The following is a 57,004-nucleotide window of genomic DNA, read 5'->3' on the forward strand; positions in this document are numbered from 1 at the left end:
GTCCGCAGCCCAGGATGATGGTGTCGGCATCGGTTGTGCCGCCGGTGGCCCAGTCGTGGACGTGGTTGGCCTGGCAGTGGTCGGCGGGGGCGAAGCACCCGGGTCGGGTGCAGCCACGGTCGCGTGCGATCGCCACCAGGCGCTGCGCTGTGGACGCCAAGCGTTTGGTGCGACCCAAATACAACGGTTCTGCGGTGTGTTTGCGAAATAGTAGGAAGTAGTGGTGGGCGTGGGCGGCCAGGCGCATCAGGTCGGGGATGGAGAGTTTGACGCCGCTGTTGGTGTGCGCGATGCCGGCGCCCTTTTCCAGGTCGGCGAGGGGGGCGGTGATGACGACGGTGACCGGTAGTCCGTTGTGTTGGCCGAGTTTCTTGGACATCAGGGTTTCGCGGCACAGGGTTTTGAAGGCGTCGTGGGCGCGGCGGGCGGGGCTGCGGGTGTCACGGGCGGCGGCTTCGGCGAACCGTTGTGCGGCGTGCAGTTCCTCTTCGGCTTCGGGGTCGAGCGGATTGGGTGTGGGGTTGGGGATCGGTTCGGTGTCGGCGGGATTGTTGACCCCGGGGGCGGCCCAGACTGATTCGATGGTTTTGAAGTAGGCCGCGGCTTCGGCATCGAGGTAGCCGCTGACTCGGTAGTTGCCGTCGGCGTCTTGGGGTCCCAGCCGCAGGCCGGGTTGATGCTGCGCGAGGTCGGGGCTTTTGCCGTCCTGGTTGAGCAGATAGAGCATGTGGGCGCCGGCGTCTTTGACGGTTTCGGGTGGATTGGTGGTGGCGATGCGGACCAGGGTGTCTTCCCACTCGGCGCGCACGGCGACGGTGAGGTAGCGATCGGCCTTGCGCAAGACGTCGCGGATGATGGTGGTGTGTTCGAGGTTGATGGTTCCCTGGGCGAGGGCGGCAGCGCAGGCGGGTAGTTCGGGTTGCAGTGTTTCCCCGCCGATGATGTGTCGGGGACTCAGATGCTCAGCATCCTTCACCCGGGCCTTCGCCGCCGTTTGGCTGATGCCCAGTCGCAGCGCCAGAATGTCGGGCCAGGATTTCCCGCCGATCTCCTTGGCGGTGACCTGGCATTGCAAGGCAGCCAAGATGCGGTGATCGACAGATGCAGTCGTACGGACCAGGTGCTCCCGTTCGGATTGGATCTCAAGCAGTTCCGGAACTGTGAAGGCAGTGAAGTCGAGCGTGGTCAGTTTCTGGCAGGCGGCACGGTAGTCGGCGAGGGCAGTGGTGACCGCCTCCCGATCCGACACCGTATTCGCAAGCATGTTCGAAGTCTACGCCGCACCACCGACGGGACCAGAAGTTATCCACAGCCCCAAAAGCTATCCACAACAACGCAATTCGCTCTTGCGTAACCGCTCAGGTCGTGATCTGAATCTGCCCGTCCACGTCGACCACGGAATAGCTGCGTACCGGTTCGCCACCACCTGCCTCGACGCCTGTGCACATGTCATAGGTCGCGCCGTGCAACGGACAGACCACCACGCCGTCGTCGGCCAGCCCGTCGGCCAAGGGTCCACCTTTATGTGGGCAGACCGCGTCCAGCGCACGCAACGATCCGTCCCGCAACCGGAACACCGCGATCTGGGCGTCTGCTACCGCGAACGTCCGCCCCTCGCCAACCGGGATCTGCGAGACCGGCCCCAGAATGCTCATCGGTGCCCTCGGCTCTTCGCGCAGGCGCTCATCGCACCGGCACCTGGGGAAGAGTCAACAACGGCAACGACGAACGGAACTGCCCCTCGCTCACCGGTTCCCGGCCATCCAGCCACGGATCCCGATACGCATCAACGGATTTCTGCATGCGCGCATCCAGTCCCTCCGCCAATCCGAGTGCATCTTCGACCACCACGGCGCGGATGTGCTCGATGCCCACTCGCGGTACCCAGGCATACGTGCGTTCCAGCCATCGCGCATCCTCGCGGTAGAACTGCAGGAACCGGCCGGTCAGCGTCATCACTGTGTCAGCAGAGTCCACGGTCGCCAGCAGGTCGCCTTTACGGATATGCGCACCCGCCGCGCCACCGACGTAGATCTCCCAGCGGCCACCGTCCACGGCGACCACCCCGAGGTCCTTGCACAACGACTCGGCACAGTTGCGCGGGCACCCCGTGACAGCCAACTTCATCTTCGCCGGGCTCGCCAAACCCTGGTAACGCTCCTCCAGTGCAATGCCCAAAGCCGTCGAATCACCGACCCCGTAGCGGCAGAAGTCGCTGCCCACACAGGTTTTCACGGTGCGGAAGCTCTTGCCGTAGGCATAGCCCGACGGCATGTCCAAGTCGGCCCACACCGCGGGCAGATCCTCCTTGCGGATACCCAGCAAGTCGATGCGCTGGCCACCGGTGCACTTGATCAGCGGAATCGCGTACTTGTCGGCGACGTCGGCGATTTTGCGCAATTGGTCCGCATTCGTCACCCCGCCCTTCATCTGCGGGACCACCGAGAATGTGCCGTCCCGCTGGATGTTGGCGTGCACCCGGTCGTTGATGTACCGAGCGTCCTGCTCGTCGACGAATTCGTCCGCCCACATCATCTCCAGCAGCGAGGACAGTGCCATTTTCGAGCCGGCATCGACACGGCCATCAGGAGCCAGGGCAGCGAATACCGAAGATACCGAATGCAATTGCAGCTCACGCACCAACGACATCAAAGACGGCTTGTCGTAGGGGACACCGGGCACGTACCACGATGCCGACGGATCCTCGGTGACGGCACCGCCGGCCGCCCATTCGACGATCTGGCCGACCAGTTCCTTACAGGAGCCACACCCCTTGCCGGCCTTGGTCTTCGCCATCACCCCCGAGACGGAGGTTTCACCGGCCTGTACACAGGAGACCAGCGCGCCCTTGGATACCCCGTTGCAGTTACACACCTGCGCATCGTCGGAGAGTTCCGAAACACCCACCGCCACATCGGGGGTGCCGATGTCGAACATCAGTGACACGCGCTCGTCGGGCAGCGGCAGGCCGCTGTCGAAGGCCTGGGTCAGGAAGGACACCTTCGACACATCGCCGACCAGGGTAGCGCCCACCAGCTTCCCGTCCCGGATGACGATCGTCTTGTACACGCCGTGTCGTGGTTCGGAGTACTGCACGAACTCGTCGTCGGGCAGCTCGGGGGCTTTGATGCCCATCGAGGCCACGTCGACGCCGGCGACCTTGAGTTTGGTGGCGGTGCGCGAACCGCGGTATGCCGCAGTGGTATCGGTGCCGGTGAGGTGATCGGCCAGCACGGTGGCCTGCTCCCACAGAGGCGCGACCAGCCCGTAGACCTGGCCGCGGTGCTGGGCGCATTCGCCGACGACGTAGACGTGACCGTCGTCGATGGACCGCATGTGATCGTCGACCACGATGGCCCGCTCAACCGTCAGGCCGGCACGCTGCGCCAGTCCGACGTTGGGCCGGATACCCGCGGCGATGACCAACATGTCGCAGTCGATGACACTGCCGTCGGAGAAGACGATCCCCGACAGCTTGGCGTCCTCGTCGACGAGCACCTCCGTGGTGCGTTTGTCGGTGTGCACGGAGATGCCGATCCGTTCGACGGAGCGCCGCAGGATGGTGCCGGCGGCGTCGTCGAGCTGCGCGTTCATCAGGGTGGGCCCGGCGTGTACGACATCGACGGCCAGGCCCCGGTTCTGGAGCCCGCGCGCGGCTTCCAGGCCCAGCAGTCCGCCACCGATCACGACGGCCTTCGTCCGGTTGGCCGCCTCGGTGATCATCCCGATGCAGTCGTCCAGCGTGCGGAAGCCGAAGACGCCGTCAGCGAGGTTCTTGTTGTCGGCCCACAAACCCGTCATGGGCGGGAAGAACGAGCGGCTTCCGGTCGCGAGGATCACATCGTCGTATCGGATGGTCGACCCGTCATCGGCATGCACCAGCCGCGCGAACGTGTCCAGCCGCACGACGCGCACCCCGGCCCGCAGGTCGATCGCATTGTCGGCGTACCAGTCCAGCGCGTTGAGGTAGATCTCCGCCGAGTCGTCACTGCCGGCAAGCACATTGGAGAGCAGGATGCGGTTGTAATTGCCGTACGGTTCGTCGCCGAAAACGGTGATGTCGAAGAGTTCGCCGCCGCCACGCGCCAGGATTTCCTCGATCGCGCGGACGCCGGCCATCCCGTTGCCCACGACGACCAGCCTGCGCTTCACGGGATCTCCACCAGGCCCAGGTCGAGCACCACGGTGCCGGCCACGCCGGCCGGTGCTGCGACGTAGAGCTCGAGCACGGTGTCCCCGAGCAGATCCTCCACCACCCGCAATGCCACGTGGGTGGCACCCTTTGCGGCGATGGGGAAGTAACGCATGGGGGCGCCGTCACGGAACAGCACCACCGTGATCAGTTCATCGGTGGAGTTGCCGCCGCGGAAGTACACGGGCTGCGTGACGCTGCCCGCCGGCACCACGTACCGCAGCGAATCGTGTATCAACTCCGGTTTGTCAAGCCCGGCTCCTTCGAATGCGAAGGCGCCCTGCAGGAATCGTGGTGCACTGCCATCGCTCATGCTTCAGCAGAAGCTAGGGCCCGATTGTTTCCGGTTGGTTTCCCCAGTGCAACGGCAGTGAATACCGTTGCGCACGACGGGTGATCCTCGTGATGTGAGTAGGTGTTGACAAGCCGGACACGGTGGTGCAACGGGTGCGGAATGGCGTGGTCGTAATTTTCTGACCAACCGATCCGCACTTTGGGAAGGACCCCCTTGACCATGTTGACCCGCGACCGTGACATCGAGCACTGGGACGCCGAGGACGTCGACGCCTGGGAGGCGGGTGGCAAGAAGGTTGCGAAGCGCAACCTCATCTGGTCCATCTTCGCCGAGCACGTCGGCTTCTCGGTGTGGTCCATCTGGTCGGTGATGGTGCTGTTCATGCCGCAGAACGTCTACCACATCGACGCCGCGGGGAAGTTCTACCTGGTGGCCATGCCGACGCTCATCGGCGCCTTCATGCGGATCCCGTACACGATCGCCCCGGCTCGTTTCGGCGGCCGCAACTGGACGATCGTCAGCGCACTGTTGCTGCTCATCCCGACGCTGCTCACCTGGTGGGCCATGAGCAACCCCGGCACCACCTACACCACCTTCCTGGTGATCGCGGCGTTCGCCGGTTTCGGCGGCGGTAACTTCGCGTCGTCGATGACGAACATCAACGCCTTCTACCCGCAGCGGCTCAAGGGCTGGGCGCTGGGTCTGAACGCGGGCGGCGGCAACATCGGCGTCCCGGTGATCCAGCTGATCGGCCTGCTGGTGATCGCGACCATCGGCAACACCGCCGCGCACCTGGTATGCGCCATCTACCTCGTGCTGATCGGTTGTGCCGCAGTCGGTGCCGCGTTGTTCATGGACAACCTGCGCAACCAGAAGTCGAACCTCGGCGCCATGGTCGAGGCGATGCGTTACAAGCATTCGTGGGTGATGAGCTTCCTGTACATCGGGACGTTCGGCTCGTTCATCGGGTTCAGCTTCGCCTTCGGCCAGGTGCTGCAGATCAACTTCCTGGCCGGCGGTGCCACCGCCGCGGCGGCGTCCCTGCACGCAGCGCAGATCTCGTTCCTGGGACCGCTGTTGGGGTCCATCTCGCGGCCGTTCGGCGGCAAGCTCGCCGACCGCATCGGCGGCGGCAAGATCACCCTCTACGTGTTCATCGCGATGATCTTCGCGGCCGGCATCCTGGTGACCAGCGGCATGCTCGACGACGCCATGAAGGGCGCCCCCACGGGCGCTCAGATGGGTGCCTACGTCATCGGCTTCATCCTGCTGTTCATCCTGTCCGGCTTGGGCAACGGCTCGACCTACAAGATGATCCCGTCGATCTTCGAGGCCAAGGCGGCCGACCACGACGAGTGGACCCGCGAGGAGAAGGCGTCCTGGGCGCGCAAGATGTCCGGTGCGTTGATCGGCTTCGCCGGTGCCGTCGGAGCGCTCGGCGGGGTGTTCATCAACATCGTTCTTCGGGCCTCCTACGTCAGTGACGCCAAGTCGGCGACGAATGCCTTCTGGGTCTTCCTCGCGTTCTACGTGATCTGCGCAGTGGTGACGTGGTTCGTGTTCCTGCGCATCGCGCCGGCCAAGCCGAAGGTCGCCGACGAGCTGCCGGAATCGGTTGCTACCGCCTGACCTGCAACGACTCGGCCTCACCGCGCGCTCACCGAGGGGTTGAGCACGCGGTGAGGTCGAGTTTTCTTTGCGCTAACGTCACCACAAAGGAACCGGAACACTGGCAGCAGACGATGTTTCCATGTCGGTGAAAACGCGGACCGCGTGCTCGTATTGCGGGGTCGGCTGTGGCATCGAGGTCACCACCAAGGCCGATCCGGTCAGCGGTTTACCAGTGATTGCGCAGGTCAGCGGTGACAAGCTGCACCCCACGAACTTCGGCAGGCTGTGCACCAAGGGAGCCACCCACGCCGAGCTGATGGCCGCCACCGACGGCAGGCTGAGCACGGCGCTGGTGCGTGCCGAGCGCGGTGCGGAGGCTGTTTCCACCCCGGTCGACGAGGCCGTCGCCGAGGCCGGCCGCCGGCTGCGGGCCATCATCGACGAGCACGGTCCCGATTCGGTCGCGCTGTACGTGTCCGGCCAGATGTCGATCGAGGCCCAGTACCTGGCCACCAAACTCGCCAAGGGCTACCTGCGAACCGTGCACATCGAGTCGAATTCGCGGCTGTGCATGGCCAGCGCCGGTACCGGCTACAAGCAGTCCCTCGGCTCTGACGGACCGCCCGGGTCCTATACCGATTTCGACAGTGCCAACCTCTTCTTCGTCATCGGCGCGAACATGGCCGACTGCCACCCGATCCTGTTCCTGCGGATGGCCGACCGGATCAAGGCCGGCGCCAAGCTCATCGTGGTCGATCCACGCAGGACCACCACCGCGGAAAAGGCCGACCTGTTCCTGGCGATCAAGCCCGGCACCGATCTCGCGCTGCTCAACGGACTTCTGCACGTCCTGGTCGAGAACGGCGATATCGATCAACAGTTCATCGCCGAGCACACCCAGGGCTGGGATGCCATGCCGGCCTTCCTCGCCGACTACAACCCGGAGCGGGTGGCCCAGATCACCGGTATCGCCGAGGGCGACATCCGCACTGCCGCAGCCATGATCGCCGAAGCCGGCGACTGGATGACCTGCTGGACCATGGGTCTCAACCAGAGCACCCACGGCACCTGGAACACCAACGCGATCTGCAATCTGCACCTGGCCACCGGCGCCATCTGCCGTCCGGGCAGCGGTCCGATGTCCCTGACCGGCCAGCCAAACGCCATGGGCGGACGCGAAATGGGTTACATGGGGCCCGGATTGCCCGGCCAGCGCGCTGTGCTGTCCGCCGAGGACCGCGCATTCTGTGAGGACCAGTGGGGTCTGGATCCGGGCACCATCCGAAGTGATGTCGGACCAGGCACCGTCGCGATGTTCGAGCAGGCCGCAGCCGGCGACATCAAGGCCTGCTGGATCATCTGCACCAACCCGGTTGCGACGGTGCCCAATCGCAAGACCGTGATCGCCGGCCTGGAGACCGCCGAACTCGTCATCACGCAGGATCCATATCACGACACCGCAACCAATCGGTATGCCGATATCGTGCTGCCCGCGGCCTTGTGGGCGGAGTCGGACGCCGTGATGATCAACTCCGAGCGCAACCTGACGCTGCTCCAGCAGTCGGTGCCTGCCCTGGGCGATGCCCGCCCGGACTGGGAGTTGATCTGCGGTGTCGCCGAAAAGCTCGGTTTCGGTGACGATTTCGACTACAAGTCCAGCTCCGAGATCTTCGACGAGATCCGCCGCTTCTCGAATCCGCGCACCGGATATGACCTGCGCGGCGCCAGCTACGAACGGCTGCGGGAAACGCCCCTGCAGTGGCCGTGCCCGCCTGAGGACGCCGAGGATCGGCATCCCATCCGCTACCTCAATGATGGTGTATCCCAGACACTTTTCGTCGACGACGACGGACACCGGCCGCGGTTGGCGTTCGCGACGCCGTCCCGCAAGGCGGTGTTCTTCGCCCGGCCGCACATGGACGCCCGTGAACTGCCCGACGACGACTACCCGATGGTGCTCAACACCGGCCGGCTGCAACACCAGTGGCACACGATGACCAAGACCGGTCGGGTCGCCAAGCTGAACAAACTCAACAGTTCGCCTTTCGTGGAAATCCATCCCGACGACGCGGCCACCCAGGGAATCACCGAGCACCATCAAGTGGAGCTGACCTCTCGGCGCGGCCGCGCGGTGCTGCCCCCGGTGATCACCGACCGCGTGCAACCCGGCAATGTGTGGGTTCCGTTCCACTGGAACGACGAGCACGGCGAATATCTGACCATCAACGCGCTCACCAACGATGCGGTGGACGCCGACTCGCTGCAGCCCGAGCTGAAGGTCTGCGCGGTGGCGCTGCGGCCCATCGCACCGGTGCTACCCACCGGGGCCGGCCACCCGCTCGCCGAGACGCTCGGACTGCAAGGTGTGACAGTGGAGCTCACCGACGATGAAAAGCTCTATATCGCGGGCTTTCTCACAGGTGTGACCGACAGTTTCGCCGGCGTGCCCGTACTTCCCGCGACGGCGCCGGTACGACCACAGGCGCGACTGTGGATCGACGGCCTCCTGGGCGGCATGTACTCGCGATCCGGGGGAGCGGTCGCCGTTGCGGAGCCTTCGGCGCCGGGGCCGCTGGTGTTGTGGGCCTCGCAGACCGGCACAGCCGAGGAGTTCGCGGCGGGGTTGGCCGGCCGACTGCCCGGCGCGCGCCTCATCCCGATGGACGACGTCACGCTCGCCGATCTTGCGGCTGCCACCGAGATTCTCGTCGTGACAAGCACGTTCGGCGACGGCGGTCCGCCGGACAACGGTGCCGATTTCTGGCAGCGCCTGGAATCTCCCGATGCGCCGGCGCTCCCGGAGCTGCGCTACGCCGTGCTGGGGATCGGGGACAAGGCCTACGACAATTTCTGCGGGCACGCCAAGGCGCTCGACGCGCGGTTTGCCGCGCTCGGTGCGACCCGGATGCTCGACCGTGTCGAATGCGAGGCGTACGACGACGAGCCGCGGGCCGCCTGGGCCGACCAGGTCACCGGTCTCGTCGGCTCGGAGTCCGCGCCGACCGCGACGGCGATGACAATCCCGGTCGCCCCGGCCCCGCTCAGCCGCAACGCCCCGCTGCTGGCGCCACTGAGCCGCAACATCCGGCTCACGCCGGTGTCGGCGCAGAAGGAGGTGCGCCAGTTCGGTTTCGACATCTCCGAACATGTCGCCGAACACGGCGCGAGCTACGCGGCGGGCGACTCCCTGGGCGTCTTCGTCACCAATAGCGATGAGGCCGTGACGGCTTGGCTCGCCGGCACCGGGCTGACCGGCCATGAGGTCGTCGAGATCGACGGTGCCGACACCGATCTGCGTACCGCGCTGACATCCTCCTACGACATCTGCCGGATCACCCCCAACCTGCTGCGTTTCATTGCCGAGCACGGGCCCAAGGCGGCCAAGCGGCTACGTGGACCCAGAGATGAGCTGGACAAGTGGCTCGGTGGACGCAACGGCCTCGACCTCGTCGAGGAATTCGGGGTCCGCGCCGAGGCGCAGGAGTGGCAGGACGCCCTGGTGCGACTCACCCCGCGGCAGTACTCGATCTCCTCAAGCCCGCTGGTCAGCCCCACGGAGGTCCAGCTGACGGTGTCGGTGGTGCGCTACGAGAGTGTGCGCGGCGCCCACCGGCATGGAGTCGCGTCGACGTACCTGGCCGACCGCGCGCAGGCCGCGCCCGTCTTCATCCAGCGCTCACCCAACTTCCGGCCACCGGTGGAATCGGCGACCCCGATGATCATGGTGGGGCCGGGCACCGGCATCGCGCCGTTTCGTGGCTTCCTGCAGGAGCGCCGCGCGCTCGGTCACACGGGGCGGAACTGGTTGTTCTTCGGCGATCAGCACCGCGCCGAAAACTTCTATTACCGGGACGATTTGGAGCACATGGTCGCCGATGGCCTGCTCAACCATCTGGATCTGGCGTTCTCCCGAGACCAGGCCAAGCGGATTTACGTGCAGCACAAGATGCTGGACGCCGGTGCCGAGCTGTGGCGGTGGATCGAAGACGGCGCACATTTCTACGTCTGTGGTGACGCCACTCACATGGCCAAGGACGTCGACACCGCGTTGACGACCATCATGAAGAAGCACGGCGGACTGTCCGACGAGCAGGCGCACGACTACAAACGTGAGCTGGTCGCCGAGAAGCGCTACGTGCGCGACGTGTACTGAACCGCGCCAACCCAATCGGTCCCCACGGCGGTGAATAAATCGCTCGCCGTGATTGTTACTAGGACGTAACAGTGATTGAAGGGGAGATACCGATGAGTTGGCATCCAGGCGACGTCGTCACCGCCTGCCGGCAGATTGAGGACATGGATGTTCCTGCGGTGCCGGAAGGTACCGAGGGCACCATCGAATCCACGACGGTGTTCGGCAGACCCAAGCTGGTGTGTTTCACCGTGCGCACCATCTGGGGCAAGAAGCGTGCATGCATCAATGTGCACCGTGGAGATGTCGGGTAGCACCGAATTAAAGAAGAGGTACCTGATCGGCAATGACGCCGGTCGGGTACCTCTCGCTATGTGTGTCCGAGGGGGGACTTGAACCCCCACGCCCGTTAATAGGGCACTAGCACCTCAAGCTAGCGCGTCTGCCATTCCGCCACTCGGACCGGCCCCATCCCGGATGGGGCGCTTAAGGCTAACGGATGGCCCCTGGTTGACCCAAACCGAGTGGCACGCCAGATGGTAGGAAAGGTGGCGTGACCCGACCCGAAGACGAAGTGGTGGACCTCGTCAGCAGCCTCATCAGGTTCGACACCTCCAATACCGGGGATCCGGAGACCACCAAAGGTGAGGCCGAATGTGCCCACTGGGTCGCCGCCCAGCTCGAAGAGGTGGGCTACGAGACCGAGTACATCGAGGCGGGCGCCCCTGGCCGCGGCAACGTGTTCGCACGCCTCGCAGGCGCCGACCGCAGCCGCGGCGCACTGCTGATCCACGGCCACCTCGACGTGGTGCCTGCCGAACCAGCGGACTGGAGTGTGCACCCGTTCTCCGGGGCAGTCGAGGATGGGTATGTCTGGGGCCGTGGCGCGGTCGACATGAAGGACATGGTCGGGATGACCCTGGCCGTCGCCCGCCATCTCAAGCGCGAGGGCATCATGCCGCCCCGGGATCTGGTGTTCGCGTTCGTCTCCGATGAGGAGCACGGCGGCACCTATGGCTGTCAGTGGCTCGTCGACAACCGACCCGACCTGTTCGAGGGCATCACCGAGGCCATCGGCGAGGTCGGCGGGTTCTCCCTGACCGTCCCCACCCGCGACGGCGGCGAGAAGCGGCTCTACCTCATCGAGACGGCCGAAAAGGGGCTGTCCTGGATGCGCCTGGAAGCACGTGGGCGTGCCGGGCACGGCTCGATGGTCCACGACGACAACGCCGTCACCACCATCGCGGACGCGGTCGCCCGGCTCGGCAAGCACGAGTTCCCGATAGTGCTCGCCCCATCGGTCGCGGAATTCCTCACCGCGGTGTCCGAGGAGACCGGTTACGAATTCGACCTCGACTCACCGGACTTGGACGGCACCATCGCCAAGCTCGGTGGCATCGCCCGCATCGTCGGCGCCACGCTGCGGGACACCGCCAACCCCACCATGCTCAAGGCCGGCTATAAGGCCAACGTCATCCCCGCCACCGCCGAGGCCATGGTGGACTGCCGGGTGTTGCCCGGCCGCAAGGAGGCCTTCGAGCGGGAGATCGACGAGTTGATCGGGCCGAACGTCACCCGGACCTGGGAACGGGACCTGCCCTCGGTGGAGACCACCTTCGACGGCGACCTGGTGGACGCGATGAATGCCGCGCTGCTGGCGGCCGATCCCGGCGCTCGCACCGTGCCCTACATGATGTCCGGCGGTACCGACGCGAAAGCATTCTCCCGCTTGGGAATTCGCTGCTTCGGATTCGCGCCGCTGCGACTGCCGCCGGACCTGGATTTCGCGGCGTTGTTCCATGGTGTCGACGAGCGGGTACCCGTGGACGCACTACAGTTCGGGGCGAAAGTCCTGAAGAACTTCCTGACCCACTGCTGAACCCACCGCTGAGAGGAAGCAATGCCCACCTCCCCGTACGACAACCTGCCGCAGCTACCGACGTTCACTCTGACGTCCGAGTCGGTGGCCGACGGTCAGCCGCTCGGCAACGACCAGGTCAGCGGGATCATGGGCGCCGGCGGCTCCGACGTGTCGCCGCAACTGAGCTGGTCCGGATTCCCGGAGGAGACCCGCAGCTTCGCAGTGACCGTCTATGACCCGGATGCGCCGACGGCATCGGGCTTCTGGCACTGGGCCGTCACCGACCTGCCGGCCGGGATCACGTCGCTGGCCTCCGACGCGGGCAACGGCGATCCGCTGCCCGGTGGCGCGGTCACGCTGAGCAACGACGCGGGCCTCAAGCGCTTCCTCGGCGCCGCGCCGCCGGCCGGTCACGGCCCGCACCGCTACTACATCGCGGTGCACGCGCTGCCGGTCGAGTCGCTGGAGCTGCCCGAGGGTGCCACGCCGGCTTACCTGGGCTTCAACCTGTTCGGTCAGGCCATCGCCCGTGCCGTCATCCACGGCACCTACGAGCAGAACTAGCAGTTTCGCCGGCCGCGAGCGTGCGTGGAATGCCGCGCTGACACGGTGTGTCGCGTGCAAACGCGCACGCTCGCGGTCAGGTGGCGCTGCCGATGGCGTCACTCAACGATGCGAACCCACCGGCCCGCAGGCGGTCGGCGATGCCGTCATGGATGTGTTTGGCCCACAGACCGCCGCCGTAGATGAACCCGGTATAGCCCTGCAGCAGCGTCGCACCGGAGATGATGCGCTGCCAGGCATCGTCGGCGGTCTCGATACCGCCGACGCTGATCAGCACCAGCTTTCCGCCCACCCGGGCATGCAGGCGACGCAGCACTTCCAGCGACCGTTCCTTGACCGGCGCACCCGACACGCCGCCGGAACCCAACTCGGCGACACCAGGCGTGTGCAGGCCGTCGCGGGCGATCGTGGTGTTGGTCGCCACGATGCCGGCCAGCCCCAATTCGACTGCCAGATCCGCGATCTCGTCGATATCGGCATCGGACAGGTCTGGCGCGATCTTGACCAGCACCGGCGTCGTCGTGGCGGCTCGCACCGCGGCCAGAATCGGGCGCAGCGCGGACACCGCCTGCAGGTCACGCAGGCCGGGGGTGTTGGGGGAGCTGACGTTGACCACCAGGAACGCCGCCAGCGGACCTACCAGGCGAGCACTCTCGGCGTAATCCTCGACGGCACCTTCGGGCGGGGTCACCTTGGTCTTGCCGATGTTGACCGCAATCGGCACGTCGGGGGTGTGTCGGGCCAACTCCAGTGCCAGCCGGCCGGCCCCATGGTTGTTGAAGCCCATCCGGTTCAGCAGCGCCCGGTCCTCGGCGAGCCGGAACAGCCTGGGTTGCGGATTACCGGGCTGGGCCTGGGCCGTGACCGTGCCGACCTCGGCGTAGCCGAAGCCCAGCGGTCCCCACACCCGCATCCCGCGGCCGTCCTTGTCGAAGCCGGCAGCCAGGCCGAGCGGGCCCGGGAAGTGCACCCCCAGCACGGTACTGGCCAGTATCGGATCGCTGGGAGTGAGTCGGCGTGACAGGGCCTTGCGGCTGACCCCGAAGTAGGTCGCGGCCCGCAGGGCGGCGAAGACCCACGTGTGGATTCGTTCCGGATCGACGAGGAAGAACATCCGGCGCAACAGGTTGTAGATCACAGTGCCGGCTGATCCCCGAGAGCGGTTTTCTTGCGGCGCAACAACACCCGCCGGCTGCCATCGGTATAAAGGCGCACCCGTGTCAACTCCCAGCCGCGGTACTCCGCTTCGATCGACAACCGGATCGAGGCCGACAGCCGGGTGACGTCAGGGGGGAGCCGCAGTGGCACCCACTCGTAATCGTCGGACAGCTCACCGGCCCAGCCGATCGGCATCCGGCCGCGCTGGACTTCGCCGCTCATCGTTTCCCCGCCCCCTTGATCACCTGGACACCCGCCCCCGATCCGGACACCACATAGAGGGTGCCGGACGCGTCGTCGTAGGCGAGATGGTCCGGTTGCTGGACGGTTCGATAGCGCACCTTCTCTACGGGTATGCCGGTCGCCAGATCGTATCCAACGACGGTGTTCGTGGCAGTCTGAGACACCCAGGTGAGCGTGCCGGATCCGGCCAGTCCGTACGGGGCGTCGCGCACCGGATAGGCCTGCCGCAGGATCAGCGGTTCGGTCCCGTAGACCAGCAGCGCGCCGCCGCGGGTGTCGGCCACCAGCACCCGGCCGGCGGCGTCGGCGGCGATCGTCGTGGCGCCCTCGCCGGCGCGCAAGGCCTGCTCGGCCTTGGTGCCGTCGTCGTCCACCTCGGTCACCGACGTCTGGCCGCGATCCAGAACCACCACCGAATTACCCTGCGCCACAAGTCCGTCGACATGCGAGAAGATCTTCAGGTCGGCACTGACGGTGTTGTCGGCCGCAAGGGTCAGCACGGCGCCGTCGGCACTACCGAGGGTCAGGCGGCCATCGGCGCGCCGGGCGATGGCGGTGAACTCGGTATCGGCCGCACCGGAGATGTCCACCCGCGACACCGCGCCGGTGGCGACCTCCACGCGCAGATATCCGCCCCGGGCCGCCAGATAGACCTGCCCCTCGCCGTCACCGGTCAGTGCGCGCGCCGGCACGGGAAGAGCGACCGTTCGGGAAGTCCCGCCGAACACGGTGAGCCGATCTGCCGGCCCGAGCACCGCCAGCGCGGCGGTCCGGGCATCGAATGCGGCAGCCAGTCCGGGGGTGTCCAAGGGACGCACGACACCGTCCGGATTACGCGTCACCGGCGGCGACACGGCCGCCGACGCGGGGGTGATCGTGGGCGGTGGCGAATCCACGGGGCTCTTGGAGCATCCCGCGGTTATGGCGGCAACCAGGGTGAATGCGGCAACGATCGAGGAAACGGCAGCGGATTTCGTGTGCAAAGGCCCGTTCGACTCCTCATTGCGTGGCGGCAGTTGTTTCGTTTTCAATTTTTCGGCAAACATCTGCAAGTCCGGACACGTTCCACGATGTGGCGGTATGGTGCCGCTATGGCTCTCGTGCCGGACTTCCTTATCGACGATGAGTTTGCCATCGAGGACATCTCGACCGGCGTGCACGCAAGCGGTTTCGGCATGCTCGCAGGTGGGCGCAGTTTTTCCTTCCACTTGGAGGATCGTCAGTCGCTGGTGGTCGAGATCTACCGGCCGCGCCTGGCCGGCCCCGTCCCGCAGCACGAGGACATCGTGGGGACCGCCGTGCGCAGCCTCATCGACGTCGACCTCTCCGATGAGCGCAGCCTGACCGCCGCGGTGCGCGACGCGGTGGCGGGCGCCGGACCGGTCGATCGCACAGCACGCTGACAGCACACCCACGGTACGGTCGTCGGCGTGACTGACGTGTCGTGGCTGCAGGTGGTCGTCTTGTCGATCGTCCAGGGGCTGACCGAATTCCTGCCCGTGTCCTCCTCCGGGCATCTCGCGATCGTCTCTGAAGCGTTCTTCGGCCGCGACGCCGGCGCCTCGTTCACCGCCGTCATCCAGATCGGCACCGAGATCGCGGTCCTCATCTACTTCGCCCGCGATATCGGGCGGATCCTCACCGCGTGGTTCGGTGGCCTGTTCGATGCGGCCAAGCGCACCCCCGACTACTGGCTGGGCTGGTGGGTGATCCTGGGCACCATCCCGATCGGGATTGCAGGCCTGGTGTTCAAGCACTACATCCGCGACGACATCCGCAACCTCTGGATCATCGCGACCGCGCTGATCGTGTTCTCCGCGGTGATCGCAGCCGCCGAGTACTTCGGCAAGCAGACCCGCGAGATCACGGACTTCACCTGGAAGGACAGCTTGATCGTCGGCACCTCCCAGGCGCTCGCCCTGATCCCAGGAGTCTCCCGGTCCGGCGTCACCATCAGCGCGGGACTGTTCCTCGGCCAGAAGCGCGAGGCCGCCGCGCGGTTCGGTTTCCTGCTCGCCATTCCCGCGGTGCTGGCGTCGGGACTGTTCTCGCTGCCGGATGCCTTCCACCCCGAGGGCGCCGGGCAGAGCGCGACCGGGCTGCAACTGCTGGTGGGCACGGTCATCGCGTTCGTCATCGGCTACGCCGCGATCGCCTGGTTCCTCAAGTTCCTGGTCCGCCACAGCATGTACTGGTTCGTCGGCTACCGGGTGATCGCGGGCGTCACGGTGCTGATCCTGCTGAGCACCGGTGTGATCGCCGCATGACGGTCATCCTGTTGCGGCACGGCAGATCCACCTCCAACACCGCGCACACGCTCGCCGGCCGCTCCGAGGGCGTCGATCTCGATGAGAAGGGCCGCGAACAGGCTGCGGGGGTGGTGGACCGGATCGGCGGACTGCCGATCAAGGCGATCGTGCGGTCACCGCTGCTGCGCTGTGCCAGCACCGTCGCACCGCTGGCGGCCGCGCTCGACCTCGAGCCGACGCTGGAGGACCGGATCACGGAAGTCGACTACGGCACCTGGACCGGACGCAAGATCGGCGAGCTGCTCAAGGAGCCGTTGTGGACGGTGGTGCAGCAGCAGCCCAGCGCAGCCGTCTTCCCCGACGGCGAGGGGTTGGCCCAGGTGCAGGCCAGGGCCGTCGCGGCGATACGCGAACATGATCGCCGGCTGGCCACCGAACACGACGGCGATGTGCTGTGGGTGGCCTGCTCGCACGGTGACGTGATCAAGGCGGTGCTGGCCGACGCGCTCGGTACGCACCTGGACAGCTTCCAGCGCATCACCGCGGACCCGGCCTCGATGAGCGTGGTCCGCTACACCGACAGCCGGCCGTTCGTGCTGCATGTGAACCACACCGGCAGCGGTCTGACCGCCGGGTTGGTCGCCAAGCCACACACCGCACCCGCCACGGATGCGGTCGTCGGCGGCTCCACCGACTGAAGCCAGGCCCGATACCGGTATTTTGAAAGGTGCCATGGCTCGCGCAATCCACGTCTTCCGCACACCCGACCGCTTCGTGGCCGGGACCGTCGGGCAGCCCGGGAACCGCACGTTCTATCTGCAGGCGGTGCACGACAAGCGGGTGATCTCGGTGATACTGGAAAAGCAGCAGGTCGCCGTTCTCGCGGAGCGGATCTCGGCCCTGCTGCTCGAGATCAACCGCCGGTTCGGCACCCCGATCCCGCCCGACACCGGGGTGGTGGACGATCTGAACCCCTTGGTGACTCCCGTCGACGTCGAGTTCCGGGTCGGCACCATGGGTTTGGGCTGGGATTCCGAGGCGCAGACGGTGGTGGTCGAGCTGCTGGCGGTGTCCGAGACCGAATTCGACGCCTCGGTGGTGCTCGACGACGCCGAGGAAGGTCCCGACGCGGTGCGGGTGTTCCTGAGCCCGGAGTCTGCGCGGGAATTCGCCAACCGGTCCAACCGGGTGATCTCCGCCGGGCGGGCGCCCTGCCCGCTGTGCGATGAGCCGCTGGACCCCGAGGGCCACATTTGCGTACGCACCAACGGCTATCGGCGCGGAGCGTTCGGCGGAGCCGATGATGACGATGACCCCGAGATCTGAGGATGAGCGGGCCGACCGGGTTCTTGCGCACGGCGAACTGACCGTCCTCGGGCGGATCCGCTCGGCCAGCAACGCGACGTTCCTGTGCGAGGCCCGCCTCGACGAGGATCTCGTGCACTGCGTGTACAAGCCGGTGGCGGGGGAGGCCCCGCTGTGGGACTTCCCCGACGGCACCTTGGCAGGACGGGAGTTCGCCTCCTATCTGGTGTCGGCGGCTCTGGGCTGGAATGTGGTGCCCTACACCGTTGTTCGTGAGGGCCCCGCGGGCTCCGGGATGGTGCAGCGGTGGGTGGATCAACCCGGCGATGCGTTATCCGGGGAGGAAGAACCGCCGGAGAGTGACTGTCCGGATCTCGTCGACCTGGTGCCCGCGGGTCACCTGCCGCCGGGCTACCTCCCCATCCTGCAGGCCTACGACTACGCCGGCGACGAGGTGACCCTGGTGCATGCCGACGACGAACGGCTGCGCCGGATGGCGGTTTTCGACGTCGTGATCAACAACGCCGACCGCAAGGGCGGGCACATCCTGGCCGGCGTCGACGGCGGCGTGTACGGCGTGGACCACGGTGTCAGCCTGCACACCGAGGACAAGTTGCGCACCGTGCTGTGGGGCTGGGCGGGTAAGCCGGTGGGCGACGCCACCGTGGCTGCCGTCGCGCGGTTGGGCGAGCAGCTGCGGGGCGACCTCGGCGCGCAGCTGACTGAGCACATCACCGGCGACGAGGTGGCCGCCCTGCACGCGAGAGTCGTTGCACTACTGGACAATCCGGTGATGCCCACCCCGGATCGGCATCGGCCGATCCCGTGGCCGGCGTTCTAGGAACGCTTTCCGAAGTAGCCTTCGAACGGGTTCCACGACACGCTGCCCCTGGTGTGCAGGTAGTACTGGTAATTGGCGCCGGCCATGACCGCACCGGCGAAGCCGAAACCGAGCGCTTGCGCGATGCCCGATGGCACCGGCAACAACGTGATCAACACGCCCAGGGCGATCCCGACCCCGAGCAGGGTGGTGGCCTTCTGCCACATCCCCTTGACATAGAAGTAGATGGCGCCGAACAGGAACGCCCAGATGTTGGACGTCAGCACCAGTTTCTCACCGAAGGACAGTGCCTTGTAGGCGGCTTTGGCCGCGGGTGTCGAGTTCGGTAGCCCGTAGGCGTCGTAGAAGGCGAATCGCTTCTGCCACGAGGGCGCGAGCGGGGTGGATTCCGGTGCCGACATGATGCCTCCTGAGCCGGGCTGGACCTTCGCCGATGACCGCGCCGTGAGGGCGGGTTTCACCAGCACGACATACTAGGCCGGTGAATATTGCCGCGCAGTCCGACGCCGAGGTGGCCGCCACGGTCGCCGCCGAGGCCGGCCGCCTGCTGCTGGCGGTACGTGAGGAAATCGGTTTCTACGATCCCTACGACCTCGGCGACGCCGGCGACCGGCGCGCGAACACGCTGATCCTCAAACGCTTGCGGGAGCTGCGGCCGGAGGACGCCGTCCTGTCCGAGGAAGCCACCGACAACCTGGCCAGGGTGCATGCCGACCGGGTCTGGATCGTCGACCCGGTGGACGGCACCCGCGAGTTCTCCCTGCCCGGTCACGCCGATTGGGCCGTGCACATCGCGCTGTGGCAGCGCAACGGAACCGCCGACGGCGCGATCACCGACGCGGCGGTCGCGCTGCCCGCCGTCGGCGAGGTGTACCGCACCGACACCGTGACACCGCCGCCCCCGCGCGCAGACGGGCCGATCCGGATCACCGCCAGTGCCTACCGGCCGCCCGCCGTGCTGTGGTGGCTGCGCGACCATCTCGACATCGAACTGGTGCGGATCGGCTCGGCAGGCGCCAAGGCGATGGCTGTGGTGCGCGGTGATGTCGACGCCTACATCCACGCCGGCGGGCAGTGGGAGTGGGACTCGGCCGCCCCCGCCGGGGTCGTGCAGGCCGCGGGGCTCCACGCGACACGGCTGGCCGGGGACCCGCTGCTGTACAACCGCCGCGACCCGTACCTGCCGGACCTGTTGATGTGCCGATCCGAGGTGGCCGGCATTCTGCTGGACACCATCAGATCCGCGAACTGACTTCGGGAATGGAACGCCCGCCGATGTTGTCGGTAACGGGGAGTAGACACGTCGGTTCACCGACGGGGCCGACGGGAGAGCACGCTGACCGCACACCTTAGAGTCGACGCCATGCAGTCGTGGCCGGCGCCGACCGTTCCCAAGTTGCCCGGTTCGGGTGTGCCGCTGCGGCTCTACGACACCGCCGACGAGCAGGTCCGCCCGGTGTCACCGGGACAGACCGCCACGATGTACGTCTGTGGGATCACCCCGTACGACGCCACCCATCTGGGCCACGCCGCCACCTATCTGACCTTCGACCTCATCCACCGGCTCTGGCTGGATGCCGGCCACGGGGTCCACTACGTGCAGAACATCACCGACGTCGACGACCCGCTCTTCGAACGGGCCGCCCGCGACGGGATCGGGTGGCGTGAACTCGGTGACCGTGAGACACAACTGTTCCGCGAGGACATGACCGCGCTGCGCGTGTTGCCGCCGCGGGATTACGTCGCAGCGACCGACACCGTCGGCGAGGTCGTCGAACTGGTGGAGAAACTGCTGGCGTCGGGGGCGGCGTACATCGTCGACGACCCGCAGTACCGCGACATCTACTTTCGCGTCGACGCCACCGAGCAGTTCGGCTACGAATCCGGCTATGACCGCGACACCATGTTGCGGTTCTTCACCGAACGCGGCGGCGATCCGGGCCGGGGGGGCAAGACCGATCCGCTCGATGCGCTGCTGTGGCGTGCGCAGCGTCCCGACGAACCCAGCTGGCCTGCCTCGTTCGGGTCCGGCCGACCGGGCTGGCACATCGAATGCGCGGCCATCGCACTGAACCGCATCGGCAGTGGGTTCGACGTCCAGGGCGGCGGGTCGGATCTGATCTTCCCGCATCACGAATTCTCCGCCGCTCACGCCGAATCCGTCACGGGGGAGCGAAGATTCGCTCGGCACTACGTGCACTCCGGGATGATCGGCTGGGACGGCCACAAGATGAGCAAGAGCCGGGGCAACCTGGTTCTGGTGTCGAGGCTGCGCGCCGACGGTGTCGACCCGGCCGCGGTGCGGCTGGGGTTGTTCGCGGGGCACTACCGCGCGGACCGATTCTGGAGCAACGAGATACTGGACGAGGCACTCGGACGGCTGGCGCGCTGGCGAGAGGCGGCGGCTCTGCCCGCCGGCCCGGACGCGACCGACGTCCTGAACCGGGTGCGCCACTACCTGGCCGATGACCTTGATACCCCGAAAGCCCTTGCCGCACTTGATGGTTGGGTAACGGATGCGCTGACCTACGGCGGCGCCGACCCCGACGCCCCGCGTCTGGTGGCCGCAACCGCCGATGCACTGCTTGGTGTGCAACTGTAACCAGCGGTACGGGGTAAGTTGACCCGTATGAGTTCACTGACCGGCAAAGTCGTATTCATCACAGGAGGCGCCCGCGGCGTCGGCGCAGAAGTGGCCCGCCGGCTGCGGGCCAAGGGCGCCCGCCTGGTGCTCACCGATCTGGACGAGGCCCCGCTGGCGGAATTGGCAGCTGAACTGGGCGGGGACGCCCACGTGCTCACCGCGCTGGCCGACGTGCGGGACCTGCCCGCCATGCAGCGGGCCGCCGACACGGCGGTCCAGCGCTTCGGCGGCATCGACATCGTGCTGGCCAATGCCGGAATCGCCAGCTTCGGGTCGGTGCTGCAGGTCGACCCGGAGGCATTCCAGCGCGTCGTCGAGGTCAACGTCGTCGGGGTGTTCAACACCGTGCGGGCCACGCTGCCCGCGGTGATCGACCGGCGCGGCTACGTGCTGGTGGTGTCCTCGCTGGCGGCGTTCACCTCATCGCCGGGGCTGTCGGCGTATCACGCGTCCAAGGCAGGCGCCGAGTACTTCGCCAACACCCTGCGCCTGGAGGTCGCGCACCTGGGCGTGGACGTCGGGTCGGCGCACATGAGCTGGATCGACACACCACTGGTGCAGGAGGCCAAGGCCGACCTCTCGACGTTCCGGGTGATGCTGTCCAAGCTGCCGACCCCGCTGAACCGGACCACCACGGTGGAAGCCTGCGGGGAGGCGTTCGTCAAGGGCATCGAAGGCCGCCGCACCCGCATCTACTGCCCGGGCTGGGTGGGGGCTTTCCGCTGGATCCGGCCGTTCGTCACCACCCGGGTCGTCGAACAGCGGATCAGCGCGCTCACCCCGGAGTTGCTCCCGAAGCTGGACGCCGAGGTCGCCGCGCTGGGCAGGTCGCTGAGCGCGCGCACCGAGGCGCTGGAAAAGCCTTAGCGACCCCGTCTGCGCAGGTATTTCTCGAATTCCGCGGCCAGGGCGTCGCCGTCGATCTTGCCGAGCGCCTCGTTCATGTCCACCTCGGCGTCGCCGCGTTCCTCGAGGGACTGCACGTACTCGGCGATCTCCTCGTCGTCGGCCGTCATCTCGGTGACCGCCTGCTCCCACTCCTCGGACTGGGTGATCAGATCGCCGAGGGGCACCTCGATGTCCAGGACGTCCTCGACGCGGCGCAGCAGCGCCACGGTGGCTTTCGGGTTGGGCGGCTGCGACACGTAGTGCGGCACCGCGGCCCAGAACGTCACCGCCGGGATCCCGGCCTGCACGCACGCGTCCTGGAATACCCCGGCGATGCCGGTGGGACCCTCATACCGGGTCTCCTCCAAGCCGAAGAACTTCGCCGAATCGGAGGAGTACGCGGCACCGGAGACCGGCACCGGGCGGGTGTGCGGTGTGTCGGCCAGCAGAGCGCCCAGGATCACGACGGTGTCGACGTTGAGCTTGTCGGCGATGGCCAGCAGCTCGGCGCAGAAGGTGCGCCACCGCATGTTGGGCTCCACGCCGTGCATGAGCACGATGTCGCGGTCGCTGCCCGGCGGGCGGCAGTGCGAGATCCGCATCGACGGCCACACCAGCTCGCGGGTGACCCCGTCCACCTGGCGGATCACCGGGCGATTCACCTGGTAGTCGTAATACGCCTCGTCATCGATCTCGACGATGGTGTCGGCTTCCCACATCGTGTCCAGGTGTTCCAGGGCATCGCTCGCCGCGTCGCCTGCGTCGTTCCAGCCCTCGAAGGCCGCGACGATGATGGTGTTGCGCAGATCAGGCAGGCCATCCGACGGGGTCACACCATCAGCGTAAGCCCTGCCAGGTATGCATGAGCGGCATCGCCCCGCCGTTGAATCCGGCTGGGCCGCCGTGGGTACCCCGGTGCACCGTGGTACCCACGGCATTGACTTGGGCGTCCCTGACGTTGGACGGGTGACGACGTAGACTTGTCGGGTCGAGAGGCGTTGCAACGGCTATTCGGGGGTCCTGGTTCCCCTCGGTATCCGCCACGCTCGGCAGAGTTAAGGACGCCTTCCGCTATGGAAGGACGTACGTGGACGCCGCTGAATCGGTCACCTTCGCGCCGAACATCCGCCCCGACTGCACCGACGAACTGACGGCTGCTCTGCGCCGACGGATCATGGTGATCGACGGCGCGATGGGCACGGCGATCCAGCGCGACCGGCCGGACGAAGAGGGCTACCGCGGCGACCGGTTCACCGAGTGGCCCACGGCCCTTCAGGGCAACAACGACCTGCTCACCCTGACCCAGCCGCAGATCATCGAGGGTATCCACCGCGAATATCTGGAGGCCGGCGCCGACATCCTCGAGACCAACACGTTCAACGCGAACGCTGTCTCGCTGTCGGACTACGACATGGCGGACCTCAGCTACGAGCTGAACTACGCCGGCGCCGCGCTGGCCCGCCAGGCCGCCGACGAGTTCAGCACCCAGGAGAAGCCCCGCTACGTCGCCGGCGCGCTGGGCCCGACGACCAGGACGGCGTCGATCTCGCCGGACGTCAACGACCCCGGGGCCCGCAACGTCTCCTATGACCAGCTGGTCGCCGCCTACTTGGAGGCTGCCAACGGTCTGGTCGACGGTGGCGCCGACCTGCTCATCATCGAGACGATCTTCGATTCTCTGAACGCCAAAGCCGCGGTGTTCGCCGTCGAGACGCTGTTCGAGGAGCGCGGCCGCCGCTGGCCGCTGATCATCTCGGGCACCATCACCGACGCCTCCGGGCGGACGCTGTCCGGCCAGGTCACCGAGGCGTTCTGGAATGCGATCCGGCATGCCAAGCCGCTGGCGGTGGGGCTCAACTGCGCCCTCGGCGCCCCGGAAATGAGGCCGTACATCGCGGAGGTGGCGCGCATCGCGGACACCTTCGTCTCCTGTTACCCGAATGCGGGCCTGCCCAACGCCTTCGGCGAGTACGACGAGTCCCCGGAGGCCCAGGCCGGCTACATCGCCGACTTCGCCGAGGCCGGCCTGGTCAACCTGGTCGGCGGGTGCTGCGGAACGGCGCCTCCGCATATCGCCGAGATCGCCAAGGTCGTCGACGGCAAGACGCCGCGCGAGTTGCCATCGATCGCGGTGGCCACCCGGCTCTCGGGCCTGGAGCCGCTCAACATCACCGACGACTCGCTGTTCGTGAACATCGGCGAGCGCACCAACATCACCGGATCCGCCCGGTTCCGCAACCTGATCAAGGCCGAGGACTACGACACCGCGCTGTCGGTCGCCCTGCAGCAGGTCGAGGTCGGGGCGCAGGTCATCGACATCAACATGGACGAGGGCATGATCGACGGCGTCGCCGCGATGGATCGCTTCACCAAGCTGATCGCGGCCGAGCCCGACATCAGCCGCGTCCCGGTGATGATCGACTCCTCCAAATGGGAGGTCATCGAGGCCGGCCTGAAGAACGTGCAGGGCAAGCCGATCGTCAACTCGATCTCCATGAAGGAGGGCGAGGAGAAGTTCGTCCGCGAGGCACGGCTGTGCCGCAAGTACGGCGCCGCCGTCGTCGTGATGGCCTTCGACGAGCAGGGCCAGGCCGACAACCTGGAGCGCCGCAAGGAGATCTGCGGGCGCGCCTACCGGATCCTGACCGAGGAGGTCGGCTTCCCGCCCGAAGACATCATCTTCGACCCGAACTGCTTCGCACTGGCGACCGGCATCGAGGAGCACGCGACCTACGGGATCGACTTCATCGAGGCCTGCGCCTGGATCAAGGAGAACCTGCCCGGGGTGCACATCTCCGGCGGCATCTCGAACGTGTCGTTCTCGTTCCGCGGCAACAACCCGGTCCGTGAGGCGATTCACGCCGTGTTCCTGTTCCACGCCATCAAGGCCGGCCTGGACATGGGCATCGTCAACGCCGGCGCGCTGGTGCCGTACGACTCGATCGACCCCGAGCTGCGGGACCGCATCGAGGACGTCGTCCTGAACCGTCGCGAGGATGCCGCCGAGCGGCTCCTGGAGATCGCGGAACGGTTCAACTCCAAGGAGAAAGCGGACGATCCGAAAGCGGCCGAGTGGCGCAGTTTCCCCGTCCGCGAACGGATCACCCACGCCCTGGTCAAGGGCATCGACGCCGACGTCGAGACGGACACCGAGGAACTTCGGGCCGAGATCGCCGCAGCCGGTGGTCGCCCCATCGAGGTCATCGAGGGCCCGCTGATGGACGGCATGAACGTCGTCGGCGACCTGTTCGGCTCGGGCAAGATGTTCCTGCCTCAGGTGGTGAAGTCGGCCCGGGTGATGAAAAAGGCTGTGGCTTACCTGCTGCCGTTCATCGAGGCGGAGAAGGAAGAGGGCGCCAGTAAGGCCAAGGACACCAACGGCACGATCATCATGGCGACCGTCAAGGGCGACGTGCACGACATCGGCAAGAACATCGTCGGAGTTGTCCTGCAGTGCAACAACTATGAGGTCATCGACCTCGGGGTGATGGTTCCTGCCCAGAAGATCCTGGACGCCGCCAAGGAACACGACGCGGACATCATCGGGCTGTCCGGCCTGATCACCCCATCGCTGGACGAGATGGTCAACTTCGCCGTCGAGATGGAGCGTCAGGGGCTGGAGATCCCGCTGTTGATCGGTGGGGCGACCACCTCGCGTGCGCACACGGCCGTCAAGGTGTCGCCGCGTCGCAGCGGCCCGGTGGTCTGGGTCAAGGACGCGTCGCGCTCGGTGCCGGTCGCGGCCGCGCTGCTCGACGACAAGCAGCGGCCGGCCCTGCTCGAAGCCACCGAGAAGGACTACGCGGCTCTGCGCGAACGGCACGCGCAGAAGAGCGAGCGGCCGATGCTGACGCTGGGCAAGGCGCGGGCGAACCGAACCCCCATCGAGTGGGACGGCTACACACCGCCGGTGCCCGCGCAGGGTGTGGGAGTGCGGGACTTCGAGGATTACGACCTCGCCGAGCTGCGCGAGTACATCGACTGGCAACCGTTTTTCAACGCGTGGGAGATGAAGGGCCGTTTCCCCGACATCCTCAACAACCCGGCGTCGGGGGAGACCGCGCGCAAGTTGTACGACGACGCCCAGGAGATGCTCGACACCCTGATCAAGGAGAAGTGGCTGACGGCCAACGGCGTCATCGGGTTCTTCCCGGCGAACGCCGTCGGGGACGACATCGAGGTCTACACCGACGACACCCGTTCCGAGGTGCTGACCACGCTGCACAACCTGCGGCAGCAGGGTGAGCACCGCGACGGCGTCCCGAACAAGTCACTCGGCGACTTCGTCGCGCCCAAAGAAACGGGCCTGGCCGACTACGTCGGCGCTTTCGCCGTCACCGCGGGGCTCGGCAGCGCCGACAAGATCAAGGAATTCAAGGCCGCCAACGACGACTACAACGCGATCCTGCTGGAGTCGCTCGCCGACCGGTTGGCCGAGGCGTTCGCCGAGCGGATGCACCAACGGGTCCGCAAGGAGTTCTGGGGATTCCAGCCCGACGAGCAGCTCGACAACGAGGCACTCATCGGGGAGAAGTACGTCGGCATCCGCCCCGCCCCCGGCTATCCGGCGTGCCCGGAGCACACAGAGAAGACGACGCTCTGGGAGTTGATGGACGTCAAGGAGCGGACCGGCATCGAACTGACCGAGTCCATGGCGATGTGGCCCGGAGCCGCGGTCAGTGGCTGGTACTTCAGCCACCCGCAGTCGCAGTACTTCGTGGTCGGCCGGCTGGCCCAGGACCAGGTCGCCGACTACGCCAAGCGCAAGGGCTGGACGCTGGCCGAAGCCGAGCGCTGGCTGGGGCCCAACCTCGGCTACAACCCGGAAGACTGATTGATGCGTGCGGAGCTGCGAGCCGTCCTCTTCGACATGGACGGCACCCTGGTCGACAGCGAAAAGCTGTGGGATGTCGGAATGCATGCGCTGTATGCCCGGATGGGCGGGGTGATGACTGAGGAGTCCCGCGAGGCGACCGTCGGCGGCTCGGCCGAGACGGTGATGGTGCATACCTATCGCGATCTCGGACTGGAACCCGACCCGGCCGCGATCACCGCCTCCATCAACTGGTTACACGACTACGTGGGTGACCTGTTCGAGGGCGGCCTGCCCTGGTGCGACGGTGCCCGCGAACTCCTGGACGCGCTGCACGCGGAGGGGGTCCCGATGGCGCTGGTCACCAACACCCGACGCAACCTCACCGAGAAGGCGCTCGACAGCATTGGCAGGCACTACTTTTCGGTGACGGTCTGCGCCGACGAGGTGCCTCGTGGCAAACCCGCACCGGACCCCTACCGGCGCGCCGCGCACCTGCTGGGATTGCCGCCTGCGCACTGCCTGGCGGTCGAGGACTCGATCACCGGGACGGCCGCCGCCGAGGCCGCCGGTTGCCCGGTACTGGTGGTGCCCAACGATATTGCGGTGCCCACCAGTCCACGCCGGCATCTCGTCCCGTCGCTCGGCGACCTCGATCTGGCGGCGCTGCGCGATATCCATACAGGACTCGCCACCGAAGTGGCCTGACACCGGTCCCGTCTGTGCGATGGTGATTGCTGCACCATCACGCAATGTCGCGGGGAAGGACTTGTCATGTCTCATGGTCCGGTAGGGGGAGACGGTCCGTCCGTCTTCGGTGAAGAGAAGTTCACGTCGGGCACCAGCGCCGTGCGCATTGCCGCGGTGGCGGCCCTGGGCGGTCTGCTGTTCGGCTACGACAGCGCCGTCATCAACGGTGCCGTTGCGTCCATCTCGCAGGATTTCAACATCGAGGGCCTCACGCTGGGCAACGCGGTCGCCTCGGCACTGCTCGGCGCCGCGGTCGGCGCCATGACCGCGGGCCGGATCGCCGACCGCATCGGACGCATCACGGTGATGAAGATCGCCGCGGTGTTGTTCTTCATCAGCGCCATCGGCACCGGGCTGGCGCCAAGCGTCTGGGTACTCGTCGTCTTCCGCGTCATCGGTGGCATCGCCGTCGGCATCGCATCCGTCATCGCGCCGGCCTACATCGCGGAGACGTCGCCGCCACGGATTCGAGGCAGACTCGGCTCACTCCAGCAGCTCGCCATCGTGTCCGGCATCTTCCTGTCGCTGGCCATCGACTACGTCCTGGCACAGATCGCCGGTGGCGCCAACGAGACGTTGTGGCTCGGGCTCGATGCCTGGCGCTGGATGTTCCTGGTCATGATGGTGCCTGCCGTCGTCTACGGACTGCTGACGTTCACCATTCCCGAGTCGCCGCGTTATCTTATTGCCAGCCATAAGATTCCGGAGGCCCGCAAGGTATTGAGCATGCTGCTGGGCGAGAAGAACCTCGAGATCACCATCGACCGGATCAAGGAGACGCTGGAACGCGAGGACAAGCCGTCCTGGCGCGACCTGCGCAAGCCGGGCGGCGGCTTCCTCGGCCTCTATAGCATTGTGTGGGTGGGCCTCGGCCTGTCGATCTTCCAGCAGTTCGTCGGCATCAACGTGATCTTCTACTACTCCAATGTGCTCTGGGAGGCAGTCGGATTCTCCGAAGGAGACTCGTTCGTCATCACGGTGATCACCTCGGTGGTGAACATCGTCACCACGCTCATCGCGATCGCACTGGTCGACAAGATCGGACGTAAACCGCTGCTTCTGATCGGTTCGACGGGCATGGCGGTCTCGTTGATCACGATGTCCTTCATCTTCGGCACCGCGTCGCTGGACGCGTCGGGCAAGCCGTTCCTCGGCGATGTGGCCGGACCGGTGGCACTGATCGCCGCCAACGTGTTCGTCATCGCCTTCGGCATGTCGTGGGGCCCGGTGGTGTGGGTGCTGCTCGGTGAGATGTTCCCGAACCGCATCCGCGCGGCGGCGCTCGGCTTGGCCGCTGCCGGGCAGTGGGCGGCGAACTGGTTGATCACTGTCTCGTTCCCCAAGCTCAGCGATCACCTGGGCGTGGCCTACGGTTTCTACGGACTGTGCGCGGTGCTCTCGTTCCTGTTCGTCTTCCGGTGGGTACGGGAGACCAAGGGAGTGTCCCTGGAGGATATGCACGCCGAGGTGTTGCACGAGGACAAATCCGTCACGAATTGACCATCGAGTCGTTTGCCAGCGGGATCTGCGGCACCGCCGCCCCACCGTTACCTTGATTGCCGGAGCACTTTGCTCCGTGGGGGGGTGAGCTGTTGAAAACCGGCCGGTTGCGTTCGCGGGACATCACGGCGATCGCCGTGCCGTGGATACTTGTCGCGGCGTTGGCACTGGTGATGTTGCTGGCTCATGAGGCGCCCTATCTACCCGTCGTAGACGACGGCATCTCGCTGGCCCTCGCTGGCTACGCGGCCGCACGCGCCGTGATCGCGGCCCGCGCAGCCGAGAAACGCGTGCGCCTGGCCTGGGCGATCCTGGCCACGGCGTTGGCATCCTGGGCGATCGGTGACGCGATCTGGTTGGTGTACGACGTGGTGCTGCGCGAGCCGCCGTCGCCCTCACCGGCTGATCTGTTCTATCTGGCCTTCAATGTTCTCGTCGCGGTCGGTCTGTCCCAGCTGCTCGCGGCGGGAACTCTGATCTCACGGCTGCATCTGGCGCTCGACGCGCTGACGGTGTCACTCTGCCTGTTCCTGCTGGTGTGGATTTTCAGCCTGAATCGCGTGTTCGACACACTTCGTGATGACAACGTCGGACTGACGCTGGCGCTCATCACTCCATTGGCCGATGTGGTGGTGCTGTCCATCGCCGTCCTGGCCGTGGCGCGCTCGCGACGCCGCAGACCGATCGCGCTGGCGGTCGTCGCGGTCGCTATCACCTTGGTCACCTCGGCCGACGGCACTTTGGCGTTTCTGACCGTCAACGGCAGCTACCGCGCCGGACATTTCATCGATCTGCTGTGGGCGTCGGCGATGGCGTTGTTCGCCGTGGCGGCGGTGCTGAGCCAGCGCCAGCAGCCGGCGCCCGAACGTCCGGCGCCGGTTCCGTCTCATTCGTCGCTGTGGTTGCCCTACGTCCCCTTGTTGCTCGCAGGCGTGCTCGGTCCGCCGGTGGTGATGCGCGGTCTCGAGAGCGTGCTGGTGCAGCTGATTGTCTGCGTGATCTGCGCCAGGCAGATGCTCTCAGCGTGGGACAACAGGCAGCTGCTGACGGCCGCGGCCGACCAAGCGTTGCGAGACCCGTTGACCGGCTTGGCAAATCGGACATTGTTCAACGAACGATTGGACCATGCGGTTCTCTTGCGCGTCCGCGATTCCCGGCCGATCACCGTCATCTCGATCGATCTCGACGATTTCAAGCTCGTCAACGACAGCCTGGGCCACCCGGTTGCGGATCGGCTGTTGATCGGGGCCGGACAACGCTTCCTCGAGTGCGTCCGGACCGGCGACACCGTCGCGCGGCTGGGCGGCGACGAATTCATGATGCTGCTGGAGGGCGATGCGGATGACCATCAGATGGTCGCGCAACGGGTGGTCGAGGCTTTCGAGCGGCCGTTCGAGGTCGATGAGAATGAGGTTTTCCTGCGGCCGAGTCTCGGTGTGGCGACGGCCGGCGAGGATGAGCCGGACCTGAGCGCCGAGGTCCTGATGACCCGCGCCGATCTGGCGATGTACGCGGCCAAACGGTCGGCGGCGGACGTCCGGACTTTCGCTGCCGACCTGGCCACGGCACATACCGATGCCGTCGATCTCAGACATCGGTCCAATCGGCCCCCAAGTGGCGGAGCCGAGCGCATACGGCTGCTGGGTGAACTTCGCGACGCAGTCGATCACGGCACCATCGAAGTGGCCTATCAACCGAAGGTGAATCTGGGCAGTGGGCTGGTCACCGGTGTCGAGGCACTCTTGCGGTGGCCGCACCCCCGGCTGGGCACGCTGCGTCCCGACGCATTTTTGTCCCTCGTGCGGCAACACGGTCTGATGCGCCCGGTGTCGGAGATTGTCGTCCGCAAGGTGCTCGACGACGCTGCCGACTGGCGGTCCCAAAATTTGGACATCGCCGTCGCGATCAATTTGTTCGCACCGATGCTGCGTGACACGCGTCTGCCTGATCAGCTCTGCCAGGAGCTCGACACCCGTCACCTCAGCCACGATGTGCTGACCGTTGAGATCACCGAGGATCTGGTCTTGACCGATGTCGGTACCGTCAAGGCGGTGCTCCATGAGCTGCGCGAACGGGGCGTCCGGGTGTCCATCGACGACTTCGGCAGCGGCTACTCGGCCTTGTCCTACTTGCGTGATCTCGCCGTCGACGAAGTGAAGCTCGACCGACAGTTCGTCGCCGGCGTCACCTCGGACGCACGGGCGGCAGCTGTCGTCAGTGCCGTGATCGATCTGACCCATACCCTGGGTATCTCGGTGGTCGCCGAAGGTGTCGAAGATGCCGACACCGCCGACTGGCTGACGCAGCACGACTGTGACACCGGCCAGGGCTTCTACTTCAGCACGCCGGTCGAACCCGACGCGGTGCCTACCTTGCTGAGCCGACTCGGCGCCCCCGGTTGAGCTTCCCCGAGCCGTTACACGATCTGTAGGACGGTCACCCTGCCCGCAAAACGTCCAGCTTCCATGAGAGCTCCCGTGGAATCATCCGCAGCCAACAAGTGCGCGTGACCGATCACTAGTACCGGTTGATCAGGTACCCGCATTCCGCGGGTTTCGTCGGCCGCTGATCCTGCGGCCGGGTCCGCGTGGAAGAATTTCAGGCCGTGAAGACCTTCGACGGCCTGTTCGCCGAGCTCAGTGAAAAAGCACAGACCCGCCCCGCGGGCAGCGGAACCGTCGCCGCACTGGACGCCGGGGTGCACGGACTGGGCAAGAAGATCCTCGAGGAGGCCGGCGAGGTGTGGCTGGCGGCCGAGCACGAGAGCGATGCCGCGCTCGCCGAGGAGATCAGCCAGCTGCTGTACTGGACGCAGGTGCTCATGCTCGCCCGCGGTCTGAAGCTCGACGACGTGTACCGGAACCTGTGATGGGCGTCCTGCGTGTTGCGGTGCCCAACAAGGGCGCGCTGAGCGAGGCGGCCGCCGAGATCCTGTCGGAGGCGGGCTACCGTCGCCGCACCGATCCGAAGGACCTGACCGTCGTCGACCCGGCGAACAACGTCGAGTTCTTCTTCCTCCGGCCCAAGGACATCGCCATCTACGTCGGGTCCGGCCAGCTCGACCTGGGCATCACCGGCCGGGACCTGGCGGCCGAGTCTGATGCCCCGGTGCGCGAGCGGCTGGCACTGGGATTCGGGTCCTCGACCTTCCGCTACGCCGCGCCCAAGGGCCGCGACTGGTCCGTGGCCGAGCTCGGGGGCAAGCGGATCGCCACCGCCTACCCCAACCTGGTCCGTAAAGACCTCGCCGACAAGGGCATTGAGGCGACCGTCATCCGGTTGGACGGCGCGGTGGAGATCTCGATCCAGCTCGGGGTGGCCGACGTCATCGCCGATATCGTCGGTTCGGGACGCACGCTGGGCCTGCACAACCTGGTGGCGTTCGGCGAATCCCTGTGCGACTCCGAGGCGATCCTGATCGAACGCGCCGACACCGAGCCGGATCCCGCGCGCGACCAGCTGGCCGCCCGGGTCCAGGGTGTGGTGTTCGGGCAGCAGTACCTGATGCTCGACTACGACTGCCCGCGCACTGTATTGGAGCAGGCCACCGAGGTGACACCGGGACTGGAGTCACCCACCATTGCGCCGCTGGCGGACCCCGACTGGGTCGCCGTCCGAGCGCTGGTGCCGCGCCGCGATGTCAACTCGATCATGGACCGGCTGGCCGCCATCGGGGCCAAGGCGATCCTGGCGTCGGACATCCGGTTCTGCCGATTCTGATACACCCGGAACATTGCTCGGGGGCGTGTTAGCGTCCCGGGTATGACCGTGGTGGTAGTGCTGCTGCTCGCGTTGTTGATCGGTGTGGTGGCCGGACTCCGGGCGCTCACCCCGCCCGCGGTGGTGGCCTGGGCCGGCGCGCTGGGGTGGATCAACCTCGACGGCACCTGGGTCCACTGGCTGACCCACCCGATCACCCTGACGGTGCTGACCATCCTGCTCGTCGTCGAGCTGGTCACCGATCAGCTGCCGTCGACGCCGAGCCGAAAAGTGCCGCCGCAGTTCGGCGCCCGGCTGCTGACGGGTGGATTCGCCGCGGCCGTCCTGGTCACCGGCGCCATCTATCAGGCCAAGACGGGCACTATCGTGTCCGGTGTCGGGGCGGGCATGATCGGAGCCGTGCTGGGCACCCTCGGCGGCGCCGAAGCGCGGAGCAGACTGGTGGCCCGGACCGGTGGCCGCGACCTGCCGATCGCCCTCACTGAGGACGTGATCGCCATCGTCGGCGGTTTCGTCGTCGCCGCCGCAGCGTCGCTGCTGTAGTACATGTCCAGCGACACAACGTCTTTCGACGCCATCATCATCGGTGCCGGCCAGGCCGGGCCGCCGCTTGCCGGACGGCTGACCGAGGCCGGACAACGGGTGGCGGTCATCGAACGCCACCTCGTCGGCGGTACCTGCGTCAACAGTGGATGCATCCCCACCAAGACCCTGGTGGCCAGCGCGCACGCCGCGCACCTGGCCAGGCGCGGTCCCGAATACGGGATCGGCACGGGCGACGTCACCGTCGACATGGCAAAGGTCAAGGCCCGCAAGGACAAGATCATGCTCGGTGACCGGGCGGGCGTCGAGGGCTGGCTGGAGGGGATGGACGGCGCCACCCTGATCCGCGGGCACGCCCGGTTCGTCGACCCGCGCACCATCGACGTCGACGGCCGGCTGCTGCGCGCGGACCGGTTCTACCTCAACGTCGGTGGCCGCGCGTCGGTGCCCGATCTGCCTGGGCTGGACGACATCGACTACCTCACCAATGTGTCGGTCCTGCAGCTCGATGCGGTGCCCGAGCACCTGATCGTCATCGGCGGCAGTTACATCGGGCTGGAGTTCGCGCAGATGTACCGGAGGTTCGGTGCCGACGTGACGGTCGTCGAACGCGGGTCCCGGTTGGCGTCGCGGGAGGACGAGGACGTCTCGGCCGCCATCCGGTCGATCCTCGAGTCCGAGGGGATCGCGGTACACACCGACGCGTCCGACATCCGATTCGAGCAGCGGGAGAACGGGATTGCGGTGACGCCCAGAGCCGGGGCCGAACCCGTCGTCGGCAGCCACGTGCTCGTCGCGGTCGGACGCAAGCCCAACACCGACGACCTCGGGCTCGAGCACGCCGGTGTCGAGACCGACGCCAGGGGTTATGTCGTCGTCGACGATCAGTTGCGGTCCAGCGCCGAACACATCTGGGCGATGGGGGACTGCAACGGCAAGGGTGCGTTCACCCACACGTCGTACAACGACTTCGAGATCGTCGCCGCGAATCTGCTCGACGATGATCCCCGCCGCGTCAGCGACCGCGTCACCACCTACGGGCTGTACATCGATCCGCCGCTGGGGCGGGCCGGAATGACCGTAGACGAGGTCCGCCGGTCGGGCCGAAAGGCGTTGGTGGGCAAGCGCCCGATGACCAGAGTGGGCCGCGCGGTGGAGAAGGGCGAGACCCAGGGCTTCATGAAGGTCGTCGTGGACGCCGAGACCCGTGAGATCCTGGGCGTGGCCATCCTCGGGGTGGGTGGCGACGAGGTGGTGCATCTGGTGCTCGATGTGATGACGGCGAAGCTGCCCTACACCGCCATCTCACGCACCATGCACATCCACCCCACCGTGAGTGAGTTGGTGCCCACCATGCTGCAGGAACTCACGCCGCTGCAGTAGCCGCCCGGCGTCGACGTCGGTCTGTGCGCCCGCACCCACCCAGAAACCGAGCCGGTTCAGATCGTCCTCGCTGCCGCTGGCGCTGTTCCAGCCGGCACCCAAACCCAAGCTCACCCAATGCATGTGGTGCTGGGCGGCGAACACCGACAGCCGGCCCGTTCGGAGTGGTCTCGATGACCCCGTCGGCAATGGTGGTGTCGCCCATCCACTGGCTGCGTTCGGCCGGATCGGTGATCGCCGCCCAGACGGCCTCGACCGCATGGGGCAGGCGGCGCTCGAAGCGCAGGGTGGCGAGATCGCCCTGCACGGTGAGTTCGCCTTCGTGGCAAGTCATTTCGCGCCCTTGTCCAGGTGGCGTTCGAGCGCGTCGAGGTGCCCGGTCCAGAACTGGCGATATCGGGCTATCCAACGATCCATCTCGACCAGACCGTCGGCACGCAGCGCGTAGACCCGGCGCTGGGCGTCCGCGCGGACCTCGACGAGGCCGACCTCGCGCAACACCCGGAGGTGACGCGACACCGTCGGCTGTGTCAGGTCCGGCAGGGTGGCGACCAGTTCACCGGCGGTGCGCTCGCCGCCACGCAAAGCGTCGAGCAGGGTGCGCCGACTGGGTACGGCGACGGCCTCGAACACATCCACACTTCGAGTATTGCATTGCGCGTATATAGACGCAATACGATATTTCAATCGGTGGACGGTACGGCGATCGCGCCCGCCGCCACCTGCCCGGACAGGTCCTCGCGCAGGGTCTGCGCGGCCGCAAAACCGTCGGCGTACTCGGTGCGGACATGCTTGTAGTCGCGCTCGACCTGAACCGGCCACCGCGCCAGACCCGTCGCCCGGGCGAGCAGTATGAACGGCAACACCACCAGCTGCAGCGCGGAGTCGAGCAACCAGATGACCAGCACCAGCACCACCGCGAGCGTGTAGAAGATCAGCTTGCCCGCACCGATGATCAGCCAGAGCACCACACCCACGGTCAGCTGTAGCACCCGCAGGACGATGCCCGGCTCCTTCGCCTCCTGCGCGGGGGTGGCGTCGGTGTTGGTGTCGTCGGTCGACGGGCTGTGCAGCATCTCCCGGAGAGAGATCGGCCGTCGCCACGGCAGCCAGCGCCGGCGCACGGTCCAGGTGGCGCCATCCGGCGTGACAAGGCGATGTTCGGTCATCGGTTACCTCCGCTGCACCAACAAGGTCTGGGCCGACGTGCCGATGAAGCCCTGCCGGTCGAAGATCTCGGCGTTGGTCACCCCGATCCCGTCCGGGCCGATCGACCCGCGCGACCGCAGCGCAAAATCGCCACCCACCGGCGCGCGGTGCAGATGCACCGCCGTATCGGTGTTCATGAACACGAACTCGGCCGGATCGAGCGCCGCGCCCACCCCGTTGGCCGAATCCACCACCATCGCCATGCGTTGCAGGTCCGTCAGCGGCTCGGCGTCGACGAGCGGCACCAACGGGCTCATCCACGTCACCGCCGCTTCGCCCGGGGCAGTGCGCTGGGCGCGCCAGCTGACTGTCTCCAGATATCCGGGTGCGCCCATCCAGCCATGCGGACTGTCCAACGCATCGCCCTCCACCAGCGGGGGATAGCGGTCGGTGGCCGCGTCCCTGGTGTCGCTGGTGGCCAGCAGCCAGGCACTGACGGTGGCGACCGCCCGGTCGGTGCCATCGGGACGGGTGGCCAGCATCTCGGCGTCCACCTTGGCGATACGCGCGCCCGGGCGCACAACCCGGGCCCGGACCTTCACCTGGGCCACCGGGATGGCGCCCAAGATGTCCAGCACCAACCGCCCGACCCGCAGCTCGGGGCGATCCGCGCAGAGTTCCTCGATGGCCTTGGTCATCAGGGCCAGCGGCGGTGAGCCGTGCTGGATGGCCGAGTCCCAATTACTGGCGGTGCCGATGGTGGATTCGAACACCGCGAGATCACCGTCCGAACCCGTTCGGCGGTAGTGACAATCGATCATGCGGCCGGCTCGGCGGGATCAGGCCAACCCGGATATTCGGGCGGGGTGCCGCCGAACGCGGGGCAGAGTTTCTGGTGGCTGCACCAGGCGCACAGCCGCGACGGCTGCGCCCGGAAATCGCCTGTCACGCCGGCGGATTGGATGGCCCGCCAGATCGCCATCAACGTCCGCTCGAACCGCTCCAGCTCTTCGAGTTCGGGTGTGTAGTCCAAGATCTGGCCGTCGGCGAGGTACACCAGCCGCAGCCGTGCGGCCAGCACCCCGCGGGACCGCAGCAGCGCCACGGCGTAGAACTTCATCTGGAACAGCGCCTTGGCCTCAGCGAACGGCACGCGGCCCGTCTTGTAGTCGACCACCCGCAGTTCTCCGGTGGGCGCCACATCGATGCGGTCGACGAAGCCGCGTAACAGCGTGCCGTCCGTCAGCTCCACCTCGACGCGTTGTTCGCAACTCTGCGGGTCGAAGCGGGTCGGATCCTCCAGCCGGTAGTACCCCGTCAGCAACTTGCGGGCATCGGCCAGCAGTCCGTCGCGCGCCGCCTGGTCCAGGTCGGCGAGGTCCGGCGATTCGGACAGCATGCGGTCCCAGGCAGGCCCGACCAACGCCAGCGCGGCATCCTTACCCCGTCCGGCGGCGGGCAGTCCGTACAACTGCTCCAGTGCGGCATGCACCACCGACCCCCGCACCTGGGCGACGGACGTGGGCTCGGGCAGGCGGTCGATGGCGCGGAAGCGATACAGCAGCGGGCACTGCTTGAAGTCGCCGGCGCGCGACGGCGACAGCGCCGGGCGCCGCAACGTCAGTGGCACGCTCATGACACCCAGCCTAGATTCGGCCACCGACAACGGTTGGCAGCGCGGACGGCGCGTCTGGCACTCTGATACCCCGTGTCCACTACCGGTCCGTTCGTCGTCGGCGATCGAGTTCAGCTCACCGACCCCAAGGGGCGCCACTACACGATGGTGCTCGCCCCCGGCGCGGAGTTCCACACCCACCGCGGCGCACTGGCCCATGACGACGTGATCGGGCAGCCCGAGGGCAGCGTGGTGAAGTCCGCCAACGGCGATCCGTTCCTGGTGCTGCGTCCCCTGCTCATCGATTATGTGCTGTCCATGCCCCGCGGCGCCCAGGTGATCTATCCCAAGGACGCCGCGCAGATCGTGCACGAGGGGGACATGTTCCCCGGCGCGCGGGTGCTGGAGGCCGGGGCCGGGTCGGGTGCGCTGACCTGCTCGCTGCTGCGGGCGGTCGGCCCGCAGGGCCAGGTCATCTCCTACGAGGTCCGCGACGACCACGCCGTACACGCGATCCGCAACGTCGAGACGTTCTTCGGCGAGCGGCCCGCCAACTGGGACCTGCGGATCGCCGACCTGAACGACTACGAGGGACCGGAAGTCGACCGCGTCGTGCTCGATATGCTCGCGCCGTGGGAGGTGCTCGGCGCGGTGTCCGGCGCCCTGGTGGCCGGCGGCGTACTGATCGTCTATGTGGCCACGGTGACGCAGCTGTCCAGGACTGTGGAGGCGCTGCGCGAACAGCAGTGCTGGACCGAGCCGCGGTCCTGGGAATCGCTGCAGCGCGGCTGGGATGTGGTCGGCCTGGCGGTCCGCCCCCAGCACAACATGCGCGGCCACACCGCGTTCCTGATCAGCGCCCGCAAGCTGGCACCGGGCACGGTGACGCCGACGCCGCTGCGCCGCAAACGTCAGGTGCCCTCAGCGCTGGTGACCGAGAAGTAGGAGCTGGTTCGCGCTCTCGCGGCTCAACTGCCACGCGTTGTCGATCGGCGAGAACTGCATCGGGAACGTGAACGCCGTCGCCTGCGATGCGGGATCGGCACTGGTGATGTCGACGGTGGCGGTGACATCACCCTGCTGGGTCCACTTCAGATCGGTCGCCCGGAAAGCCAGCGGCGCGTGACCGCCGTCGACGATCGCCTTGGTGAATCGGTCGAGTGCCGCGGCGTCGTCGGGCGACGCGAACTGCACCAGTCCCAGCTTCTGATCACCGGGAATCGAAGGGTCGGCCATCCGCGCCAGCACATCGGTGAGTGCCTCGGGAGCGGGCAGCGGGGCCTGCGCCGGCGCAGCGGGGGCGCTCGCGACGGTCGAGATCGTCGCCGCTGTCGGCTCGGGCGGAACCGTCTCCTCGGCGCAGCCGGACAGTCCGAGCGCCGCCATCGTGACGATGGSGGCGCTCAGGACTGCCCTACTGCGGTGGGGCATAGAGGCCAATCAGCCGGCCGCGGTGAGCAGCGACAGCGCCGACTGCTTGGAGATCTGCCAGCCGGTGGGGCTGGGTCCGGCGACGAACTGGACGTTCTCCGTGGCGGTGGCCCCGAGCGCGGTCGTCGCGGTGACGTCGGCGTTCACCACGCCACCCAGGTCGTCGATGTTGACGATGTTGAACGTCAGCGGGAACTTGCCCTCCGCCGCCGCCCGGCTGTAGGCGCGGTCCGCGGCGATGCTCTCGATGCGCCCGATCCCGCCCTGGATGTAGGGCGCCTTGGCGGAGAACCCGCCGCCGGAGGCCAGCGCCTGCAGCGTCTGGGCCAACGGCGCCGACAGCTCCGGCGCGGGCGTCTGCGGCATCGGAGCGCCCCATACGACCGGGGTGATGGCCGGCGCGGCACCGACCGTGAGGGACGTCGCACCGCCTGCCACTACAGCGGCTGCGGCCAGACCGGTCACGAGGGGTTTGAGGAACACAGTGGTCCTTTCGATTGGGCCATCTCGATAATGAGGTTAACAAGGTTGCTGGTGTGTCGAATTCCTAGACCGCACACAAAGGCTGAATCGCCGGTAGCGTTGAAGTTGTTACTGCACCAACATTCGGTGCGGGAGGGAGCGCAACATGAGCGAGTCCGAGCGTTCAGAGAATTTGAGTGACGATCTGAACACACCGATTTCCAGCGACGACGCTGCCGAGTTGGAGCGCCTGCGCCGCGAAACGGCCGCGCTCCGGGAACAGCTGGAGGATACGGTCGGGCCGTCCAGCGGGCTGCGAACCGCCCGGGATGTGCACCAGCTCGAGGCGCGCATCGACTCCCTGGCGACCCGCAACGCCAAGTTGATGGACACCCTCAAAGAGGCCCGGCAACAACTGCTGGCGCTGCGTGAGGAAGTGGACCGGCTGGGTCAACCGCCCAGTGGATACGGCGTGCTGCTGGCCGCCCACGAGGACGAAACGGTCGACGTGTTCACCTCCGGGCGCAAGATGCGCCTCACCTGCTCGCCGAACATCGAGACCAGCACGCTCAAGCAGGGTCAGACCGTGCGCCTCAACGAGGCGCTCACGGTCGTCGAGGCCGGCGCGTTCGAAGCCGTCGGTGAGATCAGCACCCTGCGCGAGATCCTGTCCGACGGGCACCGCGCGCTGGTCGTCGGTCACGCCGACGAAGAGCGCATCGTCTGGCTGGCCGAACCGTTGGTGGCCGCGGAGTTCCTGCCTGAGGGCGTCGAGGTGCAACTCGACGAGGACGACAAGCCCCGCAAACTGCGGCCCGGTGATTCGTTGCTGGTCGACACCAAGGCCGGCTACGCCTTCGAGCGCATCCCGAAGGCCGAGGTCGAGGATCTCGTCCTCGAGGAGGTCCCCGACGTCAGCTATGGCGACATCGGTGGCCTGACCCGGCAGATCGAGCAGATCCGCGATGCTGTCGAATTGCCGTTCCTGCACAAGGACCTGTACCGCGAGTACGCGCTGCGGCCGCCCAAGGGCGTGCTGCTCTATGGTCCGCCCGGATGCGGTAAGACGCTGATCGCCAAGGCCGTGGCCAACTCGCTGGCCAAGAAGATGGCCGAGATCCGCGGCGAGGATTCCCGGGAGGCGAAGTCCTACTTCCTCAACATCAAGGGACCCGAGCTGCTCAACAAGTTCGTCGGCGAGACGGAGCGCCACATCCGGCTGATCTTCCAGCGCGCACGGGAGAAGGCCTCCGAGGGCACCCCGGTGATCGTGTTCTTCGACGAGATGGACTCGATCTTCCGTACCCGCGGCACGGGCGTGAGCTCGGATGTGGAGACCACGGTCGTCCCGCAGCTGCTCAGCGAGATCGACGGTGTCGAGGGACTGGAGAACGTCATCGTCATCGGCGCCTCCAACCGCGAGGACATGATCGACCCGGCCATTCTGCGGCCCGGCCGCCTGGACGTGAAGATCAAGATCGAACGCCCGGATGCCGAAGCGGCACAGGACATCTTCAGCAAGTACCTCATTGAGTCGCTGCCGATCAACGACGACGATCTCGGCGAGTTCGTGGGCGACCGGTCGCTGACCATCAAGACGATGATCGAGAAGGTCGTCGACCGGATGTACGCGGAGATCGACGACAACCGGTTCCTGGAGGTCACCTACGCCAACGGTGACAAGGAAGTCATGTACTTCAAGGACTTCAACTCCGGGGCGATGATCCAGAACGTGGTGGACCGGGCGAAGAAGTACGCCATCAAGTCGGTGCTCGAGACCGGCCAGAAGGGTCTGCGCATCCAGCACCTGCTGGACTCGATCGTCGACGAGTTCGCCGAAAACGAGGATCTGCCCAACACCACCAATCCCGATGACTGGGCCCGGATCTCGGGTAAGAAGGGCGAGCGGATCGTCTACATCCGCACGCTGGTCACCGGCAAGAGTTCGTCGGCCAGTCGGGCCATCGACACCGAGTCCAATCTCGGGCAGTACCTCTAACCGTCGTCGACGATTCCGGCGGCGATCGCGCGCCACCGATGGGCCTGCGCGCCACCTCGCGCGCCAGCGTGACGTAGCGCGGCATCAGCGCGATACCCACACCCGCCGCGACGAGTTCCTCGACCACGCGGAAATCATTGACCCGCTGAGTGATCCGCACCGGCACCCCGGTCAGCACCGCGATCGACTTGAACACGTCGTCCACCATCAGCCCGCCCTCGACACCGATCCAGTCGGCGGCCGCCAGGTCGGACAGTTGAACCTGGTCGTGGGTCGCCAGTGGATGATCCGGTGGCAACAGCACGTCCAGCGGTTCGCGCAGCAAGGTAACCGAACTCAGCCGCGGTCCCCATTCGGTCGTGTCGCGGTCATCGCGGTGTACCACCACCACGTCGAACTCGGCAAGCTGTTGCGGCGCCCGCGCGGCAGGCGTGTCGATGTCGCGCCCGATGACGTCGACGCCCCGGCCACCGGCCCGGATGATCAACGGCGCCAACAGCATTGCCGCGCCGGATGGGAACAGCGACACGCTCACCTCGCCCCGCGCGGTGGTGCGGTAGGCGTCCATCTCGGCCACTGCCCGGTCCAGCGCGGCCAAGACCACCTCGGCGTGGCCGACCAACACCCGCCCGGCATCGGTGAGTCGCACCCGGCGACCCGCCGGCTCGACGAGTGCGACGCCCGCTTCCCGCGCGAGGATCTTCAGCTGTTGGGACACCGCCGACGGCGTCATCGACAGCACGTCGGCGACGGCGGCCACGGTGCCGTGATCGGCAAGCTCCCGCAGCATGCGCAATCGATGGGTGTCCATACGTCGATAGTAAAGGGATGCTACACATATAGCTAAGAATCAGTAGATTGACTGAACTCTTGTGGCCCGACAGGCTGACGCCATGAACCGCGTCGATCTCGCCCTACTCGCCGTGGCCGCGGTCTGGGGTTCGAGCTATCTGGCCACCAAGGAGACGGTCACCGGCGACTCCGTATTCGCCTTCATCGCACTGCGTTTCGGTATCGCCACCGTGGCGCTGGCCATGCTGCTCGGCAGACATCTGCGCGGGGCGGGGCGGGCCGAACTGCGCTCCGGCGTGCTCTTCGGCGCCATCCTGACGGCGATCCTGGTGTGCGAGACCTACGGGGTCACCATGACCTCGGCGTCCAACGCCGGGCTGATCATCGCCCTGACCATCGTCATCACCCCGATGCTGCAGCGCACGACGGTGCCGCCGGCCTTCTATGCGGCCGCGGGGTGTGCGGTGCTGGGTTGCGCCCTACTGGCGCAGTCGGGCGGCTTCGCCGCGCCCGGGGCCGGGGATGCGCTGATGGCGGCGGCCGCCGTGCTGCGCGCCGTGCACGTCACGTTCATCGACCGCACCGACCGGCGGCGCCAGACCGACCCGGCGGCGACGACCTTGACCCAGTTGGCGACAGTGGCCACGCTCGGTGCCGTATCTGCTTGCGCCGGTGGACAACTGGGGTTTGTCACGGACCTGTCGGCTACCGATTGGGCGTTGACGGTCTATTTGGCCTTGGCGTGCACCGTCTTCGCGTTCGGCGTCCAGATGTGGGCACTGCGGCGAACCACACCGGCCCGGGTGAGTCTGTTACTGGGCACCGAGCCGCTGTGGGCCGTGCTCGTCGGCATCGGGCTGGCCGGCGAGCGGTTGTCCCTCGTCGGCGTGCTCGGCGCCGTCCTGCTGCTCGGCGGAACCACCTGGGGCCGTGCGGTTCTGACCCGCTTCCAGCTCCAGGTAGGCGTCGCGGCCCGCGAGGCTGACCGCGACATCGGCGATCAGCGGATCGAAGAAGCGTTGCCGGTACAGCGGGTCGACGCTGGTGCTGACGGTGAAGTACAGCCCGGACAGCACCGCGACGAACAGCGAGGTGTGCACCACCGTCTGAGGAATGGGGATGTGCACGCCGAACCACGTACCGGCACAGGGCGGCGATCCGACAGCGCAGCTCTCCTCGGCCGACCACAGCACCGTCACGTCATCGGGAATCGCGATGATGCCCAACGCCAGGAAGAACGCGAACAGCCCGGCGGTGAACAGCACCACCTGAATCGCCTGTGACACCACCATGATCGCGACGACGTTGATGTTCTCGGCGCGTGACAGCGCGGGCCGGGGCGGCTGGTGCCCGGGGGGTGGCTGCAGCGGTGTGCCGGCCAGCAACCGGGCCGGATCGGTCTGTTCGGCGCGGTCGTCGCGCAGGGCCTGCACCTCGTCGCGGATGGTGGTGACGACGAAGACCAAGGCGACCAGAGCGAGGAAACCGATGGTCTGCCACAGTCGTTGGCGCGTCATCCGGGCGGCGAGCTGCCACAGCTCGCCGGTGAAGTAGACCACCACCGTCAGCATCAGCAGCGGGAGCGCCCGGCTCATCAGGGTGCCGAGTGCACCGAGTTGGATCCAGGCGAACCGGAACGCCCAGGCGGCGATGGACCCGAAACCCAGGTAGGTCAGCCAGATCGCCAGCAGCGAGATCAACACGAAGACCGGGGCTTCCGCGGCCGCCTCGCCCGTCCACCCGCTGACGGTCAGCGGCATGATCGCCACGAAGATCGCCATCACGATCCACGCGCCGGAACGCCTGCCGGTCTCGCCGAGGCGGCTGTCCAGCCGGTGTAGCACCGTCAGCGCGAACGGCGCGGCGAGCAACACCGCGGCGATCACCCCGAGTCGCAGCGCGTAGTAGTAATCGGGTCGCTCGTCGGTGACCTCCGCCAACAGCATCGTCACGGCCGTCAACGCGCCGACGGCGGAGATCATCGGCGCAGAACGCTCGACGAGCCCGCGGGACCGGACCCGCCTGGTGAGTACCAGGGGCAGGCCGCGATGCAGGAACCACTCATGCACGGCCGCTGTCTCTGACACGGCGACGGAGTCCATAGCGGGCACTGCCACATTGTCGATGATCTGGTGCAATCTGGGGGAGATGCCACGAGAACTTCTGCGCCCCGCGAACTGGGGGATATCCGCCCGGTCCGCCTTCGTCGCGGCCAGCGTGGTGTTCGTCGCGCTCGGCGCGGCGGGTGTGGTGCTGTCGGTGGTGCTGTACCAGTCGATGCTCAGCAGAGCCGACAACGCCGCATCCGAACGGGTGTCGCAACTGGTGGCGGCCATCGTCACCGGTGGTCCGGCGACGGTCGGCGATGACCTGCTGACCACCGACGGACGCATCAACGCCGTGCAGATCATCGACGAGGGCGGGGCGGTGGTGCGGCGGTCGGCCGCGACACCCGACACCCCGCTGATCCCGGTCGCCGAGATCGGTCCCGATGGCAGCGGGCATGTGGCGCAGTTCGGGCAGATCAGATTCAGCACCCAGGCCGTCACCGACGGCCATGGGCACCGGTTCACCGTGGTCGTCGGCGAGCGTCGCGCGAAGGTGACCGAGACAGTGGGCACGGTGGCGGTGGCGCTGGCGGTCGCCGCGCCGGCCGTCATCGCGGTCTCGGCCTGCGCCACCTACCTGCTGGTGCGACGGTCGTTGCGTTCGGTGGACGACATCCGGTCCCGGGTCGCTGCCATCACGACCTCCGACCTGTCCGGCCGGGTCCCGGTGCCCGACCGCCGCGACGAGATCGCCGCGCTCGCGGTGACGATGAACGAGATGCTGACCCGCATCGAGGCCGGGCACGCGGCCCAGCAGCGATTCGTCGGTGACGCCTCCCATGAGCTGCGCAGCCCGCTGGCGACCATCATCTCCGCGCTCGAGGTGGCTCAGGCCCACCCCGATCTGCTGAATGCCGAACTGGCCGAACACACGCTGCTGCCCGAGGCGCACCGGATGGCCGGCCTGATCGACGACCTGCTCCTGCTGGCCAGGGCCGACGAACGGGGTCCCACCGCGAGATTCGGCGACGTCGACCTCGACGATCTGGCCATCGACGCGGCGCGCAGCCTGCGGCGCGCCACCTCGCTGGAGGTGCGGTGCGAGGTGACGCCGGCCCGGGTGACCGGTGATGCCGCGGCGCTGGCCAGGGTGCTGCGCAATCTGCTCGACAATGCTTCCCGACATGCCATGTCCCTCATCGAGATCACCGTCACCGGTCCCGGCACTGCGGCCGGTGGCGCGGTGCTCACGGTCGGCGATGACGGGCCGGGGGTGCCCGAACCGGACCGGCTACGGGTGTTCGACCGCTTCGTCCGGTTGGACCGGGACCGCTCACGCAGTGCGGGCGGTTCCGGCCTCGGACTGGCGATCGTGGCCGAAATCGTTGCGGCCCACCGCGGCCGGGTCTGGATCGAGGACCGGCCGGGGGGCGGTGCCCGGGTGACGGTTCAGCTGCCGCCGGTCACCCGGTAGCCGACGCCGCGCACCGTTTCGATGGTGTTGGTGCCGAACGGCGTGTCGATCTTGCGGCGCAGATAACCGACGTACACCTCGACCACGTTGTCCGGCCCGTCGTAGTGGGTGTCCCACACGTTGTGCAGCAGTTCGGCCTTGGCCACCGCGACGTCCTTGTGGCGCATCAGATATTCGAGCAGGCCGTATTCGCGCGGGGTGAGGGCGATGGGCGTCTTCGCCCGCGACACCGAGCGGTGAATCGGATCCAGCGTCAGCGTTCCTGCGGTGAGCAGCGCGGGTCGCTGAGTCGTGCTGCGGCGCAACAACGCACGCAGGCGCGCGACGAGCACGATGAACGAGAACGGTTTGGTCAGGTAGTCGTCGGCGCCGAGGTCGAAGGCATCCGCCTGGTCATAGTCACCGTCTTTGGCGGTGAGCATCATGACCGGCGTCCACACCTCCCGGGTCCGCATCCGGCGCAGCACCTCGTAACCGCTGATACCGGGCAGCATGATGTCCAGGACGACGACGTCGTACTGCCCCTCGGAGGCCAGCCGCAGGCCGGCCATCCCGTCGGCGGCCTCGGTCACCGCGAAGCCCTCGGCGCGCAATCCGGCGGTCAGGGTGGACCGTAACCGGGCTTCGTCCTCGACGATCAGTAGTTTCATGGCACCTCATGTCTACCCGTCCTTCGCGGGACGGGTCTGCAGCCGATAGCGGTCCCGCGCGTCCAGCGTCAGGGTGAGGTCGTCGATCAACGGGTCCAGGAACTCGGTGCGGTAGTCGGGATCACCGGCGGCACGCGCGCTGATGTACATGAAGGTCAGCGCTCCGAGGAACATGCTCGTCTGGATCAGTGCCTGGGGAATGGGCAGCGTCATCCCCAAGATCACCCCGTCGCTGGCGCCGTTGCGCGTCCACTCGGCCAGCAGCTTCGGTGTCAACAGGATCAGCCCCAGCACCGCGAAGACCAGGGGGGTGATGACGGACACCACCAGCACCTGGACCACCTGCGTCATCACCAGGACGAACACCACATTGATGCGTTCCAGCCGGGACAGATGCACCCGCCGAACGGGCCCGGGCAGGCCGTGGAAGGGCGTGCCGAGGAGGGCGCCGTCGATTTTGGGCGGGCGGGTGGAGGACAACAGGATCGGCCGGACGCGTTCGATGGTCGCGGAGGTGATGAACGCCACCGCGATGGCAGCGAGAAACAACAGCGCCAACCACATCCGCGGCCGGGGGACATACGCCGCCATCAGCCACACGTAGGTGTTGAAGAACACCAGCACGGTCAGCAGGATGACCGGCAACGCGCGGGCCAGCAGGCCACCCATCTGCGTCAGGTTGTGCAGCGTCGCGCTGATCGCCAGGCCGAGGATCGAGCCGATGCCGGTGGCGGTCAGCACCAGGATGACCGCGATGATCGCGCCCGTCAGCAGCAGGTCGGGGACGACGTAGGGGGACGGTCCACCGACGACGGTGCCGACCAGGCTCACCAGCAGTGCCACCATCGTGGCGACGGTGCGCCCGCGCATGCTGCTGATCCGCGACACCCGCCACGCGACGACCGCGGCGACCGGCAGCACGAGGACCAGCAACGCCAGGATGAACCATTCGCTGCGGGTGGGCGTGCCGTCGATGGCGACGGTGTGCTTCCCGGTGAGGGCGACGACGGCCACCGAGTTGGCCATGAACACGGCGAGCGCCGCGAAGGCCGGGGCGCCGCGCTGCCAGAGGTTGCGGGCCAGTACCCCGGGCCGCAACACGGTGGGCAACCCGCGTCGCAGAAACCAGGCGTGCGCCTCGACCGGGTCCAATCTGGCCTCCATCATCTAGCCCTACCTGACATCGACCGGGTGCGCGTCGCTAGGGTTGCAACTTATGCAACGGATTATCGGAACTGAGGTGGAATACGGCATCTCGTCGCCGACGGATCCCACCGCGAATCCGATCCTCACCTCCACGCAGGCCGTGCTCGCCTACGCCGCCGCGGCCGGTTTGCAGCGGGCCAAGCGCACCCGGTGGGACTACGAGGTCGAGTCCCCGCTGCGCGACGCCCGCGGCTTCGACCTGTCCCGCGCGTCGGGACCGCCGCCGATCATCGACGCCGATGAGGTCGGCGCAGCCAACATGATCCTCACCAACGGCGCCCGGCTCTACGTCGATCACGCCCACCCGGAGTATTCGGCCCCCGAATGCACCGACCCGCTCGACGCCGTGATCTGGGACAAGGCCGGCGAACGGGTGATGGAGGCCGCAGCCCGGCATGTGGCCAGCGTGCCCGGGGCGGCGAAACTGCAGCTCTACAAGAACAACATCGACAACAAGGGTGCGTCCTACGGATCGCACGAGAACTATCTGATGAGCCGGCAGACCCCGTTCTCGGCGGTGATCGCCGGACTCACACCGTTTTTCGTGTCCCGGCAGGTGTTCACCGGGTCGGGCCGGGTCGGTATCGGACCCTCGGGTGACGAGCCCGGATTCCAGTTGTCCCAGCGCGCCGACTACATCGAGGTCGAGGTCGGCCTGGAGACCACCCTCAAGCGCGGCATCATCAACACCCGCGACGAGCCGCACGCCGACGCCGACAAATACCGGCGCCTGCACGTCATCATCGGGGACGCCAACCTCGCGGAGACCTCGACCTACCTCAAGGTGGGCACCACCTCGCTGGTGCTCGACCTCATCGAATCCGGGGTGGATCTGTCCGATCTGGCGCTGGCCCGCCCCGTACACGCCGTGCACGTGGTCAGCCGGGACCCGTCCCTGCGCGCCACGATTGCGCTGGCCGACGGCCGCGAGCTGACCGCTCTTGCGCTGCAACGCATCTACCTGGAGCGGGTGGGCAAGCTGCTGGACAGTCGCGACCCCGATCCGCGCGCCAGTCATGTCGTGCAGACCTGGGCCGAGGTGCTCGATCTGCTGGAGCGCGACCCGATGGAATGCGCGGAGATCCTGGACTGGCCCGCCAAGCTGCGCCTGCTGGAAGGTTTCCGGCAGCGGGAGAACCTGTCCTGGTCCGCGCCGCGCCTGCATCTGGTCGACCTGCAGTACTCCGATGTGCGCCTGGACAAGGGTCTGTATAACCGGCTGGTGGCACGTGGGTCGATGAAACGCCTGGTCAGCGAGCAGCAGGTGCTGGACGCCGTCGACAATCCGCCGACCGACACCCGGGCCTACTTCCGCGGTGAGTGCCTGCGCCGGTTCGGTGCCGACATCGCCGCCGCGAGCTGGGATTCGGTCATCTTCGACCTGGGCGGCGATTCGCTCGTCCGGATTCCCACCCTGGAGCCCCTGCGGGGCAGCAAGGCTCACGTGGGGGCGTTGCTGGATTCGGTGGACAGTGCCGCCGAATTGGTGGAACAGCTCACCACGTAAGTACTTGCTATACCGGGCAGGACGCGTGTCGACCGGTAGTGTGAAAGAACCGATCGTGCAATCAGGAGGCGGCGATGGCTCAGGAACAGACCAAGCGTGGCGGTGGTGGCGGTGAGGATGACGATGTCACCGGTACGACGGCCGCCGGCCAGGAGCGTCGCGAGAAGCTGACCGAGGAGACCGACGACCTTCTCGACGAGATCGACGACGTGCTGGAGGAGAACGCTGAGGACTTCGTGCGCGCGTATGTCCAAAAGGGCGGCCAGTGACGGCCCGGTTCGACAAGCCCTCCGACCGCCTCGACCTCTCCTCATCTCGGCTCAATCTGTCCTCGTTCAGCGAATTCTTGAGCCATCAGGCTCCGCATCTGCTGCCGATGGCGGGTGACCGCGTGGTGGGGTCCGGGTCGGACCTGCCGCACGGCACCACAATCGTGGCGCTGAAGTACCCCGGCGGGGTGCTGATCGCGGGCGACCGGCGGGCCACCCAGGGCAACATGATCGCCAGTCGCGATGTCGAGAAGGTGCACATCGCCGACGATTACACCGCGACGGGCATCGCGGGCACCGCGGCGATCGCCGTCGAGTTCGCGCGGCTCTACGCGGTAGAGCTGGAGCACTACGAGAAGGTCGAGGGTGTCCCGCTGACCTTCAAGGGCAAGGTGAACCGGTTGGCCACCATGGTGCGAGGCAATCTCGGTGCGGCACTTCAAGGTTTCGTCGCCCTGCCGTTGTTGGTCGGCTTCGACGTCGATGACCCCGATCCGGCGAACGCCGGACGGATCGTCTCCTTCGATGCCGCGGGCGGCTGGAATCTCGAGCAGGAGGGCTACCAATCGGTGGGCTCCGGATCACTGTTCGCCAGGTCGTCGGTCAAGAAGCTGTATCCACAAGTGACGGATGCGGATTCGGCCCTCAAAGTCGCCATCGAGTCGCTCTATGACGCCGCCGACGACGACTCGGCCACCGGCGGCCCCGATCTGACCCGCGGGATCTATCCAACCGCGGTGCTGCTGCGGGCCGAAGGCGCCGAGGAGGTCACCGAGGAACGTATTGCCGGCCTGGCCCGCGAGGTCATCGCGGCGCGGACCCGTGAGGGTGGTGTGGGCTGATGAGCTTCCCGTACTTCATTTCGCCCGAGCAGGCGATGCGTGAACGTTCCGAGCTTGCGCGCAAAGGCATTTCGCGAGGTCGCAGTGTCATCGCGCTGGCCTACGACGGCGGCGTGCTGTTCGTGGCCGAGAACCCGTCGCGTTCGCTGCAGAAGGTCAGCGAACTCTACGACCGGGTCGGGTTCGCCGCGGTGGGCCGGTTCAACGAGTTCGACAACCTGCGTCGTGGCGGCATCCAATTCGCCGACACCCGCGGATACGCCTATGACCGGCGCGACGTGACCGGCCGGCAGCTGGCCAACGTATACGCCCAGACCCTCGGCACCATCTTCACCGAACAGGCCAAGCCGTACGAGGTGGAACTGTGTGTCGCGGAGGTCGAGCACTTCGGCGAGAGCAAAGCGCCCGAGTTGTACCGCATCACCTATGACGGATCCATCGCTGACGAGCCCCATTTCGTGGTGATGGGCGGTACCACCGAACCGATCTCGGCCGCGCTCAACGAGTCCTACACCGAGAACGCCGTGCTGTCTGACGCCGTGCGGATCGCGGTGGAAGCACTGCACGCCGGTGGCGACGAGCAACGTGTGCTCGGGCCGTCCACCCTGGAGGTGGCGATCCTGGACGCCAACCGGCCCCGCCGCGCGTTCCGGCGGATCACGGGCACGGCGCTGGAAGCTCTTCTTCCGTCGGGAAACACTCCCGAGTAGCTGAGGCGATATCGCCAGCAGGCGACCGGTTCCGAGGTGATAATCACTTGACCGTCAGCAATGTGTTGACGGCCGAGTGACGTTCACAAAAGGACCCGCACCGAGATGAGTACTTCTCGTACCCAGGCATCGGTGTCGTGGTTGCGACGATTCGCCCGGACCACCCCCGGAGTGGTCACCATCATCGTCGTCGTGGTGGTGGCCGGAGCCCTGATCGCCGCGGCCATTTCGGCCATTCAGCTCAACGGCCGGATTGCCGAACGCAACGCGATCCTCGAACGGTCCGAGCCCCTGGCCTATGCCGCGCACAATCTCTACGCGGCCCTGTCCACCGCCGACGCCGCCGCTGTGTCGGCGTTCCTGTCCAACGAGATCGACACCGGCCCCATGCGCGTGCGCTACCAGCAGGCCCTGGCCGACGCCGCGGCCGCGCTGGCCGATGCGACGGCCGGGGCCACCGACGCCGAGATGCGGACCGCGATGGCCGAGATCTCGGCGCAGATGTCGGCCTACACGGGGCTGGTCGAGGCTGCGCGCGCCAACGACCGGCAAGGGTTTCCCGTCGGCTCCGCCTACCTCGGCGAGGCGTCCTCGCTGATGCAGACGGGGCTGTTGCCCGCCGCCGAACGCATCTACAGCCGTGACACGGCGAACGTCGACGAAGATCAGCGCGCGGTCGGCTCGATCCCGGTGCTGGGGCTGATCCTGATGGTGTTCGGCTTGATCGCGGTGGTGGCCGGATCGGTGATCCTCTACCGCAGGACGAACCGGCTGTTCAACGTCGGACTGGTCGTCGCGGCCGTCGCGGTACTGCTGGCCGCCGGATGGCTGGTCGTTGCCACCCAACTGGCGGCCGTCGACATCGGCCAGAGCCGCTCCGCGGGCACCGAACGCTTCGCGCAACTGGCCAAAGCCCGGATCCTGGCGCTGCAGACCAGGACCGGCGAGACCCTACAGTTGGTCGCCCGCGGCGATATCGGCACCAGCAACGCCGCCTTCGACAAGAACATCGCGGAACTGAACACGTTGCTCGCGGGCGGACCGGTGGCCACGGTGGACGGGGTGGCGAAATGGACTGCCAGCCACCACAAGCACGCCGACATCTACTCTTCCGGTGACTACCCCGGCGCGGTGGCCCAAGCCATCGGCAACGACCCGAATGCGTCGGCCGCGCAGTTCGACGTCGTGGACACCAGCTTGCGCGCCGAATTGCAGAACACCCGCGCCGTCCTGCGGGGCGAGGTCGCCAGCGCGGGTCACCGACTGGCCTGGAGCCCCACGGCGACACTGGTGCTGTTGGTCATCGCCGCCGCCGCTGCCGTGATCGGCCTGTGGCCACGCCTCAAGGAGTTCCTGTGAGAACCCGAATCATCCTGGCAATGGTGGCAATCGGAGTGGCTGCCGGGTGCGGGTCGGCCGGCGAACCGGTCTCGGTCAGCGTCGCGCCGGTCGATGCCAGACCGGCCGGGGTCGCCGAGGTCAGCACCGCACCCGCCGCCGTCGGCAATGACTGCGACAAGGAAGCCAGCCTGCGCCCGGGCCCCAAACCCGAGCCAGGCGCCATGCCTCCCGGTTCGACGATGGCGGCGATCGCCGCGCGTGGCCGGCTGATCGCCGGTGTGGACCAGAGCCAATACCTGTTCGGGTTCCGTGACCCGGTGACCGGGCGGCTGGAAGGTTTCGATGTCGAGATCGCGCGCGAGATCGCGCGTGCCATCTTCGGCGATCCCAACCGGGTCGAGTTCCGCGTCGTCGACGCCGGCCAACGGGAAGCGGTACTGCAATCCGGCGACGTCGACGTGGTGGTCCGTACGTTCTCGATCAACTGCGCACGCAAGAAGAACGTGGCCTTCTCGACCGTGTATTTCAACGCCGACCAGCGCATCCTGGTGCGCAAGAATTCGGGTATCGACTCCGCGGCGGGCCTGGCCGGCAAGCGTGGCTGCGCGGTGTCGGGCACCACGTCGCTGGCCAAGCTCTACGGCCTGGACCCCCGGCCGATCGTGCTCGGGGCGCCGACCTGGACCGACTGCCTGGTGATGCTGCAACAAGGCCAGGTCGACGTCATCGGTACCGATGGTGTCGTGCTGGCCGGCCTGAAAAAGCAGGATCCCAACGTCGCAGTGGTCGGTCCAAGCCTCGGCGTCGAGCCGTACGGTGTCGGCATCAAGCTGCAGAACGAGGATCTGGTCCGGTTCGTCAACGGCGTGCTCGATCAGATCCGCTCCGACGGAACGTGGCAGCGCCTCTACGACCAGCTGCTGCAACCACTCGGTCCGTCACCGGGTCCGCCACCCGCGCGGTATCAGGATTGAGATGACCGCACTGAGCACCAAAGCCATCGACGGCGAAATCGCCACGCGCGCAGAGGAGATCGCTGCCATGTCGGCCACCATGGTCGAACTCGACAGCCATCCGGGGTTGTCACACGTCCGGTTGTATCCACCCACCGGGGAGACCGCCCGGCGCTGGACGGCGGTGGAGGGCGCGGTCACCCTGCTCTGGGAGGAACTGGGCCGGATGACCTCGATTCTGGACTCCGCCATGGCGGTCCGGGCCCGGCGGTCCAAACCGTCCGATGCCGACCGCGCCGAACTCACCCGTTGGCTGCGCGAGCGCCCGCTGGAAGTGTCGCGGCACCGGATTCCGTTGGCGAAACGGTCCCTGACGGGGTCCGGGGAGCTCGTCGAGTATGCAGGCCTGGCCGACACCGCCGAACGGATGCGTGCTGCCTACCCTGCGGTGGCCGAGTTCCTGGACGACGTGGACCGGGTCAATTCGCTTGTCGTGCAACGCCTTGCATCGGTACGAGACCGCCTCGAGGCCGCGGGTGCGCCCGAACCCGCCGGTATCGCCGACCTGTTGTCGGTCGCGGCCACCGATCCGCTGTCGCTGACACCCGCCATCATCGAGACCAGGGTGCGTGCCATCACCGTCGGCATCGAGAAGCACGCCGCGGAATGGGCGGCGCTGGCCGACGTCCGATCCAATTGGGCTGCGGCAGTGGACAAGACATCGCTGTCACTGGACACTTTGCGCGACGCAGCGCTGCGCCTGCAGCAGGTGCGCGAACGAGCCCAGCGGCACGTGCTGTCCGGTCCGATGCCCGTGCACCCGGACGTCGAACCCGGCCTTCGTGCCGAGCTCGCGGCGCTGACGGCGCCCGACCCGGCCGTGCTGCGGGCGCTGCAGCGGCGGATCGCCCAGGCCCAGCGCACTCTCGACGAGGACGAACAGCTGGCGCAGGGTCTCCTGGACCGCCGCGCCGAACTGGCCGGCCGCCTCGAGGTGTACCAGACCAAGGCCGCCCGGCTGGGCCTGGGGGAGGACCGGGATCTGTTGGCGTCCGGCGGGATTGCGTCCGGGTTGCTGTCCCGGCGGCCCTGCGACCTACGCGAGGTGACCCGGGCGATCACCGACTACCAGCAGATGCTCGTTCAGAAACGGGAGGCGGCCAGATGACATGTGCCGAGCCGGGCTGCGGCGGAACGATCGTCGACGGCTATTGCGACCTGTGTGGCACCGCACCCGCGGCCGCCCCGCAGGAGCCGGCGGCCACCGCCGCGTCGCGGGAGGCCGTGGGCACCGCCGCGGCCACGAGGGGCAGTGTGTCCGCCCGTTCGGCCCGCACCGGCCGCACCGGGTCGTCGCGCTCGGCGAGTTCGCGGGGCCGCCTCGGTGCGGGCGTGGTCACCATGCCGCGGATTCCCAAGGGCGATCCCGTCGCCGCCATCATGGTCGACCCGAAGGTGCCCGAAGGCAGCCGCTTCTGCGGAAATCCCGAGTGCCACAAACCCGTCGGACGCGGCCGCGACGGGACGCCGGGGCGCCCGGACGGGTTCTGCACGGCGTGCGGCGCCCGCTACTCCTTCGTCCCCATGCTGTCCCGCGGCGACCTGGTGGCCGGTCAGTATGAGGTGCAGGGCTGCCTGGCGCACGGCGGCCTGGGTTGGATCTACCTGGCCATCGACCGCAACGTGCACAATCGCTGGGTCGTCCTCAAGGGCCTGCTGAACTCTGGTGACAAGGACGCGATGGCCGCCGCGGCCGCCGAGGTGCTCGCGCTGGCCGAGGTGGAACACCCCAGCATCGTGCGCATCTACAACTTCGTCCAGCATCCCGATCCGTCCGGGGTGCCGGTCGGGTTCATCGTGATGGAGTACGTCGGCGGGACGTCGCTCAAACAGATTCGCAAGGCGCGCAACGGGCCCCTGCCGCCGGATCAGGCGGTGGCCTACATCGTGGAGATCGCACCGGCACTCGATTTCCTGCACGGCCAGGGCCTGGCCTACTGCGATTTCAAGCCCGACAATGTCATGCAGACCGACGAGCATCTCAAGCTGATCGACCTCGGCGCGGTCATCGCGATGGACGACCAGGAGAGCGCCATCTACGGGACCGTCGGCTACCAGGCACCCGAGATCGCGCGTACCGGGCCGACGGTGGCCAGCGACGTCTACACGGTGGGTCGCACCCTGGCGGTGCTGGTGATGGACGTGCCGCAGGAGAAGGGCCATTTCGTCGCCGAGTTGCCCGGGCCGGACACTGTGCCGGTACTGGCCGCCCACGAGTCCCTGCACCGGGTGATATCGCGCGCCACCGATCCCGATCCGGACCGTCGCTTCTCGTCCATGTCGGAACTGGCCGACCAGTTGACCGGCGTGCTGCACGAGATCGCCGCCGTCGACCGGGGCGAGCGTAGCGACGAGGGCGAGCGGGCGCCCAGGGTGTCGCTGAATTTCAGCCAGCAGCGCGGGGCATTCGGGATCGGCCGGGGCACCTTGGCCGACCGCTCGGAGGTGATCGAGGCGCTGCCGGTACCCAGCGTCGACGCGACCGATCCGGGGGCCGCGGTGCTGGCCACCACCAGCGGAACCCCGCCCGCTCAGCTGGAGCAGGCACTGCAGGTGGCCGGTGGCCGGGCGGGCTCGGTGGAGATTCCGCTGCGGTTGACCCGTGCCGACCTGGAGATGCGGTCGCCCGCGGCGGCCCGAAAACGGCTGGCGAAACTGGACGCCCTGATCCCCGGAGACTGGCGGTTGTCCTGGTATCGAGGCCAGGCCGCCTTGCTGGAAGGCAATTTCGACAACGCAGGCACCGAGTTCGAGACGGTGCTGGCGACCCTGCCCGGCGAGCTGGCGCCCAAGCTCGCACTGGCTGCGGTGGCCGAACTCAGCGGTGCGCTGGACGGCGCCGGGACCCGGTATTACGAGACGGTCTGGCGCACCGACCACGCTTATGTGAGCGCGGCTTTCGGGTTGGCACGCCGCCGGGCGCGCGCCGGAGACCGCACCGGGGCCATCACCACGCTCGATGAAGTGCCCTCGGCCTCAGCGTATTTCACGGCGGCGGGGGCGACGGCCATCGAGCTGCTGCTGGACGGACGCACCGCCGAGCAGCTGGACGAACCGGCCTTGGTGAACGCGGGTAACCGAGCGTCGGCCTGTGCGGTCGAGTCCTCGACCAAACGCGCGCTGATCGATCTGCGGGTGCTGAGCGCGGCGCTGGGCTGGCTGGAGGCCGGTCACACACCGACTGCGACCAAGCTGCTCGGGCAGTCGTTCGACATCCCCGGCATCCGGTCCGGGATGGAGCGCTGCTACCGCGATCTGGCCCAGGGCACGCGCAGCATGTGGGAGCGAATCGAATTGGTGGAGAAGGCGAACACCATCCGGCCGAGGACGCGCGTGTGACCGGGGGTGAGCGTGTGACCGGGGGCGAGTGCCCGCGCTGTGCGCAGCCCACCCGGCCCGCCGACCGGTTCTGCGAGAGCTGCGGTGCGGCACTGGCGACCGTCACCACCGTCGCCATCCCACGGACCGGCCGGGCCAGCGGCCCCTGCGCGGACTGCGGCGGCACGGTGGCCCCCGACGGGTACTGCACGGTGTGCGGTCAGCTGCGGGCCGAGCCCGACCGCGATGAGGTGGCCCTCGGCGGGATCGCCGTGATCACCGATCGCGGCATCGAACACGCCCGCAACGAAGATGCCGCGGCCGCAGGCATTCTCGCGGCCAACGCAGACGACGCCGGCGGGCGGCCGCACGCCGTCGCCGTCGTGGTGTGCGACGGCGTGTCCAGCTCGATCAATCCGCAGGTGGCCTCGGCGGCCGCCGTCGCGGCGGGCGTCGCCTCGATCCTGGACTCGCTGTCGGGTTCCG

52 protein-coding genes, 1 tRNA gene and 2 pseudogenes (1 of these 55 cut by a window edge) are annotated in these 57,004 nt (G+C 67.3%); 34 read left to right on the forward strand and 21 right to left on the reverse strand.

The features are described from left to right. From AC1DY7_RS19095 to AC1DY7_RS19110, 4 genes are all read right to left on the reverse strand, one after another. Positions 1-1,264, reverse strand: a 1,264-nt coding sequence (locus tag AC1DY7_RS19095; protein ID WP_477495282.1) for an HNH endonuclease signature motif containing protein, incomplete at its 3' end; no start/stop codon positions are given. A 94-nt stretch (positions 1,265-1,358) separates the two neighbouring features. Next, entirely contained in the window at positions 1,359-1,655 is a 297-nt protein-coding gene (locus tag AC1DY7_RS19100) for a Rieske (2Fe-2S) protein (RefSeq protein WP_477495283.1), read from the reverse strand. 28 nt (positions 1,656-1,683) lie between these two features. Beyond that, entirely contained in the window at positions 1,684-4,152 is a 2,469-nt protein-coding gene (gene nirB / locus AC1DY7_RS19105) for a nitrite reductase large subunit NirB (protein ID WP_477495284.1), read from the reverse strand. Next, positions 4,149-4,505, reverse strand: coding sequence for a molybdopterin oxidoreductase (locus tag AC1DY7_RS19110; RefSeq protein ID WP_477495285.1), 357 nt, complete (start codon positions 4,503-4,505; stop codon positions 4,149-4,151). The genes nirB and AC1DY7_RS19110 overlap by 4 nt, the downstream gene beginning before the upstream one ends. A gap of 201 nt (positions 4,506-4,706) precedes the next feature. Here AC1DY7_RS19110 and AC1DY7_RS19115 point away from each other — a divergent pair, with 201 nt between their 5' ends. The 3 genes from AC1DY7_RS19115 (at position 4,707) to AC1DY7_RS19125 (ending at position 10,544) form a co-directional block, all read left to right on the forward strand. Then, on the forward strand, positions 4,707-6,116 hold the full coding sequence (locus tag AC1DY7_RS19115; protein WP_477495543.1) for a nitrate/nitrite transporter: 1,410 nt from the start codon (positions 4,707-4,709) through the stop codon (positions 6,114-6,116). 121 nt (positions 6,117-6,237) lie between these two features. Beyond that, positions 6,238-10,251 carry a molybdopterin-dependent oxidoreductase gene (locus AC1DY7_RS19120; RefSeq protein ID WP_477495286.1) on the forward strand — a complete coding sequence of 1,338 codons (4,014 nt, stop codon included), beginning with the start codon at positions 6,238-6,240 and terminating at the stop codon, positions 10,249-10,251. Between the two features lie 92 nt (positions 10,252-10,343). Further along, entirely contained in the window at positions 10,344-10,544 is a 201-nt protein-coding gene (locus AC1DY7_RS19125) for a hypothetical protein (RefSeq protein ID WP_477495287.1), read from the forward strand. A 63-nt stretch (positions 10,545-10,607) separates the two neighbouring features. Here AC1DY7_RS19125 and AC1DY7_RS19130 read toward each other — a convergent pair. Beyond that, positions 10,608-10,693 (reverse strand) — tRNA-Leu (locus tag AC1DY7_RS19130). Positions 10,694-10,783: 90 nt separating this feature from the next. On the opposite strand from AC1DY7_RS19130, the gene AC1DY7_RS19135 reads away from it, so the two are divergent. Continuing rightward, entirely contained in the window at positions 10,784-12,109 is a 1,326-nt protein-coding gene (locus AC1DY7_RS19135; protein ID WP_477495288.1) for a M20/M25/M40 family metallo-hydrolase, read from the forward strand. Positions 12,110-12,130: 21 nt separating this feature from the next. Continuing rightward, positions 12,131-12,655: a YbhB/YbcL family Raf kinase inhibitor-like protein gene (locus tag AC1DY7_RS19140; RefSeq protein ID WP_477495289.1), complete on the forward strand. Its 525-nt coding sequence runs from the start codon at positions 12,131-12,133 to the stop codon at positions 12,653-12,655. A gap of 76 nt (positions 12,656-12,731) precedes the next feature. Here AC1DY7_RS19140 and AC1DY7_RS19145 read toward each other — a convergent pair whose 3' ends face one another. From AC1DY7_RS19145 to AC1DY7_RS19155, 3 genes are read right to left on the reverse strand one after another with little or no spacing between them, the layout of a single operon-like run. Continuing rightward, entirely contained in the window at positions 12,732-13,790 is a 1,059-nt protein-coding gene (locus tag AC1DY7_RS19145) for a quinone-dependent dihydroorotate dehydrogenase (protein WP_477495544.1), read from the reverse strand. Next, entirely contained in the window at positions 13,790-14,035 is a 246-nt protein-coding gene (locus AC1DY7_RS19150; RefSeq protein ID WP_477495290.1) for a DUF5703 family protein, read from the reverse strand. The genes AC1DY7_RS19145 and AC1DY7_RS19150 overlap by 1 nt, the downstream gene beginning before the upstream one ends. Further along, positions 14,032-14,952 (reverse strand): NHL repeat-containing protein, encoded by a 921-nt coding sequence (locus AC1DY7_RS19155; protein WP_477495291.1) that lies wholly within the window; start codon positions 14,950-14,952, stop codon positions 14,032-14,034. Before AC1DY7_RS19155 ends, AC1DY7_RS19150 begins: the two co-directional genes overlap by 4 nt. Positions 14,953-15,147: 195 nt before the next feature. On the opposite strand from AC1DY7_RS19155, the gene AC1DY7_RS19160 reads away from it, so the two are divergent. The 5 genes from AC1DY7_RS19160 to AC1DY7_RS19180 are packed head-to-tail and all read left to right on the forward strand — an operon-like array spanning position 15,148 to position 18,451. Continuing rightward, complete coding sequence (locus AC1DY7_RS19160; RefSeq protein WP_477495292.1) at positions 15,148-15,459, forward strand: hypothetical protein; 312 nt, start codon at positions 15,148-15,150, stop codon at positions 15,457-15,459. Positions 15,460-15,495: 36 nt separating this feature from the next. After that, positions 15,496-16,323, forward strand: coding sequence for an undecaprenyl-diphosphate phosphatase (locus AC1DY7_RS19165; RefSeq protein ID WP_477495545.1), 828 nt, complete (start codon positions 15,496-15,498; stop codon positions 16,321-16,323). After that, entirely contained in the window at positions 16,320-17,003 is a 684-nt protein-coding gene (locus tag AC1DY7_RS19170) for a histidine phosphatase family protein (RefSeq protein WP_477495293.1), read from the forward strand. Before AC1DY7_RS19165 ends, AC1DY7_RS19170 begins: the two co-directional genes overlap by 4 nt. Before the next feature lie 34 nt (positions 17,004-17,037). After that, on the forward strand, positions 17,038-17,631 hold the full coding sequence (locus AC1DY7_RS19175) for a DUF3090 domain-containing protein (RefSeq protein WP_477495294.1): 594 nt from the start codon (positions 17,038-17,040) through the stop codon (positions 17,629-17,631). Next, positions 17,615-18,451: an SCO1664 family protein gene (locus AC1DY7_RS19180; RefSeq protein ID WP_477495295.1), complete on the forward strand. Its 837-nt coding sequence runs from the start codon at positions 17,615-17,617 to the stop codon at positions 18,449-18,451. The genes AC1DY7_RS19175 and AC1DY7_RS19180 overlap by 17 nt, the downstream gene beginning before the upstream one ends. Here the strand turns inward: AC1DY7_RS19180 and AC1DY7_RS19185 are convergent. Beyond that, positions 18,448-18,852, reverse strand: a complete 405-nt coding sequence (locus AC1DY7_RS19185; RefSeq protein ID WP_477495296.1) for a DUF2628 domain-containing protein — start codon at positions 18,850-18,852, stop codon at positions 18,448-18,450. The two genes, AC1DY7_RS19180 and AC1DY7_RS19185, sit on opposite strands and share 4 nt — an antisense overlap. Before the next feature lie 80 nt (positions 18,853-18,932). Between AC1DY7_RS19185 and AC1DY7_RS19190 the strand changes: the two genes are divergently transcribed. From AC1DY7_RS19190 to AC1DY7_RS19200, 3 genes are all read left to right on the forward strand, one after another. Next, the gene (locus AC1DY7_RS19190) at positions 18,933-19,703 is read left to right on the forward strand and encodes a 3'(2'),5'-bisphosphate nucleotidase CysQ (RefSeq protein WP_477495297.1); all 771 of its coding nucleotides are present in this window, start codon (positions 18,933-18,935) and stop codon (positions 19,701-19,703) included. Between the two features lie 111 nt (positions 19,704-19,814). After that, complete coding sequence (gene mshC, locus AC1DY7_RS19195; protein WP_477495298.1) at positions 19,815-21,053, forward strand: cysteine--1-D-myo-inosityl 2-amino-2-deoxy-alpha-D-glucopyranoside ligase; 1,239 nt, start codon at positions 19,815-19,817, stop codon at positions 21,051-21,053. 27 nt (positions 21,054-21,080) lie between these two features. Next, positions 21,081-21,962 (forward strand): SDR family oxidoreductase, encoded by an 882-nt coding sequence (locus tag AC1DY7_RS19200; protein WP_477495299.1) that lies wholly within the window; start codon positions 21,081-21,083, stop codon positions 21,960-21,962. Here AC1DY7_RS19200 and AC1DY7_RS19205 read toward each other — a convergent pair. Further along, a complete protein-coding gene (locus AC1DY7_RS19205) occupies positions 21,959-22,816 on the reverse strand; it encodes a PAC2 family protein (RefSeq protein WP_477495300.1) in 858 nt (285 codons plus the stop codon). The genes AC1DY7_RS19200 and AC1DY7_RS19205 overlap by 4 nt on opposite strands. 341 nt (positions 22,817-23,157) lie before the next feature. On the opposite strand from AC1DY7_RS19205, the gene metH reads away from it, so the two are divergent. From metH to AC1DY7_RS19245, 8 genes are all read left to right on the forward strand, one after another. Beyond that, the gene (gene metH, locus AC1DY7_RS19210; protein WP_477495546.1) at positions 23,158-26,817 is read left to right on the forward strand and encodes a methionine synthase; all 3,660 of its coding nucleotides are present in this window, start codon (positions 23,158-23,160) and stop codon (positions 26,815-26,817) included. Between the two features lie 15 nt (positions 26,818-26,832). Next, entirely contained in the window at positions 26,833-27,504 is a 672-nt protein-coding gene (locus AC1DY7_RS19215; RefSeq protein WP_477495547.1) for an HAD family hydrolase, read from the forward strand. A gap of 66 nt (positions 27,505-27,570) precedes the next feature. After that, positions 27,571-29,046 (forward strand): sugar porter family MFS transporter, encoded by a 1,476-nt coding sequence (locus AC1DY7_RS19220; protein ID WP_477495301.1) that lies wholly within the window; start codon positions 27,571-27,573, stop codon positions 29,044-29,046. Positions 29,047-29,138: 92 nt separating this feature from the next. Continuing rightward, positions 29,139-31,448: a putative bifunctional diguanylate cyclase/phosphodiesterase gene (locus AC1DY7_RS19225; RefSeq protein WP_477495302.1), complete on the forward strand. Its 2,310-nt coding sequence runs from the start codon at positions 29,139-29,141 to the stop codon at positions 31,446-31,448. Positions 31,449-31,633: 185 nt separating this feature from the next. Then, positions 31,634-31,915 carry a phosphoribosyl-ATP diphosphatase gene (locus AC1DY7_RS19230; RefSeq protein WP_477495303.1) on the forward strand — a complete coding sequence of 94 codons (282 nt, stop codon included), beginning with the start codon at positions 31,634-31,636 and terminating at the stop codon, positions 31,913-31,915. Next, positions 31,915-32,766 carry an ATP phosphoribosyltransferase gene (hisG, locus tag AC1DY7_RS19235; RefSeq protein ID WP_477495304.1) on the forward strand — a complete coding sequence of 284 codons (852 nt, stop codon included), beginning with the start codon at positions 31,915-31,917 and terminating at the stop codon, positions 32,764-32,766. The genes AC1DY7_RS19230 and hisG overlap by 1 nt, the downstream gene beginning before the upstream one ends. 42 nt (positions 32,767-32,808) lie before the next feature. Next, complete coding sequence (locus AC1DY7_RS19240) at positions 32,809-33,309, forward strand: DUF4126 family protein (RefSeq protein ID WP_477495305.1); 501 nt, start codon at positions 32,809-32,811, stop codon at positions 33,307-33,309. Between the two features lie 3 nt (positions 33,310-33,312). Further along, positions 33,313-34,692, forward strand: coding sequence for an FAD-containing oxidoreductase (locus tag AC1DY7_RS19245; protein WP_477495306.1), 1,380 nt, complete (start codon positions 33,313-33,315; stop codon positions 34,690-34,692). Positions 34,693-34,698: 6 nt separating this feature from the next. On the opposite strand, the pseudogene AC1DY7_RS19250 reads toward AC1DY7_RS19245, so the two are convergent. From AC1DY7_RS19250 to AC1DY7_RS19270, 5 genes and pseudogenes are all read right to left on the reverse strand, one after another. Continuing rightward, positions 34,699-34,842: pseudogene (locus tag AC1DY7_RS19250) on the reverse strand (NADPH-dependent FMN reductase); the annotation flags it as partial. Between the two features lie 180 nt (positions 34,843-35,022). Beyond that, on the reverse strand, positions 35,023-35,331 hold the full coding sequence (locus AC1DY7_RS19255; RefSeq protein WP_477495307.1) for an ArsR/SmtB family transcription factor: 309 nt from the start codon (positions 35,329-35,331) through the stop codon (positions 35,023-35,025). A gap of 44 nt (positions 35,332-35,375) precedes the next feature. After that, positions 35,376-35,861 carry a hypothetical protein gene (locus tag AC1DY7_RS19260; protein WP_477495308.1) on the reverse strand — a complete coding sequence of 162 codons (486 nt, stop codon included), beginning with the start codon at positions 35,859-35,861 and terminating at the stop codon, positions 35,376-35,378. Between the two features lie 3 nt (positions 35,862-35,864). Further along, entirely contained in the window at positions 35,865-36,662 is a 798-nt protein-coding gene (locus tag AC1DY7_RS19265) for a thioesterase family protein (protein ID WP_477495309.1), read from the reverse strand. Next, complete coding sequence (locus AC1DY7_RS19270; protein ID WP_477495310.1) at positions 36,659-37,477, reverse strand: RecB family exonuclease; 819 nt, start codon at positions 37,475-37,477, stop codon at positions 36,659-36,661. The genes AC1DY7_RS19265 and AC1DY7_RS19270 overlap by 4 nt, the downstream gene beginning before the upstream one ends. A gap of 72 nt (positions 37,478-37,549) precedes the next feature. Here AC1DY7_RS19270 and AC1DY7_RS19275 point away from each other — a divergent pair, with 72 nt between their 5' ends. Then, positions 37,550-38,401, forward strand: a complete 852-nt coding sequence (locus tag AC1DY7_RS19275) for a tRNA (adenine-N1)-methyltransferase (protein ID WP_477495311.1) — start codon at positions 37,550-37,552, stop codon at positions 38,399-38,401. On the opposite strand, the gene lppK is transcribed toward AC1DY7_RS19275, so the two are convergent. Both lppK and AC1DY7_RS19285 read right to left on the reverse strand, forming a co-directional pair. Next, positions 38,378-38,842, reverse strand: coding sequence for a lipoprotein LppK (gene lppK / locus AC1DY7_RS19280; RefSeq protein WP_477495312.1), 465 nt, complete (start codon positions 38,840-38,842; stop codon positions 38,378-38,380). The genes AC1DY7_RS19275 and lppK overlap by 24 nt on opposite strands. Positions 38,843-38,896: 54 nt before the next feature. Next, positions 38,897-39,370 carry an MTB12 family secreted protein gene (locus AC1DY7_RS19285; protein WP_477495313.1) on the reverse strand — a complete coding sequence of 158 codons (474 nt, stop codon included), beginning with the start codon at positions 39,368-39,370 and terminating at the stop codon, positions 38,897-38,899. Positions 39,371-39,515: 145 nt separating this feature from the next. Between AC1DY7_RS19285 and arc the strand changes: the two genes are divergently transcribed. Beyond that, positions 39,516-41,348: a proteasome ATPase gene (arc, locus tag AC1DY7_RS19290; RefSeq protein WP_477495314.1), complete on the forward strand. Its 1,833-nt coding sequence runs from the start codon at positions 39,516-39,518 to the stop codon at positions 41,346-41,348. Here arc and AC1DY7_RS19295 read toward each other — a convergent pair. After that, a complete protein-coding gene (locus AC1DY7_RS19295) occupies positions 41,281-42,159 on the reverse strand; it encodes a LysR family transcriptional regulator (protein ID WP_477495315.1) in 879 nt (292 codons plus the stop codon). The two genes, arc and AC1DY7_RS19295, sit on opposite strands and share 68 nt — an antisense overlap. 82 nt (positions 42,160-42,241) lie before the next feature. Here AC1DY7_RS19295 and AC1DY7_RS19300 point away from each other — a divergent pair. Next, positions 42,242-43,000, forward strand: a pseudogene (locus AC1DY7_RS19300) (DMT family transporter); the annotation flags it as partial. Here the strand turns inward: AC1DY7_RS19300 and AC1DY7_RS19305 are convergent. Continuing rightward, positions 42,953-44,242, reverse strand: a complete 1,290-nt coding sequence (locus AC1DY7_RS19305; protein ID WP_477495548.1) for a hypothetical protein — start codon at positions 44,240-44,242, stop codon at positions 42,953-42,955. The pseudogene AC1DY7_RS19300 and the gene AC1DY7_RS19305 overlap by 48 nt on opposite strands. Positions 44,243-44,288: 46 nt before the next feature. Between AC1DY7_RS19305 and AC1DY7_RS19310 the strand changes: the two genes are divergently transcribed. Next, the gene (locus AC1DY7_RS19310; protein WP_477495316.1) at positions 44,289-45,662 is read left to right on the forward strand and encodes a sensor histidine kinase; all 1,374 of its coding nucleotides are present in this window, start codon (positions 44,289-44,291) and stop codon (positions 45,660-45,662) included. Here the strand turns inward: AC1DY7_RS19310 and AC1DY7_RS19315 are convergent. Further along, positions 45,638-46,312, reverse strand: coding sequence for a response regulator transcription factor (locus AC1DY7_RS19315; protein WP_477495317.1), 675 nt, complete (start codon positions 46,310-46,312; stop codon positions 45,638-45,640). The two genes, AC1DY7_RS19310 and AC1DY7_RS19315, sit on opposite strands and share 25 nt — an antisense overlap. Before the next feature lie 12 nt (positions 46,313-46,324). Next, a complete protein-coding gene (locus tag AC1DY7_RS19320) occupies positions 46,325-47,479 on the reverse strand; it encodes a hypothetical protein (protein ID WP_477495318.1) in 1,155 nt (384 codons plus the stop codon). A 49-nt stretch (positions 47,480-47,528) separates the two neighbouring features. Between AC1DY7_RS19320 and dop the strand changes: the two genes are divergently transcribed. From dop to AC1DY7_RS19365, 9 genes are all read left to right on the forward strand, one after another. Further along, positions 47,529-49,025 carry a depupylase/deamidase Dop gene (gene dop, locus AC1DY7_RS19325; RefSeq protein ID WP_477495319.1) on the forward strand — a complete coding sequence of 499 codons (1,497 nt, stop codon included), beginning with the start codon at positions 47,529-47,531 and terminating at the stop codon, positions 49,023-49,025. A gap of 74 nt (positions 49,026-49,099) precedes the next feature. Then, entirely contained in the window at positions 49,100-49,294 is a 195-nt protein-coding gene (locus AC1DY7_RS19330) for a ubiquitin-like protein Pup (RefSeq protein ID WP_477495320.1), read from the forward strand. Continuing rightward, the gene (gene prcB / locus AC1DY7_RS19335; protein ID WP_477495321.1) at positions 49,291-50,136 is read left to right on the forward strand and encodes a proteasome subunit beta; all 846 of its coding nucleotides are present in this window, start codon (positions 49,291-49,293) and stop codon (positions 50,134-50,136) included. Before AC1DY7_RS19330 ends, prcB begins: the two co-directional genes overlap by 4 nt. Then, positions 50,136-50,846 (forward strand): proteasome subunit alpha, encoded by a 711-nt coding sequence (gene prcA / locus AC1DY7_RS19340; RefSeq protein ID WP_477495322.1) that lies wholly within the window; start codon positions 50,136-50,138, stop codon positions 50,844-50,846. Before prcB ends, prcA begins: the two co-directional genes overlap by 1 nt. 105 nt (positions 50,847-50,951) lie before the next feature. Beyond that, positions 50,952-52,205: a hypothetical protein gene (locus tag AC1DY7_RS19345; protein ID WP_477495323.1), complete on the forward strand. Its 1,254-nt coding sequence runs from the start codon at positions 50,952-50,954 to the stop codon at positions 52,203-52,205. A gap of 20 nt (positions 52,206-52,225) precedes the next feature. Beyond that, the gene (locus AC1DY7_RS19350) at positions 52,226-53,161 is read left to right on the forward strand and encodes a glutamate ABC transporter substrate-binding protein (RefSeq protein WP_477495549.1); all 936 of its coding nucleotides are present in this window, start codon (positions 52,226-52,228) and stop codon (positions 53,159-53,161) included. 1 nt (position 53,162) lies between these two features. Then, positions 53,163-54,308, forward strand: coding sequence for a hypothetical protein (locus tag AC1DY7_RS19355; RefSeq protein WP_477495324.1), 1,146 nt, complete (start codon positions 53,163-53,165; stop codon positions 54,306-54,308). Further along, on the forward strand, positions 54,305-56,539 hold the full coding sequence (locus AC1DY7_RS19360) for a serine/threonine-protein kinase (protein WP_477495325.1): 2,235 nt from the start codon (positions 54,305-54,307) through the stop codon (positions 56,537-56,539). The genes AC1DY7_RS19355 and AC1DY7_RS19360 overlap by 4 nt, the downstream gene beginning before the upstream one ends. Before the next feature lie 14 nt (positions 56,540-56,553). Further along, positions 56,554-57,004 carry the 5' end (the start) of a protein serine/threonine phosphatase 2C family protein gene (locus tag AC1DY7_RS19365; protein WP_477495326.1) on the forward strand. 560 nt of this gene lie beyond the right edge of the window, so the window shows 451 of its 1,011 coding nt (coding positions 1-451); the start codon lies at positions 56,554-56,556; its stop codon lies off the right edge, out of view.

The organism is Mycobacterium sp. P2_H7 (assembly GCF_056403275.1).

Excerpts from the sequence above, each read along its gene's own strand:
- AC1DY7_RS19305 (WP_477495548.1), bottom strand. The coding sequence starts at position 44,242 with ATGGACTCCGTCGCCGTGTCAGAGACAGCGGCCGTGCATGAGTGGTTC.
- hisG (WP_477495304.1), top strand. The coding sequence starts at position 31,915 with ATGGGCGTCCTGCGTGTTGCGGTGCCCAACAAGGGCGCGCTGAGCGAG.
- AC1DY7_RS19180 (WP_477495295.1), top strand. The coding sequence starts at position 17,615 with ATGACCCCGAGATCTGAGGATGAGCGGGCCGACCGGGTTCTTGCGCAC.
- AC1DY7_RS19170 (WP_477495293.1), top strand. The coding sequence starts at position 16,320 with ATGACGGTCATCCTGTTGCGGCACGGCAGATCCACCTCCAACACCGCG.
- AC1DY7_RS19140 (WP_477495289.1), top strand. The coding sequence starts at position 12,131 with ATGCCCACCTCCCCGTACGACAACCTGCCGCAGCTACCGACGTTCACT.
- metH (WP_477495546.1), top strand. The coding sequence starts at position 23,158 with ATGGTGATCGACGGCGCGATGGGCACGGCGATCCAGCGCGACCGGCCG.
- dop (WP_477495319.1), top strand. The coding sequence starts at position 47,529 with ATGCAACGGATTATCGGAACTGAGGTGGAATACGGCATCTCGTCGCCG.
- AC1DY7_RS19120 (WP_477495286.1), top strand. The coding sequence starts at position 6,238 with ATGTCGGTGAAAACGCGGACCGCGTGCTCGTATTGCGGGGTCGGCTGT.
- AC1DY7_RS19320 (WP_477495318.1), bottom strand. The coding sequence starts at position 47,479 with ATGATGGAGGCCAGATTGGACCCGGTCGAGGCGCACGCCTGGTTTCTG.
- AC1DY7_RS19260 (WP_477495308.1), bottom strand. The coding sequence starts at position 35,861 with ATGACCGAACATCGCCTTGTCACGCCGGATGGCGCCACCTGGACCGTG.
- AC1DY7_RS19270 (WP_477495310.1), bottom strand. The coding sequence starts at position 37,477 with ATGAGCGTGCCACTGACGTTGCGGCGCCCGGCGCTGTCGCCGTCGCGC.
- AC1DY7_RS19240 (WP_477495305.1), top strand. The coding sequence starts at position 32,809 with ATGACCGTGGTGGTAGTGCTGCTGCTCGCGTTGTTGATCGGTGTGGTG.
- AC1DY7_RS19350 (WP_477495549.1), top strand. The coding sequence starts at position 52,226 with ATGGTGGCAATCGGAGTGGCTGCCGGGTGCGGGTCGGCCGGCGAACCG.
- AC1DY7_RS19160 (WP_477495292.1), top strand. The coding sequence starts at position 15,148 with ATGGCTCTCGTGCCGGACTTCCTTATCGACGATGAGTTTGCCATCGAG.
- AC1DY7_RS19125 (WP_477495287.1), top strand. The coding sequence starts at position 10,344 with ATGAGTTGGCATCCAGGCGACGTCGTCACCGCCTGCCGGCAGATTGAG.
- AC1DY7_RS19150 (WP_477495290.1), bottom strand. The coding sequence starts at position 14,035 with ATGAGCGGCGAAGTCCAGCGCGGCCGGATGCCGATCGGCTGGGCCGGT.
- AC1DY7_RS19330 (WP_477495320.1), top strand. The coding sequence starts at position 49,100 with ATGGCTCAGGAACAGACCAAGCGTGGCGGTGGTGGCGGTGAGGATGAC.
- AC1DY7_RS19175 (WP_477495294.1), top strand. The coding sequence starts at position 17,038 with ATGGCTCGCGCAATCCACGTCTTCCGCACACCCGACCGCTTCGTGGCC.
- AC1DY7_RS19185 (WP_477495296.1), bottom strand. The coding sequence starts at position 18,852 with ATGTCGGCACCGGAATCCACCCCGCTCGCGCCCTCGTGGCAGAAGCGA.
- lppK (WP_477495312.1), bottom strand. The coding sequence starts at position 38,842 with ATGGCGGCGCTCGGACTGTCCGGCTGCGCCGAGGAGACGGTTCCGCCC.
- AC1DY7_RS19245 (WP_477495306.1), top strand. The coding sequence starts at position 33,313 with ATGTCCAGCGACACAACGTCTTTCGACGCCATCATCATCGGTGCCGGC.
- mshC (WP_477495298.1), top strand. The coding sequence starts at position 19,815 with ATGCAGTCGTGGCCGGCGCCGACCGTTCCCAAGTTGCCCGGTTCGGGT.
- AC1DY7_RS19310 (WP_477495316.1), top strand. The coding sequence starts at position 44,289 with ATGCCACGAGAACTTCTGCGCCCCGCGAACTGGGGGATATCCGCCCGG.
- AC1DY7_RS19345 (WP_477495323.1), top strand. The coding sequence starts at position 50,952 with ATGAGTACTTCTCGTACCCAGGCATCGGTGTCGTGGTTGCGACGATTC.
- AC1DY7_RS19100 (WP_477495283.1), bottom strand. The coding sequence starts at position 1,655 with ATGAGCATTCTGGGGCCGGTCTCGCAGATCCCGGTTGGCGAGGGGCGG.
- AC1DY7_RS19200 (WP_477495299.1), top strand. The coding sequence starts at position 21,081 with ATGAGTTCACTGACCGGCAAAGTCGTATTCATCACAGGAGGCGCCCGC.
- AC1DY7_RS19110 (WP_477495285.1), bottom strand. The coding sequence starts at position 4,505 with ATGAGCGATGGCAGTGCACCACGATTCCTGCAGGGCGCCTTCGCATTC.
- AC1DY7_RS19315 (WP_477495317.1), bottom strand. The coding sequence starts at position 46,312 with ATGAAACTACTGATCGTCGAGGACGAAGCCCGGTTACGGTCCACCCTG.
- prcA (WP_477495322.1), top strand. The coding sequence starts at position 50,136 with ATGAGCTTCCCGTACTTCATTTCGCCCGAGCAGGCGATGCGTGAACGT.
- AC1DY7_RS19220 (WP_477495301.1), top strand. The coding sequence starts at position 27,571 with ATGTCTCATGGTCCGGTAGGGGGAGACGGTCCGTCCGTCTTCGGTGAA.
- AC1DY7_RS19115 (WP_477495543.1), top strand. The coding sequence starts at position 4,707 with ATGTTGACCCGCGACCGTGACATCGAGCACTGGGACGCCGAGGACGTC.
- AC1DY7_RS19360 (WP_477495325.1), top strand. The coding sequence starts at position 54,305 with ATGACATGTGCCGAGCCGGGCTGCGGCGGAACGATCGTCGACGGCTAT.
- AC1DY7_RS19265 (WP_477495309.1), bottom strand. The coding sequence starts at position 36,662 with ATGATCGATTGTCACTACCGCCGAACGGGTTCGGACGGTGATCTCGCG.
- arc (WP_477495314.1), top strand. The coding sequence starts at position 39,516 with ATGAGCGAGTCCGAGCGTTCAGAGAATTTGAGTGACGATCTGAACACA.
- AC1DY7_RS19355 (WP_477495324.1), top strand. The coding sequence starts at position 53,163 with ATGACCGCACTGAGCACCAAAGCCATCGACGGCGAAATCGCCACGCGC.
- AC1DY7_RS19295 (WP_477495315.1), bottom strand. The coding sequence starts at position 42,159 with ATGGACACCCATCGATTGCGCATGCTGCGGGAGCTTGCCGATCACGGC.